This window comes from Halomonas smyrnensis AAD6 (assembly GCF_000265245.1).
GTDB classification, from domain to species: Bacteria; Pseudomonadota; Gammaproteobacteria; order Pseudomonadales; family Halomonadaceae; genus Halomonas; species Halomonas smyrnensis.
In genome coordinates this window covers 111,605-168,425 of record NZ_AJKS02000002.1, presented here as the reverse complement: position 1 = coordinate 168,425, position 56,821 = coordinate 111,605, and the positions used below count along the sequence as shown (strand labels likewise).

The 56,821-nt window shown below is 67.7% G+C and carries 49 protein-coding genes, 4 tRNA genes and 3 rRNA genes (2 of these 56 cut by a window edge); 32 read left to right on the top strand and 24 right to left on the bottom strand.

Going from position 1 to position 56,821, the window contains the following annotated elements:
• The 15 genes from ftsH to UYS_RS0202800 form a co-directional block, all read left to right on the top strand.
• Positions 1-484, top strand: partial view of an ATP-dependent zinc metalloprotease FtsH gene (gene ftsH / locus UYS_RS0202870; RefSeq protein WP_016853983.1) — the 3' end only. 1,484 nt of this gene lie to the left of the window's left edge; only the last 484 of its 1,968 coding nucleotides appear in the window; its start codon lies beyond the left edge, outside the window; it ends in the stop codon at positions 482-484.
• 96 nt (positions 485-580) lie between these two features.
• Complete coding sequence (folP, locus tag UYS_RS0202865) at positions 581-1,444, top strand: dihydropteroate synthase (protein ID WP_026068304.1); 864 nt, start codon at positions 581-583, stop codon at positions 1,442-1,444.
• The gene (gene glmM, locus UYS_RS0202860) at positions 1,437-2,786 is read left to right on the top strand and encodes a phosphoglucosamine mutase (protein ID WP_016853981.1); all 1,350 of its coding nucleotides are present in this window, start codon (positions 1,437-1,439) and stop codon (positions 2,784-2,786) included. The genes folP and glmM overlap by 8 nt, the downstream gene beginning before the upstream one ends.
• A gap of 63 nt (positions 2,787-2,849) precedes the next feature.
• The gene (gene tpiA, locus UYS_RS0202855; protein ID WP_016853980.1) at positions 2,850-3,599 is read left to right on the top strand and encodes a triose-phosphate isomerase; all 750 of its coding nucleotides are present in this window, start codon (positions 2,850-2,852) and stop codon (positions 3,597-3,599) included.
• A 5-nt stretch (positions 3,600-3,604) separates the two neighbouring features.
• Positions 3,605-3,973, top strand: a complete 369-nt coding sequence (gene secG / locus UYS_RS0202850) for a preprotein translocase subunit SecG (RefSeq protein WP_026068303.1) — start codon at positions 3,605-3,607, stop codon at positions 3,971-3,973.
• 24 nt (positions 3,974-3,997) lie between these two features.
• Positions 3,998-4,084 (top strand) — tRNA-Leu (locus UYS_RS0202845).
• Between the two features lie 123 nt (positions 4,085-4,207).
• Positions 4,208-4,284: transfer RNA gene (locus tag UYS_RS0202840), tRNA-Met, on the top strand.
• A gap of 222 nt (positions 4,285-4,506) precedes the next feature.
• Complete coding sequence (rimP, locus tag UYS_RS0202835; RefSeq protein ID WP_016853978.1) at positions 4,507-4,968, top strand: ribosome maturation factor RimP; 462 nt, start codon at positions 4,507-4,509, stop codon at positions 4,966-4,968.
• Positions 4,969-5,008: 40 nt separating this feature from the next.
• A complete protein-coding gene (gene nusA, locus UYS_RS0202830; protein ID WP_016853977.1) occupies positions 5,009-6,502 on the top strand; it encodes a transcription termination factor NusA in 1,494 nt (497 codons plus the stop codon).
• 27 nt (positions 6,503-6,529) lie between these two features.
• Positions 6,530-9,046, top strand: a complete 2,517-nt coding sequence (gene infB / locus UYS_RS0202825; RefSeq protein ID WP_026068302.1) for a translation initiation factor IF-2 — start codon at positions 6,530-6,532, stop codon at positions 9,044-9,046.
• 16 nt (positions 9,047-9,062) lie between these two features.
• Positions 9,063-9,482 carry a 30S ribosome-binding factor RbfA gene (gene rbfA, locus UYS_RS0202820; protein WP_016853975.1) on the top strand — a complete coding sequence of 140 codons (420 nt, stop codon included), beginning with the start codon at positions 9,063-9,065 and terminating at the stop codon, positions 9,480-9,482.
• On the top strand, positions 9,482-10,408 hold the full coding sequence (truB, locus tag UYS_RS0202815) for a tRNA pseudouridine(55) synthase TruB (protein WP_016853974.1): 927 nt from the start codon (positions 9,482-9,484) through the stop codon (positions 10,406-10,408). The genes rbfA and truB overlap by 1 nt, the downstream gene beginning before the upstream one ends.
• 91 nt (positions 10,409-10,499) lie before the next feature.
• Entirely contained in the window at positions 10,500-10,769 is a 270-nt protein-coding gene (rpsO, locus tag UYS_RS0202810; protein WP_016853973.1) for a 30S ribosomal protein S15, read from the top strand.
• A 199-nt stretch (positions 10,770-10,968) separates the two neighbouring features.
• Complete coding sequence (pnp, locus tag UYS_RS0202805) at positions 10,969-13,104, top strand: polyribonucleotide nucleotidyltransferase (protein WP_016853972.1); 2,136 nt, start codon at positions 10,969-10,971, stop codon at positions 13,102-13,104.
• Between the two features lie 92 nt (positions 13,105-13,196).
• A complete protein-coding gene (locus tag UYS_RS0202800; RefSeq protein WP_016853971.1) occupies positions 13,197-14,405 on the top strand; it encodes an MFS transporter in 1,209 nt (402 codons plus the stop codon).
• An 84-nt stretch (positions 14,406-14,489) separates the two neighbouring features.
• Here UYS_RS0202800 and UYS_RS0202795 read toward each other — a convergent pair whose 3' ends face one another.
• From UYS_RS0202795 to dksA, 10 genes are all read right to left on the bottom strand, one after another.
• Entirely contained in the window at positions 14,490-15,665 is a 1,176-nt protein-coding gene (locus UYS_RS0202795; RefSeq protein WP_016853970.1) for an acetyl-CoA C-acetyltransferase, read from the bottom strand.
• A gap of 203 nt (positions 15,666-15,868) precedes the next feature.
• Positions 15,869-16,717: a pantoate--beta-alanine ligase gene (gene panC, locus UYS_RS0202790; protein ID WP_016853969.1), complete on the bottom strand. Its 849-nt coding sequence runs from the start codon at positions 16,715-16,717 to the stop codon at positions 15,869-15,871.
• Positions 16,717-17,508, bottom strand: a complete 792-nt coding sequence (gene panB / locus UYS_RS0202785; RefSeq protein ID WP_016853968.1) for a 3-methyl-2-oxobutanoate hydroxymethyltransferase — start codon at positions 17,506-17,508, stop codon at positions 16,717-16,719. Before panB ends, panC begins: the two co-directional genes overlap by 1 nt.
• Before the next feature lie 108 nt (positions 17,509-17,616).
• Positions 17,617-18,120, bottom strand: coding sequence for a 2-amino-4-hydroxy-6-hydroxymethyldihydropteridine diphosphokinase (gene folK, locus UYS_RS0202780; protein WP_016853967.1), 504 nt, complete (start codon positions 18,118-18,120; stop codon positions 17,617-17,619).
• Positions 18,117-19,517, bottom strand: coding sequence for a polynucleotide adenylyltransferase PcnB (gene pcnB / locus UYS_RS0202775; RefSeq protein ID WP_016853966.1), 1,401 nt, complete (start codon positions 19,515-19,517; stop codon positions 18,117-18,119). The genes folK and pcnB overlap by 4 nt, the downstream gene beginning before the upstream one ends.
• Positions 19,518-20,367: 850 nt before the next feature.
• On the bottom strand, positions 20,368-21,771 hold the full coding sequence (locus UYS_RS0202770) for a sigma-54-dependent transcriptional regulator (RefSeq protein WP_016853965.1): 1,404 nt from the start codon (positions 21,769-21,771) through the stop codon (positions 20,368-20,370).
• Entirely contained in the window at positions 21,749-24,703 is a 2,955-nt protein-coding gene (locus UYS_RS0202765; RefSeq protein ID WP_016853964.1) for an ATP-binding protein, read from the bottom strand. Before UYS_RS0202765 ends, UYS_RS0202770 begins: the two co-directional genes overlap by 23 nt.
• Entirely contained in the window at positions 24,700-24,894 is a 195-nt protein-coding gene (locus UYS_RS0202760; RefSeq protein WP_016853963.1) for a hypothetical protein, read from the bottom strand. Before UYS_RS0202760 ends, UYS_RS0202765 begins: the two co-directional genes overlap by 4 nt.
• Before the next feature lie 9 nt (positions 24,895-24,903).
• Positions 24,904-25,800 carry a tRNA glutamyl-Q(34) synthetase GluQRS gene (gene gluQRS / locus UYS_RS16730; protein ID WP_016853962.1) on the bottom strand — a complete coding sequence of 299 codons (897 nt, stop codon included), beginning with the start codon at positions 25,798-25,800 and terminating at the stop codon, positions 24,904-24,906.
• Positions 25,801-25,876: 76 nt separating this feature from the next.
• Positions 25,877-26,314 carry an RNA polymerase-binding protein DksA gene (gene dksA / locus UYS_RS0202750; RefSeq protein WP_026068301.1) on the bottom strand — a complete coding sequence of 146 codons (438 nt, stop codon included), beginning with the start codon at positions 26,312-26,314 and terminating at the stop codon, positions 25,877-25,879.
• Positions 26,315-26,534: 220 nt separating this feature from the next.
• Between dksA and UYS_RS0202745 the strand changes: the two genes are divergently transcribed.
• The gene (locus tag UYS_RS0202745; RefSeq protein WP_016853960.1) at positions 26,535-27,704 is read left to right on the top strand and encodes a pyridoxal phosphate-dependent aminotransferase; all 1,170 of its coding nucleotides are present in this window, start codon (positions 26,535-26,537) and stop codon (positions 27,702-27,704) included.
• Positions 27,704-28,462, top strand: a complete 759-nt coding sequence (gene sfsA / locus UYS_RS0202740) for a DNA/RNA nuclease SfsA (protein ID WP_016853959.1) — start codon at positions 27,704-27,706, stop codon at positions 28,460-28,462. The genes UYS_RS0202745 and sfsA overlap by 1 nt, the downstream gene beginning before the upstream one ends.
• A 35-nt stretch (positions 28,463-28,497) precedes the next feature.
• On the opposite strand, the gene metW is transcribed toward sfsA, so the two are convergent.
• From metW to UYS_RS0202715, 5 genes are all read right to left on the bottom strand, one after another.
• Entirely contained in the window at positions 28,498-29,091 is a 594-nt protein-coding gene (gene metW / locus UYS_RS0202735) for a methionine biosynthesis protein MetW (RefSeq protein ID WP_026068300.1), read from the bottom strand.
• Positions 29,091-30,248, bottom strand: coding sequence for a homoserine O-succinyltransferase MetX (metX, locus tag UYS_RS0202730; protein WP_016853957.1), 1,158 nt, complete (start codon positions 30,246-30,248; stop codon positions 29,091-29,093). Before metX ends, metW begins: the two co-directional genes overlap by 1 nt.
• Positions 30,249-30,514: 266 nt before the next feature.
• Complete coding sequence (locus tag UYS_RS0202725; RefSeq protein WP_016853956.1) at positions 30,515-31,108, bottom strand: YggT family protein; 594 nt, start codon at positions 31,106-31,108, stop codon at positions 30,515-30,517.
• A 46-nt stretch (positions 31,109-31,154) separates the two neighbouring features.
• Positions 31,155-31,979, bottom strand: a complete 825-nt coding sequence (proC, locus tag UYS_RS0202720; RefSeq protein WP_016853955.1) for a pyrroline-5-carboxylate reductase — start codon at positions 31,977-31,979, stop codon at positions 31,155-31,157.
• A 65-nt stretch (positions 31,980-32,044) separates the two neighbouring features.
• Entirely contained in the window at positions 32,045-32,752 is a 708-nt protein-coding gene (locus tag UYS_RS0202715; protein ID WP_016853954.1) for a YggS family pyridoxal phosphate-dependent enzyme, read from the bottom strand.
• A 54-nt stretch (positions 32,753-32,806) separates the two neighbouring features.
• Between UYS_RS0202715 and UYS_RS0202710 the strand changes: the two genes are divergently transcribed.
• Both UYS_RS0202710 and UYS_RS0202705 read left to right on the top strand, forming a co-directional pair.
• Positions 32,807-33,841 carry a type IV pilus twitching motility protein PilT gene (locus tag UYS_RS0202710; RefSeq protein ID WP_016853953.1) on the top strand — a complete coding sequence of 345 codons (1,035 nt, stop codon included), beginning with the start codon at positions 32,807-32,809 and terminating at the stop codon, positions 33,839-33,841.
• A 26-nt stretch (positions 33,842-33,867) separates the two neighbouring features.
• Positions 33,868-35,010, top strand: coding sequence for a PilT/PilU family type 4a pilus ATPase (locus tag UYS_RS0202705; RefSeq protein WP_016853952.1), 1,143 nt, complete (start codon positions 33,868-33,870; stop codon positions 35,008-35,010).
• A gap of 164 nt (positions 35,011-35,174) precedes the next feature.
• On the opposite strand, the gene UYS_RS0202700 is transcribed toward UYS_RS0202705, so the two are convergent.
• Positions 35,175-36,305, bottom strand: a complete 1,131-nt coding sequence (locus UYS_RS0202700) for an anhydro-N-acetylmuramic acid kinase (protein ID WP_016853951.1) — start codon at positions 36,303-36,305, stop codon at positions 35,175-35,177.
• Between the two features lie 111 nt (positions 36,306-36,416).
• Between UYS_RS0202700 and tyrS the strand changes: the two genes are divergently transcribed.
• The 9 genes from tyrS to rlmM all read left to right on the top strand — a co-directional run bounded on the left by tyrS (position 36,417) and on the right by rlmM (position 47,171).
• Positions 36,417-37,616: a tyrosine--tRNA ligase gene (tyrS, locus tag UYS_RS0202695; RefSeq protein WP_016853950.1), complete on the top strand. Its 1,200-nt coding sequence runs from the start codon at positions 36,417-36,419 to the stop codon at positions 37,614-37,616.
• A 696-nt stretch (positions 37,617-38,312) separates the two neighbouring features.
• Positions 38,313-39,850 (top strand): 16S ribosomal RNA (locus tag UYS_RS0202690).
• 72 nt (positions 39,851-39,922) lie between these two features.
• Positions 39,923-39,999 (top strand) — tRNA-Ile (locus UYS_RS0202685).
• 125 nt (positions 40,000-40,124) lie between these two features.
• A tRNA-Ala gene (locus tag UYS_RS0202680) sits at positions 40,125-40,200 on the top strand.
• 226 nt (positions 40,201-40,426) lie between these two features.
• Positions 40,427-43,313, top strand: a 23S ribosomal RNA gene (locus UYS_RS0202675).
• A gap of 89 nt (positions 43,314-43,402) precedes the next feature.
• A 5S ribosomal RNA gene (gene rrf, locus UYS_RS0202670) occupies positions 43,403-43,517 on the top strand.
• Together the 16S, 23S and 5S rRNA genes with 2 tRNA genes alongside form the textbook arrangement of a ribosomal RNA operon.
• 368 nt (positions 43,518-43,885) lie before the next feature.
• The gene (locus UYS_RS0202665) at positions 43,886-45,466 is read left to right on the top strand and encodes a BCCT family transporter (protein ID WP_026068299.1); all 1,581 of its coding nucleotides are present in this window, start codon (positions 43,886-43,888) and stop codon (positions 45,464-45,466) included.
• Between the two features lie 137 nt (positions 45,467-45,603).
• A complete protein-coding gene (locus tag UYS_RS0202660; RefSeq protein ID WP_016853948.1) occupies positions 45,604-46,056 on the top strand; it encodes a DUF2721 domain-containing protein in 453 nt (150 codons plus the stop codon).
• A 47-nt stretch (positions 46,057-46,103) separates the two neighbouring features.
• Positions 46,104-47,171, top strand: coding sequence for a 23S rRNA (cytidine(2498)-2'-O)-methyltransferase RlmM (rlmM, locus tag UYS_RS0202655; RefSeq protein WP_016853947.1), 1,068 nt, complete (start codon positions 46,104-46,106; stop codon positions 47,169-47,171).
• Positions 47,172-47,175: 4 nt separating this feature from the next.
• Here rlmM and UYS_RS0202650 read toward each other — a convergent pair whose 3' ends face one another.
• Positions 47,176-47,463: an antibiotic biosynthesis monooxygenase family protein gene (locus UYS_RS0202650; protein ID WP_016853946.1), complete on the bottom strand. Its 288-nt coding sequence runs from the start codon at positions 47,461-47,463 to the stop codon at positions 47,176-47,178.
• 50 nt (positions 47,464-47,513) lie between these two features.
• Here UYS_RS0202650 and tusA point away from each other — a divergent pair, with 50 nt between their 5' ends.
• Positions 47,514-47,765, top strand: coding sequence for a sulfurtransferase TusA (gene tusA, locus UYS_RS0202645; protein ID WP_016853945.1), 252 nt, complete (start codon positions 47,514-47,516; stop codon positions 47,763-47,765).
• Between the two features lie 28 nt (positions 47,766-47,793).
• On the opposite strand, the gene UYS_RS0202640 is transcribed toward tusA, so the two are convergent.
• From UYS_RS0202640 to UYS_RS0202630, 3 genes are all read right to left on the bottom strand, one after another.
• Positions 47,794-48,510: a hypothetical protein gene (locus UYS_RS0202640; protein WP_016853944.1), complete on the bottom strand. Its 717-nt coding sequence runs from the start codon at positions 48,508-48,510 to the stop codon at positions 47,794-47,796.
• Between the two features lie 117 nt (positions 48,511-48,627).
• Positions 48,628-49,671: a DUF3080 family protein gene (locus UYS_RS0202635; RefSeq protein ID WP_016853943.1), complete on the bottom strand. Its 1,044-nt coding sequence runs from the start codon at positions 49,669-49,671 to the stop codon at positions 48,628-48,630.
• Positions 49,643-51,091 carry an MATE family efflux transporter gene (locus tag UYS_RS0202630; protein ID WP_016853942.1) on the bottom strand — a complete coding sequence of 483 codons (1,449 nt, stop codon included), beginning with the start codon at positions 51,089-51,091 and terminating at the stop codon, positions 49,643-49,645. Before UYS_RS0202630 ends, UYS_RS0202635 begins: the two co-directional genes overlap by 29 nt.
• Before the next feature lie 163 nt (positions 51,092-51,254).
• Between UYS_RS0202630 and UYS_RS0202625 the strand changes: the two genes are divergently transcribed.
• Complete coding sequence (locus UYS_RS0202625) at positions 51,255-51,845, top strand: elongation factor P hydroxylase (protein ID WP_016853941.1); 591 nt, start codon at positions 51,255-51,257, stop codon at positions 51,843-51,845.
• Between the two features lie 9 nt (positions 51,846-51,854).
• Here UYS_RS0202625 and UYS_RS0202620 read toward each other — a convergent pair whose 3' ends face one another.
• A complete protein-coding gene (locus tag UYS_RS0202620; RefSeq protein WP_016853940.1) occupies positions 51,855-52,337 on the bottom strand; it encodes a hypothetical protein in 483 nt (160 codons plus the stop codon).
• Positions 52,330-53,211 carry a TatD family hydrolase gene (locus UYS_RS0202615; protein ID WP_016853939.1) on the bottom strand — a complete coding sequence of 294 codons (882 nt, stop codon included), beginning with the start codon at positions 53,209-53,211 and terminating at the stop codon, positions 52,330-52,332. Before UYS_RS0202615 ends, UYS_RS0202620 begins: the two co-directional genes overlap by 8 nt.
• A 136-nt stretch (positions 53,212-53,347) precedes the next feature.
• On the opposite strand from UYS_RS0202615, the gene UYS_RS0202610 reads away from it, so the two are divergent.
• Positions 53,348-55,285, top strand: a complete 1,938-nt coding sequence (locus UYS_RS0202610) for an ATP-binding cassette domain-containing protein (RefSeq protein ID WP_016853938.1) — start codon at positions 53,348-53,350, stop codon at positions 55,283-55,285.
• Between the two features lie 283 nt (positions 55,286-55,568).
• Here UYS_RS0202610 and UYS_RS0202605 read toward each other — a convergent pair whose 3' ends face one another.
• On the bottom strand, positions 55,569-56,021 hold the full coding sequence (locus UYS_RS0202605; RefSeq protein ID WP_016853937.1) for a universal stress protein: 453 nt from the start codon (positions 56,019-56,021) through the stop codon (positions 55,569-55,571).
• 105 nt (positions 56,022-56,126) lie between these two features.
• On the opposite strand from UYS_RS0202605, the gene UYS_RS0202600 reads away from it, so the two are divergent.
• Positions 56,127-56,657 carry a hypothetical protein gene (locus UYS_RS0202600; protein ID WP_016853936.1) on the top strand — a complete coding sequence of 177 codons (531 nt, stop codon included), beginning with the start codon at positions 56,127-56,129 and terminating at the stop codon, positions 56,655-56,657.
• Positions 56,658-56,722: 65 nt separating this feature from the next.
• On the opposite strand, the gene slyA is transcribed toward UYS_RS0202600, so the two are convergent.
• Positions 56,723-56,821 carry the 3' end of a transcriptional regulator SlyA gene (gene slyA, locus UYS_RS0202595; protein ID WP_016853935.1) on the bottom strand. 342 nt of this gene lie beyond the right edge of the window, so 99 of the gene's 441 nt are visible here — the last part of the coding sequence; its start codon lies beyond the right edge, outside the window — the gene reads right to left on this strand; the stop codon is at positions 56,723-56,725.

Here is a 56,821-nt window from a genome sequence, read left to right as displayed (position 1 = left end):
CAACGACATCAAGCGCGCCACCGAGCTGGCCCACAACCTGGTGGCCAAGTGGGGCCTGTCCGAGGAGATGGGGCCGATCATGTACGACGAGGACGAGTCCCACCAGTTCCTCGGCGGTCCGGGCCAGGGCGGCGGCAAGCTCAAGTCCGGCGAGACGGTCACCAAGCTCGACAAGGAAGTGCGCCGGATCATCGACGAGTGCTACGCCCAGGCCAAGCAGATCCTCGAGGACAACCGCGACAAGCTGGACGCCATGGCCGAGGCGCTGGTGCAGTACGAGACCATCGACGCCGACCAGCTCAAGGACATCATGGACGGCCGTACCCCGCGTCCGCCCAAGGGCTGGGACGACGACGGCCCCGGTCCCGGCGCGCCGATCGGCGAGGCGCCTCGGGAGGAGCCCAAGGCCGAGGACGACGGCGACGAGGAGGAATCCTCCGGTCGCCGTCCCTCCGACCCGCTGGGCGGCCCGGCCGGCAACTGATCCCCGCGAGCTAGATGAACACCGGGCGCCCTGCGGGGCGCCCTTGCCGTGGCAGGGGACGCCATTCCCCGATTCCAGAACACGCCCAGGACAACGATGCACAACAGCGCTCCCACCTCTCTTCAGTGTGGCCGGCACCGGCTCGATCTCTCCTTTCCCCGCGTGATGGGAATCCTCAACGTCACGCCCGACTCCTTCTCCGACGGCGGCCGGCACAATGCCCTCGACGACGCCCTGCGGCGCGCCGAGCAGATGCTGGCCGAAGGCGCGGCGATCATCGACGTCGGCGGCGAGTCCACGCGCCCCGGCGCCGAGGCGGTGCCGGTGCAGCAGGAGCTCGACCGGGTGGTGCCGGTGGTCGAGGCGCTGGTGCGCGAGTTCGATGCCCTGGTCTCGGTGGACACCAGCGCCCCCGAGGTGATGGCCGCCTCGGCCGAGGCCGGCGCCGGCCTGCTCAACGACGTGCGCAACCTGCGCCGCGAGGGTGCCCTGCGCGCCGCCGCCGCCAGCGGCCTGCCGGTGTGCGTGATGCACATGCTCGGCGAGCCCGGCGACATGCAGAACGCGCCTCGCTACGACGCGCCGGTGGAGGAGGCGGTGGCCGACTTCCTCGAACAGCGGGTGGCGGAATGCGAGGCCGCCGGCCTGCGCCGCGAGCGCCTGATCCTCGATCCCGGCTTCGGCTTCGCCAAGAGCGTCGAGCACAACCTGCGCCTGCTCCACCGCCTGGAGCGCCTGGAGGCGCTCGGCCTGCCGCTGCTGGTGGGCATGTCGCGCAAGAGCATGATCGGCAAGGTGCTGGACCGGCCGGTGGAGGAGCGCTTGCCCGGCGGGCTGGCGCTGTCGGCGATGGCCGTCGAGCGCGGCGCGCGGATCCTGCGCGTTCACGATGTGGGGCCGCACGTGGATGCGGTGAACATGACCTGGGCCGTGCTCAAGGAGGGCTGCCACCATGACTAGACGCTATTTCGGCACCGACGGCATCCGCGGCACGGTGGGCGAGCCGCCCATCACCGCCGATTTCATGCTCAAGCTGGGCTGGGCCACCGGCCGGGTGCTGGCCGAGAAGGGCGGGCGCCCGCGAGTGGTGATCGGCAAGGACACCCGCATCTCCGGCTACATGTTCGAGTCGGCCCTCGAGGCCGGGCTGTCCGCCGCCGGCGTCGACGTGATCCTGCTCGGCCCGATGCCGACGCCGGGCATCGCCTATCTGACCCGGGCCTTCCGCGCCAGCGCCGGCATCGTCATCTCGGCCTCGCACAATCCCTTCGCCGACAACGGCATCAAGTTCTTCTCCGCCGCCGGCACCAAGCTCGGCGATGCCGTCGAGGAGCGCATCGAGGCCATGCTCGAGGAGCCGCTGACCACGGTGGCGCCGGATGCCCTGGGCAAGGTGCGCCGGGCCGACGACGCCGCCGGCCGCTACATCGAGTTCTGCAAGTCGACCATCCCCGACCGCGTCGACCTGCACGGCCTGAAGATGGTGATCGACTGCGCCCACGGCGCCACCTACCACATCGCGCCCAGCGTGTTCCGCGAGCTGGACGCCAGGGTGGAGGTGATCGGCGCCGAGCCCGACGGCCTCAACATCAACCACGAGGTCGGCTCCACCCATCCCGCCGCGCTGCGGGCCGCGGTGATCCGCAGCGGCGCCGACCTGGGCGTGGCCTTCGACGGCGACGGCGACCGCGTGCTGATGGTCGACGCCGACGGCCGCGAGATCGACGGCGACGACATCCTCTACCTGATCGCCCGCGACCGCCACGGCCGCGGCGAGCTGGGCGGCGGCGTGGTCGGCACCCTGATGAGCAACTTCGGCCTGGCCGCCGCGCTCGAGGCGATGGGCGTGCCCTTCGAGCGGGCCAGGGTCGGCGATCGCTACGTCATGGAACGGCTGGACGCCAACGACTGGCAGCTCGGCGGCGAGTCCTCCGGCCATATCGTCTGCGGCCACGTCCAGACCACCGGCGACGGCATCGTCTCCGCCCTGCAGGTGCTGGCGATCATGGTGCGCGAGGGCAAGCCGCTCGGGCAGCTGCTCGACGGCCTGGAGAAGGCGCCCCAGGCGCTGGTCAACGTGCGGCTGACGCCGGGCACCGATGCCCGGGCGCTGATGGACGAGGCCTCGCTCAAGTCCGCGGTGGCCGCCGTCGAGGCCGAGCTCGGCGACCAGGGGCGGGTGCTGCTGCGCCCCTCCGGCACCGAGCCACTGATCCGGGTCATGGTCGAGGGGCGTCCGCACCTGGACGTGGACGGCCTGGCCCGGCGCCTGGCGGCCGATGTCGAGGGGCTGCTGTCCTAGGTCGGTTGTCTTGACAGGGCCGCTCCTATACCATTTCGCTCCACCTTGAAAGAGGGAAGCTGCATGCCTACGCCGCTGATCGCCGGCAACTGGAAGATGAACGGGTCCCGTGCCCTGGTCGATGACTTCGGCCGGGCCTTTCGCGATGCCGAGCTGCCGGAAGGGGTGGCCGTGGCACTGATGGTGCCCTTTCCCTATCTGTCAGCGGCCGGCCGGGCCTTCGAGGCCACACCGCTGGCCCTCGGCGCCCAGACGCTGAGCGACCGGCCCTCCGGCGCCTTCACCGGCGAGGTCAGCGGCGAGATGCTGCGCGACTGCGGCGCCCGGATGGTGCTGGTCGGCCACTCCGAGCGGCGGACGCTGTTCGGCGAGGACGATGATGCCGTGCTGGCCCGGGTGCGGGCGGCGCTGGGCGTCGGCCTCGTGCCGGTGCTGTGCCTGGGCGAGACCCTCGAGGAGCGCGATGCCGAGCGCACCGAGGCGGTGGTGCTCGGCCAGCTCGAGGCGGTGTTCGATGCCCTCGACGCGGACGAGCGCGCTAGGCTGGTGCTCGCCTACGAGCCGGTGTGGGCCATCGGCACCGGCCGCACCGCGACCCCGGAGCAGGCCCAGGCGGTGCATGGCGCCATCCGTGCGCGGCTCGCGCGCTACGATGTCGGCCTCGCCGCCGCCACCCAGGTGCTCTACGGCGGCAGCATGAAGGCCGCCAATGCCGTCGAGCTGCTCGCCCAGCCGGACATCGACGGCGGTCTCATCGGCGGCGCTTCCCTGAACGTCGACGAATTCCTAGCCATTTGCCAGTCAGCAGGTTGATAACCATGCAAGTTGCCATTCTCATGATCCACGTGGCGATCGCCATCGCCCTGGTCGTCCTGATCCTGCTGCAGCAGGGCAAGGGCGCCGATGCCGGCGCCTCCTTCGGCGGCGGCGCCTCTCAGACCGTGTTCGGCTCCAGCGGCAGCGGCAGCTTCCTGTCGCGCGCCACCGGCCTGCTGGCCGCGGCCTTCTTCGCCACCTCCCTGGCCCTGGCGTATTTCGCCTCCCAGGCCGGCCAGGCGCCGCAGGAAACCGGCATTCCCGATGCCGAACTGATCGAACAGCAGCAAAATGCCGTGCCGTCCCTTGACGAAGGGTCCTCGGACATGGATAATGCTGCGCCAGTGCTGGAGAGCAGCGACGGCAACTGAGTCGCGTATCCGGCCTCCCCTGATGCCGAAGTGGTGGAATTGGTAGACACGCTATCTTGAGGGGGTAGTGACCTTACGGTCGTGCGGGTTCAAGTCCCGCCTTCGGCACCATTCCTGAAGCCGGTCTGACGATCTCATCGTCGTGCATCGGATCTTCATCGCAGGATTGGCGAAACGGTGAGATGCAGCTTGACGCAAGCGCCGAGTCAGCATAGAATCACCGACCTAGATTGATGCGGGGTGGAGCAGTCTGGTAGCTCGTCGGGCTCATAACCCGAAGGTCATCGGTTCAAATCCGGTCCCCGCTACCATCTTCCTGTCGGGCATGCAGGACCTTTATGGGGCATGCCAGGCGTCGAGAAGTGGTATACAGGTTTCTTGAAAAGCCCCTTCCTGTGAAGGGGCTTTTTGTTAGCGGCCAGCTCGCCGGCAAGCATCGGCGGCGCTGTTCCGGGCAACGCCAATCAGCCACCTGACTTTCCTGTTCACTCCCGGCCAGGTGCCTGATGCAACGGCTGTAGGAGCTTTCTTCCGTGGCAACCAAGGATGCTGCGCTGCACGCGCTGATCGAACCGGTGGTCTCGGCCATGGGGTTCGAGCTGTGGGGCATCGAATACCTGTCCCAGGGCAAACACTCTCGTCTGGTGGTCTACATCGATCACGCCGATGGCGTGAACGTGGACGACTGCGCCGATGTCAGCCGCCAGGTCAGTGCGGTGTTCGACGTCGAGGATCCCATCAGTGGTGAATACCGGCTCGAGGTGTCCTCTCCGGGGATGGATCGTCCCCTGTTCACCCTCGAGCAGTTCGCGCGCTATGCCGGCCACAAGGTGGCCGTGAAGCTGCGCGTGCCGTTCGATGGTCGGCGCAAGTTCCAGGGTCTGCTGGCCGGCGTCGAGAACGACGAGGTGCTGTTGCGGCTCGACGACGAGGAATACTGCTTTCCCATCGAGAGCATCGATCAGGCGCGGGTCGTGCCGCAGTTCGAAGACTGAGGTCGGTGCACAAGGACGGGTTTTCTGGCGAGGCTAAGGCATGAGTAAAGAGATTCTGGCGGTCGTCGACGCGATCTCCAACGAAAAGGGTGTCCCCCGCGAGGTGATCTTCGAAGCCGTCGAGGCGGCGCTGGCCAGCGCGTCACGCAAGCGCTTCGAGGACGAGGAAGCCAGCGTACGGGTTCACATCGACCGCGTCAGCGGTGACTACGAGACGTTTCGCCGCTGGGAGGTCGTCGAGGACGATGACTTCGACGGTCCGGACGCCCAGATCAAGCTGACCTACGCCGAGCGCCGCGATCCGCCGCTGGGCCTGGGTGACGTGGTCGAGGAACAGATCGAGAACGCCGCCTTCGGTCGCATCGCGGCCCAGACCGCCAAGCAGGTCATCGTGCAGAAGGTGCGCGAGGCCGAGCGGGCCGAGGTGGTGCGCCTCTACGCCGACCGCGAGGGCGAGCTGGTCGCCGGCATCGTCAAGAAGACGACACGCGATGGCCTGATCATCGACCTCGGCGAGAACGCCGAGGCCTTCCTGCCGCGCAGCGAGATGATCCCGGGCGAGCGCTACCGCATGAACGAGCGCGTTCGTGCGCTGCTGACCAAGGTCGATCCGGAGGCCCGCGGCGCCCAGCTGATCCTGTCCCGCACCTGCCCCGAGCTGATCATCGAGCTGTTCAGCATCGAGGTGCCGGAAATCGCCGAGCAGCTCATCGAGATCAAGGGCGCGGCCCGCGATCCGGGCTCGCGGGCCAAGATCGCGGTCAAGACCAACGACCGCCGCATCGATCCGGTCGGCGCCTGCGTGGGCATGCGCGGCTCCCGGGTCCAGGCGGTGTCCACCGAGCTCCAGAACGAGCGCGTGGACATCGTGCTGTGGGACGACAACCCCGCCCAGCTGGTGATCAACGCCATGGCGCCGGCGGATGTCGCCTCGATTCTCGTCGACGAGGATTCCCACGCCATGGACGTGGCGGTCGCCGAGGACAACCTGGCCCAGGCCATCGGCCGTAGCGGCCAGAACGTGCGCCTGGCCTCCGAGCTCACCGGCTGGCGTCTCAACGTCATGACCGAAGCCGACGCCGAGGCCAAGCGCGACCAGGAGGTCGATAGCCTGGTCGAGCATTTCATCCAGCACCTGGACATCGACGACGACGTGGCACGCCTGCTCGTCGAGGAAGGCTTCACCTCCCTGGAGGAGGTCGCCTATGTCCCGGCGGAGGAAATGCTGGAGATCGAAGAGTTCGACGAGGATCTCGTCGAGGAGCTGCGCGCTCGTGCCAAGGACGAGCTGCTGAACCTGGCCATCGCCTCCGAAGAGGAGCTCGATGGTGCCGAACCGGCCGACGACCTGCTTGAAATGGACGGCATGGAGCGTCACCTGGCCTATATCCTGGCCAGCCGGGGCATCAAGACCATGGAGGACCTCGCCGAACAGTCCGTCGACGATTTGACGGATATCGAGGAACTGGACGAGGAGCGCGCCGCGGCACTGATCATGACTGCCCGTGCGCCTTGGTTCGAGAGCGAACAGTAAACGGGTCACGGGCTGAGGAGGGTCGTAATGTCAGAAATGACCGTTAAGGATTTTGCAGCGAAGGTGGGGCGTGAAGTGCCCCGCCTGCTGGAACAGATGAAAGAAGCCGGGCTCGAGCACAAGTCCGAGGGCGACGCCGTGTCCGAAGAGGACAAGCGCAAGCTGCTGGACTACCTCACCAAGAGTCACGGCGGGAGCGCCGAGCAGGCCGCGCCCAAGAACCGTATTACCCTGACCCGCAAGACGCGCAGTCGCATCAAGAGCGGCGACCGCGGCAAGAGCATCGAGGTGCAGGTCCGCAAGAAGCGCACCTACGTCAAGCGCGAGGAAGAGAAGCCCGCCGAGGAGCCGAAGACCCAGGACCACGGTCCGCGTCAGCTGGTCGGTGACATGGCGCAGGCCGAGGCCAAGCGCCAGGCCGAGGAAGCTGAACGTGCCGCCGAGCAGGCCGCGCGTGAAGCCGAGGAGAAGGCTCAGGCCGAGAAGGCCAAGGCCGAGGCCGATGCGGCCGCCAAGGCCGAGCCGCAGATTCCGGTGCCCGAGCTGGACACCCCGGCGCAGGCCGAGCAGCCTCCGGCACCGCCGAAGGAAGGTCGCACCGACCGCCGTGCCGCTCCGGCCGGCAAGAAGGCCGGCAAGAAGGGGCGTCACGAGCGCGAAGACGACCGTGGCGACCGCGAGGAGCGTCGTCGCGGCGGCAAGAAGGCCAAGCGCGCCGAGCGTCGCGGCGGCCGCCGCGGTGGCAGCCAGGGCGGCGGCAAGCACGGCTTCCAGAAGCCGACGCAGCCGATCGTCCGTGAGGTCTCCATCCCCGAGTCGATCAGCGTCGCCGACCTGGCCGACAAGATGTCCATCAAGGCGAACGAGGTCATCAAGACCATGTTCACCATGGGCGCGGCGGTGACCATCAACCAGACCATCGATCAGGACACCGCGGCCATCGTGGTCGAGGAAATGGGCCACAAGCCCAAGCTGGTCAAGGATGATGCGCTGGAGACCGAGGTCCTCGAGAACATCTCCTATGAAGGCGACGAGATCACCCGTTCGCCGGTCGTGACCGTCATGGGTCACGTCGACCACGGCAAGACCTCGCTGCTCGACTACATCCGTCGTGCCAAGGTCGCCACCGGCGAGGCCGGCGGCATCACCCAGCACATCGGCGCCTACCACGTCGAGGACGATCACGGCGGCGTGACCTTCCTCGATACCCCGGGCCACGCGGCGTTCACCGCCATGCGTGCGCGCGGTGCCAAGGCCACCGACGTGGTGGTGCTGGTGGTGGCCGCCGATGACGGCGTCATGCCCCAGACCATCGAGGCCATCGAGCACTCGAAGGCCGCCGGCGTGCCGATGGTCGTCGCGGTCAACAAGATCGACAAGCAGGGCGCCGATCCGGATCGGGTCAAGAACGAGCTGTCCCAGCACGGCGTGATCTCCGAGGAGTGGGGGGGCGACACCCAGTTCGTGCACGTCTCCGCCAAGTCCGGCGACGGCATCGAGGGCCTGCTCGAGTCGATCCAGCTGGTCTCCGAGGTGCTCGAGCTCAAGGCCGTCCCCGAGGCGCCCGGCAAGGGCGTGGTGGTCGAGTCCCGCCTGGACAAGGGCCGCGGCCCGGTGGCCACCGTGCTGGTCCAGAACGGCACCCTGAAGAAGGGCGACATCGTGCTCGCCGGCCTGCACTACGGCCGCGTGCGTGCGCTGATCAACGAGCTCGGCCAGCAGGTCGACGAAGCCGGTCCGGCCATGCCGGTCGAGATCCAGGGCCTGGACGGCACCCCGGAAGCGGGTGACGACTTCATGGTCCTCGACGACGAGAAGAAGGCCCGCGAAGTCGCCAACTTCCGTCAGGGCAAGTACCGCGAGGTGCGCCTGGCTCGCCAGCAGAAGGCCAAGCTGGAGAACATGTTCTCCCAGATGGGCCAGGAAGAGGTCGCCAAGGTCAACATCGTCCTCAAGGCCGACGTCCAGGGCTCCCTGGAGGCCATCAAGGGCGCGCTTGAGGAGCTGTCGACCGACGAAGTGCAGGTCGCCGTGGTGTCCTCCGGCGTGGGCGGTATCACCGGTACCGACGCCAACCTGGCACTCGCCAGTGACGCCATCGTGGTCGGCTTCAACGTGCGTGCCGACGCCGCCGCTCGCGAGATCATCGAGCGCGAGGGTCTCGACCTGCGCTACTACAGCGTCATCTACCAGCTGATCGACGAGGTCAAGCAGGCGATGAGCGGCATGCTCGCGCCGGAGTGGAAGGAAGAGATCGTCGGCGTGGCCGAGGTTCGCGACGTCTTCAAGGCACCGAAGATCGGCGCCGTCGCCGGCTGCATGGTGGTCGAGGGCACCGTCTATCGCCACAAGAAGATCCGCGTGCTGCGCGAGAACGTGGTGATCTACGAGGGCGAGCTCGAGTCCCTGCGTCGCTACAAGGACGACGTCAACGAGGTTCGCAGCGGTATCGAATGCGGTATCGGCGTGAAGAACTACAACGACGTCCAGGTCGGCGACAAGATCGAGGTCTTCGATCAGGTCAAGGTCGAGCGGACGCTCTGACCGCGAGGAGCCGATCATGCGCGAGTTCAAGCGTACCGACCGGGTAGCCGACCAGCTCCAGAAGGAGCTGGCGGTACTCATCCAGCGCGAGATCAAGGATCCGCGCCTGGGCATGGTCACCGTCAGCGGGGTCACGGTCAGCCGTGACCTCGGCTATGCCGACGTCTACGTGACGCTGCTCGGCGAGCAGGATGCCGAGCGCATCAAGGAAAACCTCGGCGTGCTCAAGCGCGCCGCCGGTTTCCTGCGCGGGCAGATCGCCCGTCGCATCAAGCTGCGTCACGTGCCGGAGCTGCGCTTCCACTTCGACGAGAGCGTGGTGCGCGGTCAGCAGCTGTCCTCGCTGATCGACGAGGCGGTGGCGAGCGATCGCGACCGTCACGACGACGAGGCCGGGGGTGACGACGGCGAGCGCGGCGAGGGAGAGCGCGACTGATGGCGCGTCGCCGTCGCGGACTGCCGGTGAACGGCGTGCTGCTGCTGGACAAGCCCCAGGGCGCGTCCAGCAACCACGCGCTGCAGCGGGCCCGGCGCCTGTTCCAGGCGCAGAAGGCCGGCCACACCGGCACCCTCGATCCGATGGCCACCGGGCTGTTGCCGGTGTGCTTCGGCGAGGCGACCAAGTTCTCGGCCTTCCTGCTCGACGCCGACAAGACGTATCGCACCCGGGTCGAGCTCGGGACGATCACCGACTCCGGCGACGCCGAGGGCGAGGTGGTCGAGCGCCGCGAGGTGCCGCCCCTCGAGGAGGCCGACCTGCGCGGCGTGCTCGAGCGCTTCACCGGCGAGATCGATCAGGTGCCGCCGATGTATTCGGCGCTCAAGCACCAGGGGCGCAAGCTCTACGAGCTGGCCCGCGAGGGCAAGAGCGTCGAGCGTGCAGTGCGTCGCGTGACGGTGTATGATGCGCGCCTTCTCTCGTTCGAGGGCACGGCCTTCGAACTCGAGGTGCGGGTCAGCAAGGGCACCTACATCCGGACCCTGGCCGAGGACATCGGCGAGGCGCTCGGCTGCGGTGCCCATATCAGCGTCCTGCGACGGCTGGCCACCGGCCCCTTCGGCGCCGACGGCATGCTGACGCCGGAGGCCCTCGAGGCGCTGCCGGACCAGGCCGCACGCGAAGGCGTGCTGCTGCCGGTGGACGTGCTGGTGGCCGACCTGCCCGGGCTGGCCCTGGACGAGGCGGCGGCCAGCCGCCTGCTGCATGGCCAGAGCGCCAGATGTGACACCGGTGAACTGCCGGTCGACGGCCTGGCCAGACTCTATCGCGACGAGACCTTTCTGGGGCTCGGCGTGGTGAGAGCGGCGGGGGAGATCGCCCCGCGCCGCCTGCTGAGCACCGCCGAGGCGGACTCGGCATGAACCGACCCTTCGGGGCCGGCGTGGAGACTGCAAATATGCGTGGTCTCCGACATTCACATCATTCAGGCATATTGCTGAACTGGAGAGACAGATGGCACTGACAGCCGAGCAGAAGGCCGAGATCGTCAACGAATACGGCCGTGGCGACAACGACACCGGTTCCCCCGAGGTGCAGGTGGCCCTGCTGACCGCCAACATCGACGGCCTGCAGGATCACTTCAAGACCAACAAGCAGGATCACCACTCCCGTCGTGGCCTGATCCGCATGGTCAACCAGCGCCGCAAGCTGCTGGACTACCTGAAGCGCAAGGACTTCGAGCGCTATCAGTCCCTGATCCAGCGTCTGGGTCTGCGTCGCTAAGCGACGCCGTCCAGGACGACGCGAAACGGGCAGCCCTCCGGGGCTGCCCGTTTTGCGTTCATGGGTCTTCCTCGATGGAGGGTGACGACGCAAGACGGGGAAATCTCACCCCCTGGTGGCCGCGCCGGGCGACACCCCCTAAAATGGTCGCCGAGTCGAAACGACCCGAACATGAATCGAAAAGCTGAAGGAAGTCGCCGTGAACCCGGTCAAGAAAACGTTTGAGTACGGTCGCAGCACCGTCACCCTGGAAACCGGGCGCATCGCCCGCCAGGCCTCCGGTGCCGTGATGGTCACCATGGACGACACCGTGGTGCTGTGCACCGTGGTGGCGAAGAAGGACGTCAATCCCGCCCAGCCGTTCTTCCCGCTGTCCGTCCACTACCAGGAGAAGACCTACTCTGTCGGCAAGATTCCCGGCGGCTTCTTCAAGCGCGAGGGGCGCCCCACCGAGAAGGAAACCCTCACCTCGCGGCTGATCGATCGCCCGATCCGCCCGCTGTTCCCGAAGGGCTTCATGAACGAGGTCCAGGTCATCTGCACGGTGCTCTCCGCCGACCGTAACCAGGACCCGGACATCGCCGCCATGATCGGCACCTCCGCGGCCCTGGCCGTCTCCGGCGTGCCCTTCAACGGCCCGATCGGCGCCGCCCGCGTCGGCTTCACCGAGGACAAGGGCTACTTCCTCAACCCCAGCGTCGAGGAGCTCGCCGGCTCCGAGCTGAACATGGTCGTCGCCGGCACCGAGAAGGCCGTGCTGATGGTCGAGTCCGAGGCCAGCGAGCTGCTCGAGGACGAGATGCTGGGCGCCGTGCTCTACGGCCACCAGGAGATGCAGGTCGCCGTCTCCGCCATCAACGAGCTGGCCGCCGAGGCCGGCAAGCCGCGCTGGGACTGGCAGCCGGCCGCCGAGAACACCACCCTCAAGGACGCCGTGGCGCTGGGCTTCGAGGCCAAGGTCGGCGAGGCCTATCGCATCACCGACAAGATGGCCCGCCAGGACGCCCTGTCCGCGCTGAAGGACGAGGCCGTGGCCCAGCTGGCCGGTGAGCAGGAAGGCCAGTTCACCGCCGACGAGGTCAAGGGCGCCTTCGCCGGCCTCGAGAAGCGCGTCGTGCGCTCCCGCGTCATCAAGGGCGAGCCGCGCATCGATGGCCGCGACCACAAGACCGTGCGTCCGCTGGACATCGAGGTCGGCGGCCTGCCCAAGACCCACGGCTCCGCCGTCTTCACCCGCGGCGAGACCCAGGCCGTGGTCGTGGCCACCCTCGGCACCCTGCGCGACGCCCAGCTGATCGAGTCGCTGGAAGGCGAGCGCAAGGACCGCTTCCTGCTGCACTACAACTTCCCTCCCTACAGCGTGGGCGAGGCCGGCTTCATGGGCGGTCCCAAGCGTCGCGAGATCGGCCACGGCCGTCTGGCCCGCCGCGGCGTCCAGGCCATGCTGCCGAACGAGGACGACTTCCCCTACACCATCCGCGTGGTGTCCGAGATCACCGAGTCCAACGGCTCCAGCTCCATGGCCTCCGTTTGCGGCTCCTCGCTGGCCCTGATGGACGCCGGCGTGCCGATGAAGGCCCCGGTGGCCGGCATCGCCATGGGCCTGGTCAAGGACGATGACGGCTACGCCGTGCTGACCGATATCCTCGGCGACGAGGACCACCTCGGCGACATGGACTTCAAGGTGGCCGGTTCCGCCGAGGGCGTCACCGCCCTGCAGATGGACATCAAGATCGAGGGCATCAACGAGGAGATCATGGAGCAGGCGCTCCAGCAGGCCAACGAGGCCCGCCTGAGCATCCTCGAGCAGATGAACACCGTGATCGCCAAGAGCCGCGAGGAGGTCTCCGACAACGCGCCCTCCATGGCCACCATCAAGATCGACCCGGAGAAGATCCGCGACGTCATCGGCAAGGGCGGCGCCACCATCCGCAAGATCTGTGACGACACCGGCGCCTCCATCGACCTGGACGACGACGGCACCGTGCGCATCTACGCCGAGGAGAAGTCGGCGGCCAAGGCGGCCATCGACACCGTGCTGGCGATCACCGCCGAGCCGGAAATCGGCAAGCTGTATCGCGGCAAGGTGGTGCGCATCGCCGACTTCGGCGCCTTCGTCAACATCATGCCCGGCACCGACGGCCTGGTGCACATCTCCCAGATCGTGCCCGAGCGCGTCAACGACGTGCGTGACTTCCTCAACGAGGGAGACGAGGCCGTGGTCAAGGTGCTCGACATCGACAACCGCAACCGGGTGAAGCTGACCATCAAGGAGATCACTCCGGAAGAGAAGGCCGCCTTCGAGGCCGAGGAAGCCGAGACCGACGAGCTCTAAGCGAGCGGTCATGAGCCGAACGCCCCCGTGGCTCACGCCGCGGGGCGTTCTCGTTTCGGGGCACCGGCCCCGCCATCGATCAGGGACGACCCATGACGCGCCACGATTCCCCCCCGTCATCCCCCGCCCCCAGGACCGTCACCCAGCGCCGCGACTGGCTGGGCGTGGGCGCGGTGATGATCGGCATCTTCCTGCTGGTCACCGCCGAGCAGCTGCCCATCGGGCTGCTGTCCCAGGTGGCCGACTCGCTGTCCGTGACCTCCGGCACCGCCGGGCTCTTGATCACCGTGCCCGGGGTGGTGGCGGCCTTCGCCGCGCCGCTGCTGCCGGTGGCGGTGGGGCGGCTCGACCGGCGCTGGCTGTTGACCGGGCTGATGACGCTGATGACCCTGGCCAGCCTGCTGGGTGCCATGGCCGACAGTTTTACGACGCTACTGGCCACACGGGTGCTGGTGGGCGTGTGCATCGGCGGCTTCTGGGCCATCGCCGGCGGCCTGGCCTCGCGGCTGGTGGCCCTGGAGCAGGTGCCGCGGGCCATGTCGCTGATCTTCAGCGGCGTGGCCGGCGCCTCGGTGCTGGGCGTGCCGGCAGGGACCTGGCTCGGCGAGCACACCGACTGGCGCATCGCCTTCGGCTCGCTGGCCGGGCTGAGCCTGCTGGTCACCCTTGCCCTGTGGCGGCTGCTGCCGCGCCTGCCGGCGCAGCAGCCGGTGCGGCTGTCCAACCTGGCCGGCCAGTTCGCCAGTCGCGGGGTGCGGGTCGGCGTGGCCGCCACCGCGCTGATCGTGATGGGCCACTTCGCCGCCTACACCTTCGTCAGCCCGATCCTGCAGGACATCGCCGGCATTCCGCTGGCGAGCGTCAGCGCCCTGCTGCTGTGCTATGGCGGGGCCGGGCTGCTGGGCAACTTCCTCGCCGGCACCGCCGCCGGGCGCCGGCCCTACGCCACGGTGCTGGTGATTCCGCTGCTGCTGGCGGTCGCGACGCTGGCCTTCCCCTGGCTGGGGCGCGAGCCGGCGGCCGCGATCGGGCTGTTGATGCTGTGGGGCGCGGTGTTCGGCAGCATCTCGGTGAGCCTGCAGACCTGGATCCTCAAGAGCGCCCTGAATACCGAGGCCGCCACCGCGCTGATGGCCTTCGTGTTCAACCTGTCCATCGGCATCGGCGCCATGGCCGGCGGCCGGGTGGTGGACGCCATCGGCCTGAGCGGCGTGCTGCTCGGCGCCGGCGGGCTGTTCGTGCTGGCCGCGGCGCTGGTGGCGCGCACGCCCTCGCGGGTGGTCGGGCCGCCCCGGGGCTGAGGCCCGGAGGCGCGCGGCAGAACGAAAAAGCCCCCGCTCATCGAGCGGGGGCTTTCTTTCGTGGTGAGGCGTCGTGGCGGTCGCTTAACGTTCGATCGCCAGTGCCACCCCCTGTCCGCCGCCGATACACAGCGTCGCCAGGCCCTTCCTGGCGTCGCGGGCGATCATCTCGTGCACCAGGGTCACCAGGATGCGGCAGCCGGAGGCGCCGATCGGGTGGCCCAGCGCGATGGCGCCGCCGTTGACGTTGATCATCGAGGTGTCCCAGCCGAGCTCCTTGTTCACCGCCAGCGCCTGGGCGGCGAAGGCCTCGTTGGCCTCGACCAGGTCCAGATCGTCGAGGCTCCAGCCGGCCTTCTCGAGGCAGCGGCGGGTGGCCGGGGCCGGGCCGATGCCCATGATCGCCGGGTCGACGCCGGCGTTGGAGTAGGCCTTGATGCGGGCCAGCGGTTCGAGGCCCAGGGCCTTGGCCTTCTCGGCGGAGCACAGCATCACCACGGCGGCGCCGTCGTTGATGGAGGAGGCGTTGCCGGCGGTCACGCTGCCGTCCTTCTTGAACGCCGGGCGCATGCCGCCGAGCTTCTCGGCGCTGACCTCGCGCGGGTTCTCGTCGGTGTCGAAGACCAGCGGGTCGCCCTTGCGCTGGGGAATCTCCACCGGGACGATCTGGCCCTTGAACTTGCCTTCCTTGATCGCGGCGGAGGCCTTCTGCTGGGAGCCGGCGGCGAACTCGTCCATCGCCTCGCGGCTGATGTCGTACTTCTCGGCCAGGTTCTCGGCGGTGATGCCCATGTGGAAGTCGTTGAAGGCATCCCACAGGCCGTCGTGGACCATCGAGTCGATGGCCTTCCAGTCGCCCATGCGCTGGCCGTTGCGGGAATTGGGCAGCACGTGCGGAGACAGCGACATGTTCTCCTGGCCGCCGGCCAGGATCAGCTCGGCGTCGCCGCAGCGAATCGCCTGGGTGGCCAGGTGCAGGGCCTTGAGGCCCGAGCCGCAGACCTTGTTGATGGTCATGGCCGGCACCGCGTCGGGCAGCCCGCCCTTGATGGCGGCCTGGCGGGCGGGGTTCTGGCCGGTGCCGGCGGTCAGCACCTGGCCGAGCAGCACTTCATCGACCTGGTCCGGGGCCACGCCGGTGCCGGCGAGGATGTCCTTGATCACATGGGCACCGAGGTCGCTGGCGGGAATGCCGGCGAGGGAACCGCCGAAGGCACCGACGGCGGTACGACGAGCGGCAACGATCACCACTTCTTGCATGAGGCTTACTCCTAAAGATTCGCGGACGAGCGTCCGCTCAGCATAGGGGACTCTTGTGCGCTGCGGCAATCCCGCCGGGGCGGTTCGGCTAGAACTTCAGTATAGGCAAGCGCAAGGGGGAGGGCCGGAGCGGGCGCTCCGGCCGGACCGGAATGGCGGTGGTGAGCAGGGAAGGGACACGCCTTCGCGGCGTGGCCGGGCCCTCAGCGGGGGAGTGTCAGCGACAGGTTGTCGATCAGTCGCGTCGAGCCCAGGCGCGCCGCGGCGAGCAGCACGGCCTCGCGCGTGGTGTCGTCGACCGGGCCCAGGTCGGCGGCACGCAGTTCCAGATAGTCGGGCACGAAGCCCGCCTCGCGCAGCCGTTCGAGGCCGCGGCTCAGGCCGGCGTCGATCGCTTCGCCGGCCTCCAGCGCCTCGCGCAGGGCACACAGGGTGCGATACAGCTCGGGCGCCGCGGCACGCTGCTCCGCGTCCAGATAGCCGTTGCGCGAGGACAGCGCCAGGCCGTCCTCGGCGCGCTCGATCGGCACGCCGACGATCTCGAGCGGCAGGTGCAGGTCGGCCACCAGGCGGCGGATCACCGCCAGCTGCTGGTAGTCCTTCTCGCCGAAGCAGGCGAGATCCGGCTGCACCAGGTTGAACAGCATGGTGACCACGGTCGCCACGCCGTCGAAGTGGCCGGGGCGGTCGCCGCCGCACAGCCCCTCGGAGACCTCGGGCACGCTGACCCGGGTCTGGGCGTCCAGGCCGCGCGGATAGACCGTGGCCACGTCGGGGGCGAACAGCAGGTCGCAGCCGGCGGCCTCGAGGTGGGCCTGGTCGTCGGCCAGGGTGCGCGGATAGGCGTCGAGGTCCTCGTTCGGCCCGAACTGCATCGGATTGACGAAGATGGTCGCTACCACCACGTCGGCGCGGCGCCGGGCCTCAGCGACCAGCGCCAGATGGCCGGCGTGCAGGTTGCCCATGGTCGGCACCAGGCCGATGGTGCGGCCGGCGCGGCGATGCGCGGCCAGCGTCTCGCGCAGCGTGGCGACGTCGTTCAGGGTCTGCATCAGAATCCGTGCTCCTCGGCGGGGAAGCGCCGGGCCTTGACGTCCTCGTGGTAGCGGCGGAAGGCGCCCTGGATATCGTCGGCCTCGGCCAGGAAGTTCTTCACGAAGCGCGGCTGGCGCCCGGCGGTGACGCCGAGCACGTCGTGCATCACCAGGATCTGGCCGTCGGTGTCGGCGCCGGCGCCGATGCCGATCACCGGCACGTCCAGGGCCTCGGTCACGGCGCGGCCGAGGCTCGTCGGCACGCACTCGAGCAGGATCACCGAGGCGCCGGCCTCGGCCAGGGTGCGGGCATCCTCGAGGATGCGCTCGGCCTGGTCGGCGTCGCGTCCCTGCACCTTGTAGCCGCCCAGCTGGTGGACGGTCTGCGGGGTCAGGCCCAGGTGGGCGCACACCGGCACGCCACGGCGGCTCAGTTCGCGGATGCCGTCGGCCATCCAGGCCTCGCCTTCCACCTTGACCATCTCGGCGCCGGCGCGCATCAGCGCCCCGGCGTCCTCGAGCAGGCGTTCGGTGGTGGCGTTGCTCATGAAGGGCAGGTCGACCATCAGCAGGCTCGCGCCCTTGCCGCGGGCCACGCAGCGGGTGTGGTAGCAGACGTCGTCCAGGGTCACCGGCAGGGTGCTGGTGTGGCCCTGCAGGACCATGCCCAGGGAATCGCCGACCAGCAGCACCTCGATGCCGGCCTCGCCGGCGGCATGGGCGAAGGTGGCGTCATAGGCGGTCAGGCAGCTGAAGGTCTCACCGGCGCGCTTGAAGGCCTGCAGCGTGCTCAGGGTGACGGTTTTCATGGCGTGCTCTCGTGTCGTTATCCGGCGCTCGGCGAAGGCCGCGCTCTTGTGTAACCGCGCATTGTTACCCGATCCGGGTGAGAGTGTCGATAGGTAACGAGTTGGGGGTCATTCGGGGGTGTCGGGTAACACTCGGCGCAGGCCGTCCTCGCCCAGGGCGGCGGCCAGGCCGGCCACGTCACGGCCGTTCGGCAGGCGCAGCCCGGGGGCGAGCTCGGCCATCGGCACCAGCACGAAGGCGCGGTGGGTCATCTCCGCGTGCGGGAGCGTCAGCCGCGGCGTCGCCATCTCGCGATCGTCGAACAGCAGCAGGTCGAGGTCCAGGGTGCGCGGCCCCCAGCGGCGGCCTCGGACACGGCCGTGGCGCTGCTCGAGCGCCTGCAGCTGGTCGAGCAGCGCCAGCGGCGACAGCCGGGTCGAGAGCTCGGCCACGGCGTTGACGAAGTCGGGCTGGTCGGCCGGGCCCAGCGGCCGGCTGGCGTAGCGCGACGAGGCGCGGCGCCGGCGGGTCAGCGGCAGGGCATCGAGCTCGGCCAGGGCGCGCTCGACGTGCCCGTGGGGGTCGTCGAGGTTGCTGCCGAGCCCGATCCAGGCGCGATGCGGCCGGCTCATGACTCGCCGTTGGACGGCTTGCGACGACGGCGGCGGCGCCGGCGCTTGTTGCGCGGCGCGGGGGTGCCGGCCGGGTCGGCGTCGACCTTGCCCAGCAGGCGGCGCTGCTCGTGCTCGTCGGCGTCCTGGAAGGCGGTCCACCAGTCGCCGAGGCCGGGCTCCATCTCGCCGGCGGCCTCGCGCACCAGCAGGAAGTCGTAGGCGGCGCGGAAGCGCGGGTGCTCGCGGGTCTGGAACACGCGCTTGCCGCGGCGCAGCGGCAGCCGCTGCTGCAGGTCCCAGATGTCGCGCATCGGCAGACTGAAGCGCTTGGGAATGGACACGTGCTGCAGCTGGCGTGAGATGACCTGCTGGGAGGCGGCCTGCTGCGCCGGGATGGGCGGCATGCCGTCGGCCTCGAGGGCCTGCTGGCGCAGCTGCACCGGGCCCCACAGCAGGGCGGCGAACAGGAAGGCCGGCGTCACCGGTCGCTCGTCGCGGACGCGACGGTCGGTGCTGGTCAGGGCGCGCTCGATCACCGCCTCGGCCCAGGGCAGCTCTTCCATGGCCTCGTCGGCCTCGGGGAACAGCATGGCGAACAGGCCGAAGTCGCGCAGCAGATGGAAGGTCTCGACGCCGTGGCCGCTCATGAACAGCTTGAGCACTTCATCGAACAGCCGCGCCGGCGGCACCTGGAGCATCAGCTCGGCGAGCTCGGCGATCGGCGCCTCGGTGGCCGGATCGATGTCGAAGTCGAGCTTGGCGGCGAAGCGCACCGCGCGCAGCATGCGCACCGGGTCCTCGCGGTAGCGGGTCGCCGGGTCGCCGATCAGCCGCAGGGTGCGGTCCTCGATGTCCTGGACGCCGCCGGCGAAGTCGTGGATCGAGAAGTCGGCGATGTTGTAGTAGAGGGCGTTGATCGTGAAGTCGCGCCGGATGGCGTCCTCCTCGATGTTGCCCCAGACGTTGTCGCGCAGCAGCATGCCGTCGTCCGACTGCTGGGCGATGTGGTCGCCGTGGTCGTCGCTGGGCTTGCCGCGGAAGGTGGTGACCTCGATCACCTCACGGCCGAAGCGCACGTGCACGATGCGGAAGCGGCGCCCGACGATGCGCGAGTTGCGGAACAGCTCGCGGACCTGCTCCGGGGTGGCGTCGGTGGCCACGTCGAAGTCCTTGGGCATGCGGCCGAGCAGGGAGTCGCGGATGCAGCCCCCCACCAGGAAGGCCTCATGGCCGGCGTTATGCAGCCGATACAGCACCTTGAGGGCGGCGTCGCTGAAGTGCTGGCGGGAGACCGGGTGCTCTTCGCGGGGAATGATGCGCAGCTCGGGGAGGGCGGCCGACGGCTCCTGAGGGCCGAACAGCGACCGGAGGCGCTCGCCCGGGCTCTGCAGAAAGCGGGTAAATCCTTTGATCATGCGGCGTTGTCGACTCGCGGGGGTACAAAAGAGGGTATGAAAGGCGTTGAGTGTAGCGAACACCCGACACCTTGCAAAGCGTGGGGCCGACCGACCCGCCCCCGGAAAATGGAAAGGGGAGGCTCGTGAGCCTCCCCTGAAAGCAGGATGCAGCATCCCTGCTGCTGATTTTTCTTCGTGATGGCGCATCGCCTTGAATACGCACCACAGTCACCAAGGAGCTCAGGCAAGCAATGTTGTTGTCTTTGTGGACGTTCCTGAAAGTGACCGCCTCGTATTCAAAACAATAATCCAACCACGACGGCAGATGATTGCCTCCCCCCGACGTCTTGTTGTTGTTGACGGGGGTGCACCTCTGACGGCCCTTGTTGTTGTTGGTGGCCGGGTCGGGTGCGTCGCGTCCTGATTCCGGACTTCGAGCGTCTTGTTGTTGTTGCCTCGAAGGACTCGCGCCGGCTGCCGCTGTTGTGCTTGTTGTCGGCAATGGCGCTCGTGTGTCTTCGGCCCGTGGTCTTGTTGTTGTGGGGTCGGGCCCGTCACCGCTCGCTGGCCTTGTTGTTGTTAGTGGCCGCGGGTGGCATCCGGCATTGTTTTTCTTGTCCTATACGTAGCAGGCGGTATGCCACTATTTGAAAAAGCATTTAAAAACATGTGCTTGCTGTTGCGCGTGGCGAGCGTGTCCGATGTGAGCCCGGAAAGTGTTACCCAGGCTGCCCGCTTATGGGGCAAATGCTGTGTGGGAAGGTAACAAATGGTGCGCGCGCGCCGTCGAATGCCGCAAAAACGACGCCCGCGACCGAGGCCGCGGGCGCTAGTGCTTTGGTCGTAGAGAGGGTCGTCGCCCGCCGCCTCAGCCGGTGCCGCGGCGAGGGCCCTTCTTGCGCGGGATGCCGAGGCGCTGGCGGCGCTCCCACAGGCACTTGCGGCTGATGCCGAGCTTCTGGGCCAGCTCGGTCTCGCTCATCTGGTCCTGGTGCTCGAGCACGAAGTGCTGGAAGTAGTCCTCGAGGGACAGGTCCTCTTCCTCCTCGTCCGCTCGTTCGCCGCCGCCGGGGGCGGGCGGCTCGTCGTCGGGAACGGGCGGCGCCGGCGCGGCCGCACCGGCATGGGGCGCGGGGCCGAGCCCCAGATCGTCGGGATGGATCAGGTGGCCCTCGGCGAGGATCACGCCGCGCTCCAGGGCGTTCTCCAGCTCGCGCACGTTGCCGGGCCAGGGGCAGTCGCGGATCATCCGCCGGGCGGCCCGCGACAGCTTGAGGCCCTCGCGCTCGTGGCGGCGGCAGGCCTTCTCCAGCAGCGCGTCGGCGATCTCCAGGATGTCGTCCTCGCGGTCGCGCAGCGGCGGCAGGTCGATCTGCATCACGTTGAGTCGGTAGTAGAGGTCGAGGCGGAAGCCGCCGGTGCGCGACAGCGCGTGCAGGTCGCGGTGGGTGGCGGCGATCAGGCGCACGTCGACGTGGCGGGTCTCGACCGAGCCGATCTTGCGGATCTCGCCCTCCTGCAGCACCCGCAGCAGCCGGGCCTGGGCGTCCAGCGGCAGCTCGCCGATCTCGTCGAGGAACAGGGTGCCGCCGTCGGCGGCCTCGACCAGGCCGGTGCGGGCGGCGCTGGCGCCGGTGAAGGCGCCCTTCTCGTGGCCGAACAGCTCGGACTCGATCAGCGTCTCCGGGATGGCCGCGCAGTTCACGCACACCAGCGGCGCGGCGGCGCGTTTGCTCTGCTGGTGCAGGGCGCGGGCCACCAGCTCCTTGCCGGTGCCGGACTCGCCCTGGATCAGCACCGTGACGTCGGCCGGCGCGGTCTTGCGGATACGGGTGTAGACCGCCTGCATGGCCGGGCAGTTGCCGATCATCGGCTGGCGCTCGCCGCCGGGGGCGGTGATGTCGGGCGGCTCGCCCTGCCGCAGGGCGCGCTGGTGGAGCACCCGGGACACGGTCTCGAGCAGCTCGTCGTGGTCGAAGGGCTTGGCCACGTAGTCCACCGCGCCGAGCTTCAGCGCCTCCACCGCCGAGCGCATGCTGGCGTAGCTGGTCATGATCAGCACCGGCACCGGGGCGGCGCGGGCGATCAGGTCGGTGCCGGGATCGCCGGGCAGACGCAGGTCACTGATCACCAGGTCGAAGCCCTGGGGATCGAGGGCCAGCGCCTCGTCCACCGAACCGGCCTCGCTGACCCGGTGCTCGTGGCGCTCCAGCAGGCGCCTCAGGGCGCTGCGGATGATGGCTTCGTCTTCAACGATCAGGATCCGGCTCATCGGTTCTCTCAGCATCCTCTCGGTGGAGGGGCAGCCACAGCAGGATACGGGTGCCATGGGTCTGCCCGGCGGGCGGGGACTCGATGTCGATCTGGCCGCCGTGCTCGGCGACGATGCTGTAGACCAGCGGCAGGCCGAGTCCAGTGCCCTCGCCGGCGGGCTTGGTGGTGGTGAAGGGCTCGAACAGGTGATCACGCACCTGCTCGTCGATGCCGTGGCCCCTGTCGGTGACCGTGACCCTGAGCCGCTCTCCGTCCGGTTCGGCGGCGGCGATTACCCGGCCGCCGGGCTCGCTGGCGTCGCGGGCGTTGCCGAGCAGGTTGATCATCACCTGCTGCAGGCGCTGGGCGTCGCCGGTCACCCGCGGCGTCGGCGGGCAGCGGTTCTCGAAGCGGATATCCTCCCCCGAGCGGGCGAGGTGGATCAAGTTCAGGGCCTCGTCGGTGACCTCGGCCATCGACACCGGCTGAAACGCGGCGCCGGTGACGTGACGCCCGCCGTGGGCGAAGCCGACCAGCGAGCCGACGATGCGCGAGACGCGGTCGGTGAGCTGCTGGATCTGGTCGGCGGTCTCCCGAAGCTCGGGGTCGTCGGTGTCGTAACGCAGGTTCTGGGCCAGCGAGGAGATGCCGGTGATGGGGTTGCCGATCTCGTGGGCCACGCCGGCGGCCAGCTGGCCGATGGAGGCCAGGCGCGCGGCGTGCACCAGCTCGTCCTCGAGCCACTTCATCTCGCTGTGATCCTCCACCAGGATGACGTTGCCGCCGTGGGTAGCGCGCTCGTCCTGCCGCTCGGCCTTGTGCAGGCTCAGGAAGCGCGGGCCGTTCGCCAGCGTCACCGGCTGCTTGTAGAGCTGGCTGGCCGGCTCGGCGAGGATGCGGCCCAGCAGCTCGTTCCAGGGCGGCGGCAGGGTGTCGCGGTGGGCGCCGATCACCGACTCGCCGGGAATGCCGGAGAGCTCGGCCAGGGCGTCGTTCCACATCAGCAGCTCGCCGTCCTCGCCGAAGGCGCATAGCCCCACCGGCAGCCGGCTCAGGGTGCGGCGGTGGTAGCGGCGCAGGCCGTCGATCTCCCGGGCCAGGCCGTTGAGGCGCGGACGATAGTCCTCCAGGCGGTTCTCGACGAAGTGGATGTCCTCGGTGGCGTCGGGGCCGTCCTGGCGATAGGGCAGGAAGCGGTCGACGATGTCCTGGGCCACCGAGGGCCCCATCAGCCCGGAGAGGTTGGCCTGGATGCGATCGCGCAGCCGGCGCAGGGCATAGGGGCGGCCGTCGAGGGGCGACATCTGCAGCGCCGCCAGGGCGCGTTCCACCTCCCGCTCGGCGACCTCCTGGCCCAGCGCCCGGGCCAGGTGGCGCTTGATCTCCAGGCCGTTGGCGGCCACCAGCGGCAGGCGCATGGGGCGCACCACGGCGTCCACCGAGCAGGCCTCGGCGGCCGCCCGCTCGCCGGCCGAGGTGCGGGTGGCCAGCGAGACCAGGATGAAGCTCAGCACGTTGGCGGCCAGCGAGACCAGCGTGACGAGATACCAGTCGGGCTCGTCGGCCAGTGCCTCCAGCCCCGGGGGAATCGGCGGCAGCCAGGGGGCGCCGCCGAGCAGCGATGGCCACAGCCCGGCCAGCCAGATCGCCACGCCAACCGCCAGGCCGGTCACCATGCCCTTGCGGTTGGCGCCGGGCCAGTAGAGCAGCGCCAGCATGCCGGGCAGGCACTGGGCCATGCCGACGAACGAGGCCATCGCCAGGGTCGAGAGATCGTGATGCACGCCCACGGTGCGATAGAACAGCCAGCCGCCGCCGATCACCGCGGCGATCAGCCCGCGGCGCAGCCAGCGCAGCCAGCGGTAGAGGTCGGGCTGGGCGATGGGCGGATGGGCCACCAGCACCAGGTGGTTGAGGATCATCCCCGACAGTGCCAGGGAGATGATGATCATGGTGCCGCTGGCCGCGGCCAGGCCAGCGAGGAAGGCCAGGGCGCCGACCCACCACGAGGACGACAGGCCGAAGGCCAGGTAGGCGCTGCCCGTGAGCGAGGCGTCGACGCCGAGGCGCTGGGCGCCCCACAGGATCAGCGGTACCGGCAGCGCCATCAGCAGCAGGAACAGCGGCATCACCCAGCCGGCGCGCAGCAGGGTGCGGCGCCCCAGCGGCTCGGCGAAGGTGATATGGAACATGTGCGGCATCAGGAAGGCCGCGGCGAAGAACAGCATCAGCAGGGTGCGCCACTGGGCCGGGGCCAGCGGATGGGTCTCGGCCTGGGCGAGGTGCCCGGGGCCGTCGAGCCAGGCCTGCAGGTCGCCGGGACCGTCGAAGATGCCGAACAGCGCGAAGGCCCCCAATGCCAGCATGGCCCCGAGCTTGACCACCGACTCCAGCGCGATCACCGCCAGCAGGCCGTCCTGGCGTGTGTTGAGATGCGTGTGCCGGGCGCCGAACAGGATCGCGAACAGCGCGATCAGGGCGCTGAAGCCCAGCGCCAGCCACTCCCGGGAGCCGCCGCCTGACAGCAGCCGGATGGCGTTGCCCATGGTCTGCACCTGCAGCGCCAGCAGCGGCAGCACCGCCAGCAGGCTGACCAGGGTGACCAGGGTGCCCACCCAGCGCGAGCGGAAGCGGAAGGCGAACAGGTCGGCCAGCGAGGCCAGCTGGTAGGTGTGGGCCATGCGCTGGATCGGCACCAGCAGCATCGGCGCCAGCAGGAAGGCGCCGGCCGCGCCCAGGTAGTAGGCCAGATAGCCGTAGCCGCTGCGGTCGGCCTGCTCGAGGGTGCCGTGGATGGCCCAGGCACTGGCATAGACGCCCAGCGCCAGGGTGTGGGTCGCCGGATGGCGCACCAGGCGCGTCGGCAGCCAGCCGCGATCCACCGCCAGGGCGCACAGGGCGAGCAGCAGCAGGTAGCCGAGGCCCAGCCCCAGCAGGCCGGCGAGGCTCATTCGAGCTCCTCCTGGCGCTGTTCATCGAGCCGGCGCTTGCGCTCCAGCCACACGGTCAGGGCGATCAGCCCGGCCCAGATCAGGAAGGGGCGATACCAGGCGGCGCCGGGGCTGCCCCAGCCGCTCATCAGCAGCGGCGAGAACAGGTAGCCGGCGAAGACCAGGAACAGCACGATGCGATAGACGTACACGGCGTCTCCTCAGCCGGCGATGGCGCCCGTCAGGCGCCGCTCGGGGTCGGCACGCAGCCGCTCCGGCGCCCAGTGCGCGACGGCGCGCTCGAGCTGTTCGGCCACCGGTGCCTCGGCCAGCCCGGCCGGCGGGGCCTGGTCGAGCAGGGTCAGGGCGCGGTGGAGCAGCGGCCGCGCCCCGGGCTCGGTCTCCGGCAGCGCCGGGGCCAGGTTCTGCTTGGACAGCTTCTGGCCGTCGTCGCCCATCACCAGCGGCAGATGCAGGTAGCGCGGCTCGGGCAGGCCGAGGGCCTGCTGCAGCTGGCGCTGCCAGGGCGTGTTGTCGAGCAGGTCGGCGCCGCGCACCACCTCGTTGATGCCCTGTTCGGCGTCGTCGACCACCACCGCCAGCTGATAGGCCCAGAGGCCGTCCTTGCGCTTGAGCACCACGTCGCCGAGCTCGGCCGGGTCGAAGGCCTGCGGGCCGAACAGCCGATCCTCCCAGCGCACCGGGCGCAGGCCGAGGTCGCTGCGCAGCCGCCAGGCCAGGGGCTTGCCTGGCTCGCGGACGCCGTCGCGGCACCAGCCGGGATAGACGGGATGGTCCCGCCACTGCTTGCGCGAGCAGCTGCAGGGATAGGCCAGGCCCTTCGCCTCGAGGCGCGCCAGGGCGGCGGCATAGGCGTCGTGGCGGGGGCTCTGCCAGGCGACCGGGCCGTCCCAGTGCAGGCCGAAGGCCTCGAGCTGGCGCAGGATGGCGTCAGCGGCGCCGGCCGGGCAGCGCGGCGGATCGACGTCCTCGATGCGAAGGCCCCAGTAGCCTCGCGCGTGGCGCGCGTCCAGGTAACTGGCCAGGGCGGCGACCAGCGAGCCGAAGTGCAGCGGACCCGAGGGGGTCGGGGCGAAGCGGCCACGATAGGCACTCATGGGCGGCTCCGGAGCGGGAAAGACGGGGCGGACGGGCGCCGGCGGCGCCCGTCGCGGAAGCGGTGACGGCCGGGCATCAGCCGCCCAGCTGCTTCTCCTTGAGCTCGGCGAGGGTCTTGCAGTCGACGCACAGGGTCGCGGTGGGACGCGCCTCGAGACGGCGGATGCCGATCTCGACGCCGCAGGCGTCGCAGAAGCCGTAGTCGTCCTCGTCGATCTTCTCGATGGTCTCGTTGATCTTCTTGAGCAGCTTGCGCTCGCGGTCGCGGGTACGGAGCTCGAGGCTGAAGCCTTCCTCCTGGGTGGCGCGATCCGCGGGGTCGGCGTAGTTGTTCGCCTCCTCCTGAAGATGGCGCACCGTGCGATCCACTTCCTCCATGAGCTCCTGTTTCCAGCCCAGCAGGATCTGTCGGAAGTGCTCGAGCTGCTTGTCGTTCATGTACTCTTCACCCGGTGCCGGCTCGTACGGGGTGAATTTCTTGGGCGCTTCCATTTTCTTTTCTGCTACTGGCATGGGACTGCCTCGTGTCTTGTGTAACTGCTGATCAATACCCGATGCGCTGCTCAAGGTATCTCACGCCAAAGGGATGCTTGTTTAGCGAAAAAACGCGGTCTTTGCAATCCCCCTCCCGGTGCTTGACTGCGCCAGCGCAACAAAAGTCGTAACATGCAGGCTTTGACCATGGCAGATCGGAGAGAGGCCTGCCATGGCATGCCGTGCAAAGGAGATGCCCATGTCCTGGAGCTCACGACTCGACGCCGTCGCTCCCTTCCGCGTGATGCGCCTGCTGGAGGCGGCCCAGGCCCGCGAGGCCGCCGGCCACGACGTCATCCACCTGGAGGTGGGCGAGCCGGACTTCCCCACCCCCGAGCCGGTGCAGGCCGCCGGCCAGCGAGCCCTGGCCGAGGGGCATACCCGCTACACGCCGGCCGCGGGCCTGCCGGCGCTGCGCGAGGCGATCGCCGGGCACTACGCGCGCCACTTCGACGCCGAGGTCGATCCGGCGCGGATCATCGTCACCCCCGGCGCCTCCGGCGCGTTGCTGCTGGCCAGCCAGCTGCTGGTCGAGGGCGGCGACCGGGTGCTGATGGCCGATCCCACCTATCCCTGCAATCGTCACTTCATGGCGCTGGCCGGCGCCGAGGTCGATACGGTCCCGGTGGGACCGGCCAGCGGCTGGCAGCTCGACGCCGCGACCGTCGCCCGCCACTGGCGCGACGACACCCGGCTGGCGATGCTGGCCACGCCGTCGAATCCCACCGGGCACATGCTCGATGCCGCGGGGCTCGCGGCGGTGGCCGATACCGTCGCCGCACGCGGCGGTCATCTGCTGGTCGACGAGATCTATCAGGGGCTGTGCTATGACCTCGCGCCGCTCTCCGCCGCCTCGGTGGCGCCGGCGGCCTTCGTGGTCAACAGCTTCTCCAAGTACTTCGGCATGACCGGCTGGCGCCTGGGCTGGCTGGTGGCGCCGGAGGCGGCGGTCGAGCCGCTGACCCGGCTGGCGCAGAACGTCTTCCTGTCGGCGCCGACGCCGGCCCAGCACGCCGCGCTGGCGGCCTTCGAGCCCGAATGCCGCGAGCTCCTCGAGGCGCGTCGCCGGGAGCTGGCGCTGCGTCGCGATGCCCTGCTGGCAGGGCTCGAGCGGCTGGGGCTGGCGCCGGACCGGCCGCCCCAGGGGGCCTTCTACCTGTGGCTCGACGTGTCCCGCTACACCCGCGACAGCGAGGCCTTCTGCCGGCGCCTGCTCGAGGAGGAGAACGTGGCCATCACCCCGGGCACCGACTTCGCCCTCGAGGGCGGCGAACGCCACGTGCGCATCGCCTTCACCACCGGCGTCGAGCGGCTGGAGGAGGCCGTGACGCGGCTGGGACGGTTCCTGAGCCGCCAGGAGGGCGCCTGATGGACTATGCCGCGCCACTGGTGCCGGGCGTGCTGCTGCGCCGCTACAAGCGCTTCCTGGCCGATGTGCGCCTGGACGACGGCCGCGAGGTCGTCGCCCACTGCCCCAACACCGGCTCGATGCGTGCGGTCAACCTGCCGGGCTGCCGGGTATGGCTGTCGTCGAGCGACGACCCCAGGCGCAAGCTGGCCTGGACCTGGGAGCTGATCGAGCTGCCCCGGCCGGAGGGCGGCGTCGACCTGGCCTCGGTGCATACCGGCCGGGCCAACCGCATCGTCGAGGAGGCGCTGGTGGCGGGCACGGTCGAGGCGCTGGCCGGGGCCGGTACGCTGAAGCGCGAGGCCAGGGTGGAAGGCGCGGGTCGCGGTCGCGCACGACTCGACTTCCGGCTGGACGGCGAGGCGGGCGCGACCACCTTTGTCGAGGTCAAGCAGGTGACCCTGCGCGAGGACGACGGCCACGGCTACTTTCCCGATGCGGTCAGCGAGCGCGGGCGCCGGCACCTCGAGACCCTGGCCGCGCTCGCCGCCGAGGGCCACCGTGCCGTGCTGCTGTTCTGTGTGGCCCACGAGGGCATCCGTTCGGTGGCGCCGGCCGGCCACCTGGACCCGGCCTATGCCGAGGCGCTGCGCCGGGTGGCCGGCGAGGGCGTGGAGGTGATGGCGCGGACCTGCCGCTTCAGGCGGGAAGCGGGGCGGCCGGTGGCCGTGAGCCTGGGCGAGGCGCTGCCGGTCGAGTTCGAGCGCCGCTATCGCTGACGGGCCGGAGCAGGACGGGGCGGCGCCCCGCCCGCTCAGCGCCGGGTGACGCGGAAGATCGCGATCTCGCCGAACAGGTTGGGCCAGCGCCGTGAGGCCCAGTTGCCGCCACGGCTGCCGACGCCCACCGCCCGGTCGACGATCATCAGGCCCTTGTCGCGGCACAGCTGCTCGAAGTCGTTGAAGGTCGAGAGGTGGATGTTGGGGGTGTCGTACCAGGCGTGGGGCAGCGACTTGGACACCGGCATGTAGCCGCGCAGGCCGAGATAGGCCCGGTGGCGCCAGTAGGCGAAGTTGGGGAAGGTGATGATGCACTCGCCGGCCACCCGCAGCATCTCGTCGAGCATGCGGTCCGGGCGGCGCAGCGCCTGGAGGGCCTGGGTCATCACCACCAGGTCGCAGGCGTCGTCCTCGAAGTTGGAAAGCCCCGCATCGAGGTTCTGCTCGATGACGTTGACGCCCTTGGCCAGACAGGCGGTGATGCCGTCGGGGTCGATCTCCAGGCCGTAGCCGGTGACCTTCTTGTGCTCGGCCAGGGCCGCCAGCAGGGTGCCGTCGCCGCAGCCCAGGTCGAGCACTCGGGCACCCTCTGGCACCCAGTTGTGAATCCGTTGCAGGTCGGCGCGCATCATGAGCGGTCCTCCAGTCCCTGGTCGCGGGCCACGCGTTCCATGAAGGCGGCGAACACCGCCTGGTAGCGGGGCTCGGGCAGCAGGAAGGCGTCGTGGCCGTGGGGCGAGTCGATGTTGGCGTAGCTGACCGCCTTGCCGGCGCGCACCAGGGCGTTGGCCAGCTCCTTCGAACGCGTCGGCGGGAAGCGCCAGTCGCTGGTGAAGCTGACCACCAGGAAGGGGCAATCGGCCGGTGCCAGCGCCGCGGCCAGGTCGCCGCCGTGGGCCGCCGCCGGATCGAAGTAGTCCAGCGCCTTGGTCATCAGCAGGTAGGTGTTGGCGTCGAACGAGGTCGAGAAGGCGTCGCCCTGGTAGCGCAGGTAGGACTCCACCTGGAACTCGACGTCGTAGCCGAAGTTGAAGTCGTCGCTGCGCAGGTCGCGGCCGAACTTGGTGCCCATGGCGTCTTCGGACAGGTAGGTGATGTGGCCCACCATGCGGGCGAGCTTGAGTCCGCGGCGGGGCAGGGCGTCATGCTCGGCGTAGTGGCCGTCGAAGAACTCGGGGTCGGAGCGGATCGCCTGGCGGGCGACCTCGTTGAAGGCGATGTTCTGCGCCGACAGCTTGGGCGTGGCGGCGATCACCGCGGCATGGGCGACGCGCTCCGGATAGGTCAGCGTCCACTGCAGCGCCTGCATGCCGCCGAGGCTGCCGCCGACCACCGCGGCGAAGCGCGCGATGCCGAGTCGGTCGGCCAGGCGCGCCTGGCTGTGCACCCAGTCGACCACCGTCATCATCGGGAAGTCGGGGCCCCAGGCGGTGCCGGTCTCGGCGTTCTCGCTGGTCGGCCCGGTGCTGCCGTGGCAGCCGCCCAGGTTGTTCACCGAGACCACGAAGAAACGATCGGTATCGATCGACTTGCCGGGGCCGATATGGGCGTTCCACCAGCCGGGCTTGCGGTCGTCTTGCGCATGGTAGCCGGCGGCATGGTGATGCCCGGACAGGGCGTGGCAGATCAGCACGGCGTTGGTGCCCTCGGCGTTGAGAGTGCCGTAGGTCTCGTAGACCAGATCGTAGGCCGGCAGCGTTCGGCCGCAGGCCAGGTCCAGGGGGTCGTCGAAGTGCGCCGTCTGCGGCGTCACCAGGCCGACCGAATCGCGGGGCAGCTCGGTCATCTGTCAGCGTGTCCAGTCGTTTTCGTTGGTGGTCGAGGCGTGCCGGGAGGCTCGATCAGCGCCGGGGATGAGCCGGCGCGAGGGGCTTTGGCCATGGGTGAGGCGACCCTCGCCGAACGGGCTGGCCATGGATGGCCAGCACAGGCCCTGCCAACGGAGCAGGACGCGAGAGCGCCGAGCGACCATGGATGGGGTCATGGCGCCCTCGCGACGGCTTGTCGCCGGAAGCGCTCATCGCGATTCCCGGATCGTCGGCGACGTGTCTGCTAGAGCCCCACCAGCACGCCGACGACGCCGGCGGCGCGGATCAGCGAGCCCACCACGACGCCGTCGATCAGGTTGATGGCGATGAACACCACGATCGGCGAGAGATCGATCATGCCCAGCGGCGGGATCACTCGGCGCACCGGCGCCATGATCGGCTCCACCAGCTGCATGACAAGTATCGCCGCCGGATGGCTGGCGCGGGGCGACACCCAGCTGAGGATGATCATCACGATCAGGGCGAAGAAGTAGATCTTGAGGATGGCGTTGGCCAGCGCCGCCACGCCGCCGATGGCCAGGTTGGTGATCGGCGCCATGCCGTAGCCGGCCAGCTGCAGGATGGCGACGATGGCGATCAGCTTGACCACGAAGCCGGCCGCCAGGGTGGCCAGGTCGAAGCGGCCCATCACCGGCCCCAGGAAACTCTGGAAGGGGCGCACCACCGGCTGGGTGATCTTCACCACCGACTGGCTGAGCGGGTTGTAGTAATCGGCCCGGGATGCCTGCAGCAGGAAGCGCAGCATCAGCAGGAACAGATAGATATTGACGAGGGTGTTGACCAGCAGCAGGCCGGCGTTTCCCAGTTGACTGCCCATCGGGGCTCCTCCATGTCTTGTGCGATCGGGCGCCGTGGCGCGGCCGTCAGTGCTTGCCGAGTTCCTCGGCCATCTCGCGCGCGCGGGCGGCGCAGGCGTCCATGGCGTCGGCGACGATGCGGCGCATGCCGGCATCCTCGAAGTGCGAGATGGCGCGTTCGGTGGTGCCGCCGGGCGACATCACGTTGCGCTTGAGCTCGCCCGGGGGCTGGTCGCTGTCCATGGCCATGCGCGCCGCACCGAAGGCGGTCTGCATGGCCAGGCGGCGGGCGGTGTCGGCGGGCAGGCCGAGCCTGGCGCCGGCCTCTTCCATGGCCTCGAACATCAGGAAGAAGTAGGCCGGGGCGCTGCCGGAGACCGCGGTCACGGCTTCCAGCAGGCCTTCCTCCTCGACCCACTCGACCAGGCCCACGGCCTCGAGCAGTTCGGTCGCCAGCTCGCGCTGGGCCTCGCTGACCCGCGGATTGGCGTAGAGCCCGGCGGCGCCGGCGCCGACCAGCGAGGGGGTGTTGGGCATGCAGCGCACCACGGCGAGCTCGCCGCCGAGCCAGGCCTCGAGGGTCTCGGCGGACAGGCCGGCCGCCACCGAGAGGATCAGCGGCTTGCGTCCCTGAACGGCGTCGCGCATGCCGGCACAGACGTCCTGCATGATCTGCGGCTTGACCGCCAGCACTACCACATCGGCCTCGGCCACGGCGGCGGCATTGTCGGTGGCGGTGTGAATGCCGTACTTCTCGCGCATCGGGGCGAGCCTGTCGTCGCTGGGCGAGGTGGCGGTGATGGCGTCGCGGGCATAGCCGCTGTCGATCATGCCGCCGATGATGGCGCCGGCCATGTTGCCGGCGCCGATGAAGGTGACTTGGCTTGCCATGCGTTCAGTCCTGTGTGGGTCGGCGAAGGGGCCGCCGGTGGCTTGGCCGGCGGCGCCGTGAGTGATCAAGCGGAGGTGTCCCGTGCGCCGAAGATGGCGGTGCCGAGTCGCACCTGGGTGGCGCCCTCGGCCACGGCGGCCTCCAGGTCGCCGCTCATGCCCATCGAGAGGGTATCGAGCCGTGCCGCGGGGAAGCGCTCGCGCAGGTCCTCAAGCGCCTCGCGCAGTCGTGCGAAGGGCTCGCGCTGGGCGGCGGGGTCGTCGGCCGGGGCCGGTATCGCCATCAGCCCGCGCAGCGCGAGATTCGGCATGGCCAGCACGGCCTCGGCCAGCGCCGGCAGCTCGGCCGGCGACACGCCCGACTTCGAGGGCTCGGCGCTGATGTTGACCTGCAGGCAGACGTTCAGCGGCGGCAGCGTCTCCGGCCGCTGGGCGTCGAGGCGGCGGGCGATCTTCTCGCGCTCCAGGCTGTGCACCCAGGCGAAGTGCTCGGCGACGTCGCGGGTCTTGTTCGATTGCAGCGGGCCGATGAAGTGCCAGACGATATCGTCCAGCTCCGCGAGCTCGGCCTGTTTCTCCAGCGCTTCCTGCAGGTAGTTCTCGCCGAAATCGCGCTGGCCCAGGGCGTGCGCTTCGCGGATCATGGCGGCGGGCTTGGTCTTGCTCACGGCCAGCAGCGTCGCGCCGTCGGGCGCGCGGCCGGCATCGGCCAGTGCCGCCTCGAGGCGGTGGCGTGCGTTGGCCAGGGCATCACAAAGTGCCAGGTCCGTCATGTCGCGAGGTCTACCATACTAAGAACACCTTAATCCCGGGAGCAGGGGAACCGCATGGATATTACCGAACTGCTGGCATTCTCGGCAAAACAGAAGGCCTCGGATCTTCACCTTTCGGCCGGCCTGCCGCCGATGATCCGGGTCGATGGCGATATCCGCCGGCTCAACGTGCCGGCGATGGAGGATCGTGAGGTCCGCAAGCTGATCTACGACATCCTCACCGATCGTCAGCGGCGCGATTTCGAGGAGTCTCTGGAGACCGACTTCTCCTTCGAGGTGCCGGGGGTCTCGCGCTTCCGTGTCAATGTGTTCAACCAGGCGCGCGGCGCCGGGGCGGTGTTCCGCACCATTCCCTCCGAGGTGATGACCATGGAGGACCTGGGGCTGGGCGAGACGTTCCGCCGCCTGGCGATGCTGCCGCGCGGCCTGGTGCTGGTGACCGGCCCCACCGGTTCGGGCAAGAGCACCACGCTGGCGGCGATGATCGATCACATCAACGACAACCGCTTCGAGCATATCCTTACCATCGAGGATCCAGTGGAGTTCGTGCATCGCAGCAAGCGCTGCCTGATCAACCAGCGCGAGGTGCATCGCGACACCCAGGGCTTCGCGCCGGCGCTGCGCAGTGCCCTGCGCGAGGACCCGGACGTGATCCTGGTCGGCGAGATGCGCGACCTGGAGACCATCCGGCTGGCGCTGACCGCGGCCGAGACCGGGCACCTGGTGTTCGGCACCCTGCACACCACCTCGGCGGCCAAGACCGTCGACCGGATCATCGACGTCTTCCCCGGCGACGAGAAGGCCATGGTGCGCTCGATGCTCTCCGAGTCGCTGCAGGCGGTGATCTCCCAGACCCTGCTCAAGCGCCAGGGCGGCGGCCGGGTGGCGGCCCACGAGATCCTGATCGCCACCTCGGCGGTGCGTAACCTGATTCGCGAGGACAAGGTGGCGCAGATCTATTCGTCGCTGCAGACCGGCGGCAACCTGGGCATGCAGACCCTGGACTCGGCGCTGTCGCGGCTGGTGGCGGACAACGTGGTGGCCCGGGACGAGGCCCAGGCCAAGGCGCGGGCCGTACTGGCCGGCTGACGGCGTAACGACGAAGGAGAGCGACGATGACCGCGAAAGAATGGCTGTATCAGCTGCTCGACATCATGATCGAGCAGGAGGCCTCGGACCTGCTGATCTCGGTGGGGGCGCCGCCGACGCTGAAGATGGCCGGCAAGCTGATGCCCATGGGCGAGGAGGGGCTGTCGGTGGCGCAGGTCGGCGAGCTGGTGGCGGCGGCGATGCCGGAGAATCACCGGGCGCGCTTCGACGATGAACACGAGGCCAACTTCGCCCTCAGCCTGTCGGGGCGGGGGCGCTTCCGCGTCAGCGCCTTCCGCCAGCGCAACCAGCCGGCCATGGTGCTGCGCCGGATCGCCTTCGAGATCCCGCACCTGGAGGAGCTGTCGCTGCCGACGGTGCTGGGCGAGCTGGTCAACATCAAGCGCGGGCTGGTGTTCGTGGTCGGCGGCACCGGCACCGGCAAGTCGACGACCCTGGCGTCGATGATCCAGCGGCGTAACGAGACCCTCGGCGGCCATATCATCAGCATCGAGGATCCGATCGAGTACGTTCACCCGCACAACAAGGCGATCATCAACCAGCGCGAGGTGGGCATCGATACCGAGTCGTTCGAGGTGGCGCTGAAGAACACCCTGCGCCAGGCGCCGGACGTGATCTTGATCGGCGAGATCCGCACCCGGGAGACCATGGAGCATGCCCTTGCCTTCGCCGAGACCGGCCACCTGTGCCTGGCGACCCTGCACGCCAACAACGCCAACCAGGCGCTGGACCGGATCATCCACTTCTTCCCCCACGAGCGGCACGATCAGGTGTGGCTCGACCTGTCGCTCAACCTGCAGGCCATCGTCGCCCAGCAGCTGTTGCCGACGCAGGCAGGGGGCCGCTGCCCGGCCATCGAGATCCTGCTGAAGTCGCCGCTGATCGCCGACCTGGTCCGCAAGGGCGAGGTGTCCGAGATCAAGGACGTCATGGCCCGCTCCCGTGACCTGGGCATGCAGACCTTCGACCAGGCGCTCTATGACCTCTACAGGAAGGAGCAGGTCAGCGAGGAGGTGGTACTGGTGCACGCCGACTCGGCCAACGACCTGCGCATGATGATCAAGTACGGCGACGAGCGCGGCGTGGGGCTGGCCGAGGCCAGGGAGGCGGCCAGCCATCTTTCGCTGCGCGGCGAGGACGACTATTGAGTCATCCCGTTTTGCGTGGCTTTCAGAAGCACGTATCCGGCGACAAAGCATCGCGAGGGCGCTATGAACCCATCCCTGGGCGCTACTTTGGCCATCCATGGCCAAAAACCCCTCGCGCTGCTTCGTCCCCGATGTGTCATTAGTAAGGCATTCGGCGGTGACGACTAAGGTGCGAAGAGTCCGCCGAGCACTCGCGGGCCGGCGGCGCCGGTGACCGAGGGCAGGTTGCCGGGTTGGCCCTCGAGGCGGCACCAGGCCAGCCAGGCGAAGGCCGCGGCCTCGAGCCAGTCGGGCGACCAGCCGAAGGCCTCGGCGCTTTCCAGCCGCGTGTCGGGCATGCGGCGCGCCAGGCGGGCCAGCAGATCCGGGTTGTGGGAACCGCCGCCGCAGGGAATCAGGCATTCGGCGGGCGGTGCGTCGTAGGTGTCGCGGGCCATCTCCACGGCCAGCGCCACGCTGGCGGCGGTCAGCTCGGCCAGGGTGGCCTGCACGTCCTCGGGGCGCTCGCGGCCGTCGAGGTGGGTCGACAGCCAGTCGAGATGGAAGACCTCGCGCCCGGTGCTGCGCGGCGGCGGGCGATGGAAGAAGGGCTCGGCGAGCAGTCGCTCCAGCAGGGCCTCGTCGACGCGGCCCGAGGCCGCCCAGGCGCCGTCGGCATCGTAGGCGCCGCCGCGGTGGCGCGCGTGCCAGGCGTCCAGCAGGGCGTTGGCCGGGCCGCTGTCGAAGCCCAGCGGGGCGCGATCGTCTTCCCCGGGCGGCAGCAGCGTGAGGTTGGCGAAGCCGCCCAGGTTCAGCACCAGGCGCCACTGGCCGGGGGCGCGGAACAGTGCCTGATGGAAGGCGGGGGCCAGGGGGGCTGCCTGGCCGCCGGCGGCGAGATCGCGGCGGCGGAAGTCGGCGACCACCGGGCAGCCGGTGAGCTCGGCCAGCAGGCTGGGGTTGTCGAGCTGCAGGGTATAGGCCGGCCCCGTGGCGTGGCCCCAGGGCGCATGCTCGATGGTCTGGCCGTGGCTGCCGACGGCGGCGATGTCGGCGGGAGCGAGCCCGGCATCCGCCAGCAGGCCGGCCACCGACCGGGCCTGGGCCTCGCAGAAGCCCTGCTCGGCCGCGGCCAGGTCGGCGAAGCTGGCGCCGTCGGCGTGGCAGAGCGACCACAGGCGATCGCGCAGCGCCGGCGGCATCGGCTCGCCGCGGGTGGCGATCAGGCGTGGCGGATGCGTCGCCGAGCAGTCGACCAGGGCGGCGTCGATGCCGTCGAGGCTGGTGCCGGACATCAGGCCGATGAAGTAGGGCATAAGGGCTCTCTCTGGGGCTCAACCGTCGATGGCTGGCATGGTAACATCCCAGCCTATTGCCAATGTCCCGCGTCGCCCGAACGGGCCGCCCTGCCGAGTGGAGAGGAGAGCATGACCGATGTCGCCGACGCGCTAGCGTTGCTCAAGCGTGGTACCCACGAGATCCTGCTGGAAGACGAGCTGGAGAAGAAGCTGGCCTCCGGTCGCCCGCTGCGCATCAAGGCGGGCTTCGATCCGACCGCGCCGGACCTTCACCTGGGGCACAGCGTGCTGCTGACCAAGATGCGTCAGTTCCAGGACCTCGGTCATACGGTCATCTTCCTGATCGGGGACTTCACCGGCCGCATCGGTGATCCCAGCGGCAAGAACGTCACCCGCAAGCCGCTCAGCGAGGACGAGGTCAAGGCCAACGCCGAGACCTACAAGGCCCAGGTGTTCAAGATCCTCGACCCCGAGAAGACCGAGGTGCGCTTCAACGCCGAGTGGTTCTCTTCCCTGAGTGCCGCCGACATGATCGAGCTGGCCGGGAAGAGCACCGTGGCGCGCATGCTCGAGCGCGACGACTTCGAGAAGCGCTACAAGTCCGGCCAGTCGATCTCCATTCACGAGTTCCTGTACCCGCTGGTGCAGGGCTACGACTCCGTGGCCCTGGAGGCCGACGTCGAGCTGGGCGGCACCGACCAGAAGTTCAACCTGCTGATGGGCCGCGAGCTGCAGAAGCACTACGGCCAGTCCTCCCAGGTCGTCATCACCATGCCGCTGCTCGAGGGCCTGGACGGCGTGCAGAAGATGTCCAAGTCGCTGGGCAACTATGTCGGCGTCGACGATACGCCGGGCACCATGTTCAACAAGCTGGTGTCGATGCCCGACAGCCTGATGTGGCGCTACTTCGAGCTGCTCTCGCTGAAGAGCAACGAGGAGATCGAGGCGCTCAAGCGCGATGTCGAGGGCGGCGCCAACCCGCGCGACGTGAAGATGGAGCTTGCCCGCGAGCTGATCGCCCGCTACCACGGCGAGGAAGCCGCCGCCAGCGCCCACCGCAGCGCCGGCAACCAGCTGGCCGACGGCGAGCTGCCGGAAGACCTGCCGGAAGTGGAGGTCGACTTCGAGGGCAGCGACCAGGCGCCCATCGCCGCGCTGCTCAACCGCGCCGGGCTGACCAAGAACAGCGCCCAGGCCAAGGACATGCTCAAGAACGGCCGGGTCAAGGTCGACGGCGAGGTCGTGGAGCCGAGCGCCATGCTGGACACCGGCAAGAGCTACGTGATCCAGGCTGGCAAGAAGCGCTACGCGCGAGTCATCGTCGCCTGATGCGCTGACGAGTGGCGAGACCGACGCCCGCCTCGTGCGGGCGTTGTTGTCTCTGGCCCCTCTCTGGGAGTCGGGCTTCAGCTATCCACAGGCGATCGGGCGAGCAGGTGGGTGTGGATAGTTATCTGCGGATGGGTGTCACGCCATGTTCATCCCGTCGTCACGATTCTGGCAAATAGTCCTTGCGTCACCCCGGGAGAATCCGTAAAGTACGCATCCGCTGCCGGCGACGGGCAACGTTGCAGGCGGTGATGAGTGGCAAAAGCGCTTGTTTTTCTTGAGGTTTTTCGGCGGTTGTCGGAAACGCTCGATTGACAAGGTCAGCGGAATCGGTAAAATGCCCGCCACTCGCTACGGTAGCCCGCTGAGGGCTCGATCGGATGTCGCTTCAGTCTGTTGTCGCGACGCTCGGTCATCCGCTTCGCTCTCTCGAGAGCTTGAAGATCACCGGTTGACACGACGCGCCGATCACGTAGAATACGCCTTCCTTGCGAGGCACTGGCCAAGCGGCCGGGAACGCAAGATGCTCTTCTCCTTATTGAGTCGAGCGGCTCTTTAACAATCGATCAGATAATTCATGTGGGCGCTTGTCGGGATGTCGGTGACCAGTCACTAGATATCAAGACAAGCGACTCGTCAAAGAGACGTTTGAATCTTGAACCAGGTTTGGTTCCACCTTAGGAACTATCAGACTTTTAACTGAAGAGTTTGATCATGGCTCAGATTGAACGCTGGCGGCAGGCCTAACACATGCAAGTCGAGCGGAAACGATCCTAGCTTGCTAGGAGGCGTCGAGCGGCGGACGGGTGAGTAATGCATAGGAATCTGCCCGGTAGTGGGGGATAACTTGAGGAAACTCAAGCTAATACCGCATACGCCCCAAGGGGGAAAGCAGGGGATCTTCGGACCTTGCGCTATCGGATGAGCCTATGTCGGATTAGCTAGTTGGTGAGGTAATGGCTCACCAAGGCCGCGATCCGTAGCTGGTCTGAGAGGATGATCAGCCACATCGGGACTGAGACACGGCCCGAACTCCTACGGGAGGCAGCAGTGGGGAATATTGGACAATGGGCGAAAGCCTGATCCAGCCATGCCGCGTGTGTGAAGAAGGCCTTCGGGTTGTAAAGCACTTTCAGCGAGGAAGAACGCTTGTGGGTTAATACCCCGCAAGAAGGACATCACTCGCAGAAGAAGCACCGGCTAACTCCGTGCCAGCAGCCGCGGTAATACGGAGGGTGCAAGCGTTAATCGGAATTACTGGGCGTAAAGCGCGCGTAGGCGGCTTGATAAGCCGGTTGTGAAAGCCCCGGGCTCAACCTGGGAACGGCATCCGGAACTGTCAGGCTAGAGTGCAGGAGAGGAAGGTAGAATTCCCGGTGTAGCGGTGAAATGCGTAGAGATCGGGAGGAATACCAGTGGCGAAGGCGGCCTTCTGGACTGACACTGACGCTGAGGTGCGAAAGCGTGGGTAGCAAACAGGATTAGATACCCTGGTAGTCCACGCCGTAAACGATGTCGACTAGCCGTTGGGGTCCTCGAGACCTTTGTGGCGCAGTTAACGCGATAAGTCGACCGCCTGGGGAGTACGGCCGCAAGGTTAAAACTCAAATGAATTGACGGGGGCCCGCACAAGCGGTGGAGCATGTGGTTTAATTCGATGCAACGCGAAGAACCTTACCTACTCTTGACATCGAGCGAACTTTCCAGAGATGGATTGGTGCCTTCGGGAACGCTCAGACAGGTGCTGCATGGCCGTCGTCAGCTCGTGTTGTGAAATGTTGGGTTAAGTCCCGTAACGAGCGCAACCCTTGTCCCTATTTGCCAGCGATTCGGTCGGGAACTCTAGGGAGACTGCCGGTGACAAACCGGAGGAAGGTGGGGACGACGTCAGGTCATCATGGCCCTTACGAGTAGGGCTACACACGTGCTACAATGGCCGGTACAATGGGCTGCAATCCCGCGAGGGGGAGCTAATCTCATAAAGCCGGTCTCAGTCCGGATCGGAGTCTGCAACTCGACTCCGTGAAGTCGGAATCGCTAGTAATCGTGCATCAGAATGGCACGGTGAATACGTTCCCGGGCCTTGTACACACCGCCCGTCACACCATGGGAGTGGACTGCACCAGAAGTGGTTAGCCTAACTTCGGAGGGCGATCACCACGGTGTGGTTCATGACTGGGGTGAAGTCGTAACAAGGTAGCCGTAGGGGAACCTGCGGCTGGATCACCTCCTTAATCGACGACGTCACCGCCACCCGGCAAGTGTCCACAATGAATTATCTGATCGGCCAGAGCAAAAGACTGTTTGGGTCTGTAGCTCAGTTGGTTAGAGCGCACCCCTGATAAGGGTGAGGTCGGCAGTTCAAGTCTGCCCAGACCCACCAAATCTGCCCAGACGCGCCATTCTCTCGCTCAGTTGGGTTGAGCGCACCCCAGGGCGTCAGCAAGTCAAGGGTGAGGTCGCCTGGTTTATTCAAGTCTGCCCAGACCCACCAAATACCTTGTCAGAGGGGCCTTAGCTCAGCTGGGAGAGCGCCTGCCTTGCACGCAGGAGGTCAGCGGTTCGATCCCGCTAGGCTCCACCACTCTCCACAGGGTCCTGCAGTCGGTTTTATGTGAATCCACAGTCACAAGCGATCATTACCCAGGGTGATGACACGTTTGTGACTGTCGATTGACAGTCGCTCTTTAACAATGTGAATCATGCTGACAAAGTCCCTCTCCTACCCGGGAGAGGGCATGAGATACGTCTCAAGCGTATCCGGCAATTGTCGTGGTTGTCATCGCGGATCAGACCCCTTGGGGTTATATGGTCAAGCGATGAAGCGCACACGGTGGATGCCTTGGCAGTCAGAGGCGATGAAAGACGTGGAAGCCTGCGATAAGGTTCGGCGAGGTGGCAAACAACCTGCGACCCGGACATCTCTGAATGGGGAAACCCACCTATCGTCAGATAGGTATCGTGCACTGAATACATAGGTGTACGAGGCGAACCGGGGGAACTGAAACATCTAAGTACCCCGAGGAAAAGAAATCAACCGAGATTCCCCCAGTAGCGGCGAGCGAACGGGGACCAGCCCTTAAGCGGGTGAAAGGTTAGGCGAATGAGTTGGGAAACTCAGCGATACAGGGTGATAGCCCCGTAGTCGAAAGCCTGATCCCGTGAAATCGAGTAGGTCGGGGCACGTGAAACCCTGATTGAAGACGGGGGGACCATCCTCCAAGGCTAAATACTCCTGACTGACCGATAGTGAACCAGTACCGTGAGGGAAAGGCGAAAAGAACCCCGGAGAGGGGAGTGAAATAGACCCTGAAACCGTGTGCGTACAAGCAGTGGGAGCGGGCTCGTCCCGTGACCGCGTACCTTTTGTATAATGGGTCAGCGACTTATATTCAGTGGCGAGCTTAACCGTATAGGGGAGGCGTAGGGAAACCGAGTCTTAACTGGGCGACCAGTCGCTGGATATAGACCCGAAACCGGGCGATCTATCCATGAGCAGGTTGAAGGTTGAGTAACATCAACTGGAGGACCGAACCAGGATCTGTTGAAAAAGATTTGGATGACTTGTGGATCGGAGTGAAAGGCTAATCAAGCCCGGAGATAGCTGGTTCTCCTCGAAAGCTATTTAGGTAGCGCCTCACGTATCACCGCCGGGGGTAGAGCACTGTTTCGGCTAGGGGGTCATCCCGACTTACCAACCCGAGGCAAACTCCGAATACCGGTGAGTGCAGCGTGGGAGACACACAGCGGGTGCTAACGTCCGTTGTGAAAAGGGAAACAACCCAGACCGTCAGCTAAGGTCCCCAAATCCTGGTTAAGTGGGAAACGATGTGGGAAGGCTTAGACAGCTAGGAGGTTGGCTTAGAAGCAGCCATCCTTTAAAGAAAGCGTAATAGCTCACTAGTCGAGTCGGCCTGCGCGGAAGATGTAACGGGGCTCAAACCAGGTACCGAAGCTACGGGTTCATCGAATGATGAGCGGTAGAGGAGCGTCGTGTACGCCGACGAAGGTGTGTCGAGAGGCATGCTGGAGGTATCACGAGTGCGAATGCTGACATGAGTAACGATAAGGGGAGTGAAAAACTCCCCCGCCGGAAGACCAAGGGTTTCTGTTCGACGCTAATCGGAGCAGAGTGAGTCGGCCCCTAAGGCGAGGCCGAAAGGCGTAGTCGATGGGAAACGGGTCAATATTCCCGTACTTCACTGTATTGCGATGGGGGGACGGAGAAGGCTAGGTGAGCCAGGCGTTGGTTGTCCTGGTGAAAGTCAGTAGGCTGGGGAATTAGGCAAATCCGGTTCCCCAAGGCCGAGAGACGAGACGAACAGACTACGGTCTGGAAGTCATCGATGCCACGCTCCCAGGAAAAGCCTCTAAGCTTCAGATACAGTGGAACCGTACCCCAAACCGACACAGGTGGTCAGGTAGAGAATACCAAGGCGCTTGAGAGAACTCGGGTGAAGGAACTAGGCAAAATGGTGCCGTAACTTCGGGAGAAGGCACGCCGGTATTAGGTGAAGCCCCTTGCGGGTGGAGCTGACGCCGGTCGAAGATACCAGGTGGCTGCAACTGTTTATTAAAAACACAGTACTCTGCAAACGCGTAAGCGGACGTATAGGGTATGACGCCTGCCCGGTGCCGGAAGGTTAATTGATGGTGTTAGCTCACGCGAAGCTCCTGATCGAAGCCCCGGTAAACGGCGGCCGTAACTATAACGGTCCTAAGGTAGCGAAATTCCTTGTCGGGTAAGTTCCGACCTGCACGAATGGCGTAATGATGGCCACGCTGTCTCCACCCGAGACTCAGTGAAATTGAAATCGCAGTGAAGATGCTGTGTACCCGCGGCTAGACGGAAAGACCCCGTGAACCTTTACTACAGCTTCACACTGGACGCTGATGTTGCTTGTGTAGGATAGCTGGGAGGCTTGGAAACTCGGTCGCCAGATCGAGTGGAGCCAACCTTGAAATACCAGCCTGGCATCATTGGCGTTCTAACTCCGGTCCGTTATCCGGATCGAGGACCGTGTGTGGTGGGTAGTTTGACTGGGGCGGTCTCCTCCCAAAGCGTAACGGAGGAGCACGAAGGTACCCTCAGCACGGTTGGAAATCGTGCAATGAGTGCAAGAGCATAAGGGTGCTTAACTGCGAGACAGACACGTCGAGCAGGTACGAAAGTAGGTTCTAGTGATCCGGTGGTTCTGTATGGAAGGGCCATCGCTCAACGGATAAAAGGTACTCCGGGGATAACAGGCTGATACCGCCCAAGAGTTCACATCGACGGCGGTGTTTGGCACCTCGATGTCGGCTCATCACATCCTGGGGCTGAAGTCGGTCCCAAGGGTATGGCTGTTCGCCATTTAAAGTGGTACGCGAGCTGGGTTTAGAACGTCGTGAGACAGTTCGGTCCCTATCTGCCGTGGGCGTTGGAGATTTGAGAAGCGCTGCTCCTAGTACGAGAGGACCGGAGTGGACGTACCTCTGGTGTTCCGGTTGTCACGCCAGTGGCATCGCCGGGTAGCTATGTACGGACGGGATAACCGCTGAAAGCATCTAAGCGGGAAGCCCCCTTCAAGATGAGATCTCCCCGAGGCCTCGAGCCTCCTGAAGGGCCCAGCAAGACCAGCTGGTTGATAGGTCGGATGTGGAAGCGCTGCAAGGCGTTGAGCTAACCGATACTAATGGCCCGTGAGGCTTGACCATATAACACCCAAGTGGTCTGTGACTGACAACAGACGACGGCGGATACGCGAGAGACGATCTCGTCAGCATGATTCGCATTGCCTTTTTCGCCTGACGACCATAGCGTGCGGGAACCACCTGATCCCTTGCCGAACTCAGCAGTGAAACCGCTCAGCGCCGATGGTAGTGTGGGAGTTCCCATGCGAGAGTAGGTCATCGTCAGGCACTTATTCCGAGAAAACCCCGAGCCCGAAAGGCTCGGGGTTTTTCTCATTACCGGGCGATCCCTTCGGTGAGCGCTTCCCGCCATTTCGCCGCTCTGCCATGCGCATGTTGGCGCCGAGGCATCGCCTCGTTTCCAGAAAAGGCGTCGACGTCTCGATGCATCTCGATATGACATCAACGCCTTCGCAGGCGGCGATCCCGTTATCCACAGCCCTCCGATCCAGACGGGGCCAACGTTTCCACAAGCCCTTTTTCGATGCATGTCCTTCACTGTGAAGACGTCCATCGGGCTTTCGGCACACTGCCGACACATCCTGTTTCGACACACCATAGAGGAGAGAGCGGCCCACTTCGGCCGACAGCATTGCATGAGTGAATCTCAAGCCTACGCGACGAGTTCCACGCCTTCTGCCGCCAAGCAGCGGCTGGGAGATCCGGTCGTGCTCGGCGTCAGCATCGGCTTCATCCTGGGCTTCATCGCCCTCTCGCTGTATGACGTCAACATGGTGGCCGATAGCATTGCCGCCGGCTTCGCTTGGACCGCCAGCACCTTGGGCAGCTATTTCCAGTGGCTGCTGCTGCTGACCTTCCTGGTGGCGATGGGGTTGGTGGTCTCACCGGCGGCCAGCGCCAAGGTCGGTAACCTGGACGCACCCGAGATGAGCACCTTCAAGTGGCTGTCGATCATCATGTGCACGCTGCTGGCCGGGGGAGGGGTGTTCTTCGCCGCCGGCGAGCCGGTCTATCACTTCGTGGTCACGCCGCCGGCCTTCGACACCAAAGCCGGCACCGCCGAGGCGATCGCCGGTGCCCTGGCGCAGTCCTTCATGCACTGGGGCTTTCTGGCCTGGGCGGTGCTGGGGTCGCTGACCGCCGTGGTCCTGGCTCATGCCCACTACGTACGCGGCCTGCCCCTGCAGCCACGCACCCTGCTGACCCCGGTGCTCGGCGAGCGCGTCATGCACGGCTGGTTCGGCGGCGTGGTGGATGGCCTGTGCGTGATCGCCGTGGTGGCGGGCACCGTGGGGCCGATCGGCTTCCTGGCGACTCAGGTGAGCTATGGCCTGCACGAGCTGTTCGGACTGCCGGAAGGCTATGGCACCCAGCTGGTGATCCTGATCGGCCTGGGGGTGGTCTACGTGAGCTCGGCCATGACGGGCGTCCATCGCGGCATTCAGTGGCTGAGCCGGTTCAACGTGATTCTGGCGCTGGTCATCGCGGCGGTCATCTTCCTGTTCGGCCCGACCCAGTTCCTGGTCAATGCCTTCACCCAGGGCTTCGGCGAGTATCTGAACTCGTTCTTCCCCATGGCCACCATGACGTCCCAGACCGCGCCGGCCTGGTGGATGCAGTGGTGGACGGTGTTCTTCTTCGCCTGGTTCATCGGCTACGGTCCGCTGATGGCGATCTTCGTGGCGCGTATCTCGCGCGGCCGCACCATCCGGCAGATGATCCTGGCCGTGGCCGTGATGGCCCCCATCGCCACCACGATCTGGTTCACCCTGCTGGGCGGCTCGGGCATTCACTACCAGCTGACCGGAGTCATTGATCTGACGTCGGCGCTCAACGACTTCCAGTTCGACGTCGCCACCCTGACCGTGGCCCAGGCGTTGCCGGGCGGTCCGCTGATGGCGCTGGCGATCCTGGTGCTGACGACCATCTTCGTGGCCACCACCGGCGATTCCATGAGCTATGCGATCTCGGTGGTCGGGGCCGGTCATGACGCGCCGAACGTGTTGGTGCGGGCCTTCTGGGGCATCGCCATGGCGCTGATGGCGGCTATCCTGCTGTATATGGGCGCCGGCCAGATCAGCGCGTTGCAGCAGTTCATCGTCATTACCGCGATTCCGGTCTCGCTGGTGCTGCTGCCTTCGCTGTGGACGGGCCCGCGGGCCGCCATGGCCATGGCCCGGGAGCAGGGCATCGTCGCCGAGCCGCGGCGCAGCTGACACCCGTCGCGCTGCTGCCGCCCGATCCACCGGCCCCCGAATGATGCATTCGGGGGCCGGTGCGCTTTCAGGGGTCGGCCGGGCGCCCTGACTGGCGTATAATGCGACTAAAGTCTAATAATGATGGAGCCTGTTCCTTGACGCTGACCACACCGGCCCTGCTGTTCCCGGCCATTTCCCTGCTGCTGCTGGCTTATACCAATCGCTTCCTGACCCTGGCCCAGCTGATCCGCAAGCTGGCCGAGGAGAATCGAGATACCCATCACGAGGTGGCGGCCCGGCAGATCATGCTGCTGCGCAAGCGGATCACCCTGACCAAGCGCATGCAGATGGCGGGGGTATCGAGCTTCCTGCTGTGCACGCTGTCGATGTTCGCGCTGTTCCTGTCGCTCAAGCTGCTGGGCATGGTGCTGTTCGGCATCAGCCTGATCAGCCTCTCGGTCTCGCTGTTCTTCTCCCTGTGGGAGGTGAAGATCTCGACCAATGCCTTGAACGTCCAGCTCCAGGATCTGGAAATGCTGAACCGGCATCGCGCCTCCGGCACGGCCGACAAGGGGGGTGATGCCGACGAGACGCCGCGCGACTTGTGAGCCCGGTGTGGGCCCGGCTAGACTGTCCGGCCTTCACAGGAGGCACCATGAACCCCCAGCAGTTGCTGTTCTATTGCCGCGCCGGCTTCGAGTCCGATCTGGCCGCCGAGATTGCCACCAAGGCGGCCGCCCTCGGCTGGCAGGGCTACCCCGTGGCCCAGCCGCAATCCGGTCATGTCAGTTTCGTGCTGACCGATGAGCGTCCCGCCAATGCCCTGCATCGCGACCTGCCGCTCGCGTCGCTGGTCTTTGCCCGACAGAGCCTGGTGGCGCTGGAGCCGCTGACGGGGCTTTCCCGGGAGGATCGCCTCTCGCCGATCATCGAGCAGGTGGTGGCCAGCGGCTGGAACTTCGAGTCGCTGTGGCAGGAAACGCCGGACACCAACGATGCCAAGGCGCTGGCCGGCCTGATCAAGGCACTCCAGCGCCCGCTCGAGTCGATCCTCAAGAAGCGTGGCGCCCTGCGTCGCAAGGCGGGCGGCCGACGCCTGCATCTGCTGTGGACCGAGGGCGACCGGGTGCAGCTGGGCATGAGCTTTCCCGGCAATCGCAGCGAGCAGCCCGGCGGCATTCGCCGACTGCGCTTTCCTCATGATGCGCCCAGCCGTTCGACCCTCAAGCTCGAGGAGGCCTGGCACGAGTTCGTGCCGCGGGATCAGTGGGAGACGCGCCTGGCCGAGGGCATGCAGGCGGCGGACCTGGGGGCGGCGCCGGGTGGCTGGACCTGGCAGCTGGTGCAGCGTGGCATGCAGGTCTATGCCATCGATAACGGGCCCATGGACCGCGGGCTGATGGCGACCGGGCTGGTCGAGCACCTGCGCGAGGACGGCTTCGTGTGGGCGCCGCCGATGCGGCTGGACTGGCTGGTGTGCGACATCGTCGACAAGCCGGCCCGGGTGATCGACATGGTCGAGCGCTGGCTGGTGAAGCGCTGGTGTCGCGAGGCGGTGTTCAACCTGAAGCTGCCCATGAAGCGGCGCTGGGAGGCGGTGTCGGAGGGGCTGGCGCGGCTCGATCGCTCCCTGGCGGAGGCGGGGGTGCGCGCCGAGATCGGCTGCCGTCACCTCTACCACGACCGTGAAGAGGTGACGGTCCACGTCAGGCTGCTGAACTGAGGCGTCAGAAGCTGAGGGTGTAGAGGCGGATGCGTTCCTGTTCGGTGAGCAGGGGGTAGAGGTCCTGCATCACCCGGGCACGCTGCTCGCTGTCGTGCCACGCCTGCCAGGCGCGCAGGTCCCGCCACTTGGTGATCACCACGCGCCGGTCCTCATGGCCCATCTCGACCAGGCTCTCGCCGCCGCCGAAGCCGGGGGCGCCGAGGACTTGGCGCATGGCCTCCCGGGCGACCTGCTCGTATTCTTCCTCCAGCCCGGGCATGATACGGCGCTCGATAATGATCTTGATCATCCCGCTAGTCTCCACTTCATTCCATTCCGTGTTACGAGGCGAGGTCATCGATGGTTGATTCCACGGACTCCCTGCCGGCCTGTCACGCCGAGCTGGACACCACCGGGCTCTACTGTCCCGAGCCCATCATGCTGATGCACAACAAGGTGCGCGACATGGCGTCGGGCGAGATCCTCAAGGTCGTGGCCAGTGATCCGGCGACCACTCGCGACGTGCCCAAGTTCTGCAGTTTCCTGGGCCACGAGCTGCTGGCCCAGGAAGAGCGCGACGGCCACTACCTCTACTTCATTCGCCTGGGCTGATCGCCCGGAACGCGCCCCGGCGGAGGTCTCACGCCCCGTCGTCGCGCTCCGGCGTGTCGGGCATCACCATCAGCGCCAGGGCCTCGAGGGTCTCGGGATCCTCGCGGCGGATGCGATTGGCGATCTGGCGCTGGAAGAAGTAGACCACCTGGTGCCGGCTGTGGCCGGGATAGAGGCAGGCATCGCCCGGCAGGATCGGGGTCGATTCGACCTGACGCTCGTCGGCCAGCAGCGCTTCCACGGCGCCGTCGCTGTAGAGTCGCCAGCCGAACACCTGCTTGAGCTGCCAGGGCGTATCGCCCTCGTCCATGCACAGGGCGTGGGTGCCCTGGGTCTCGGGCAGCTGCTGGATCAGCGTCGGTGATTCGGTCTCTTCGTAGTCGAAGTAGGCGGCGGCCTGCTCGAGCTCCAGCACCTTGTGCTCCGGCGGCAGCTCGAACAGCTCTTCGGTTTCCGGATCCCGGTAGCCGATGAAGTGGCCATGTTCGGGGTCGTCCAGCGCCTGGCAGGGCGTCAGGCGTTCCATCCAGGGCACGAGGCCGACGACTTCTCCGTCCTCACGCATCCCCCAGGCGAGCAGGGGCATGCCGTAGTAGGACTCTGACTCGTCGGGCAGTTGATACACCATTTCCAGGCCATCGAGCTCGGGCGCGAGGCGAATCAGGCGCCTCCGAGCCTGCTGGCGTTGGCGCATGGTTTCCAGGTCGATGACCCGGGCGGGGCGAGATGACAGCGGGATACCCATGAAGTCCCTCCAGCGGCGGCTTGATCACGGCATTGGCCCTTGGGGCGGTCGGCAGCGCACACGTCACTGTCATCCCATCAATAGCACAGACCGATGACCGAGGTTAAGCCCCGGCGGTCAGCGGCAGCGTCGTGCCAGCTCGGTAGCCAGCGCATGATGGGACAGGCGTGCCGCCTGCAGGGCAGGCCAGGGTGCGCCGGGCGTTTCCCGCGATAGCCAGCGCTGCCGGTAGCGTTCCACAGCTGGCCGCGGGGCGACCTTGTGGGCCTCGATCAGGCGTTGAATGGCCGTGAACCAGCGTTGGGAAGCGAGGGTCAGGTCATCGAGCCATATCGCCAGCGGGCGTGACATCGCGAGCGCGTCGCCGACCGCCGGCGAGGCGGGACAGTGCCCGTCGACCAGCGCGGCCTCCAGCAACCGCGAGCGCTCCGAGAGGCGTCGCTCGGCCAGCATCAGGGCGCGCAGCAGCTCGGCGGTCAGCGGCCGGTCACGCAGCGTCTTGAGATGTCCCTCCAGGGTGGCGGAGTCGGGGACCCAGTCGCGATCGAACTGGTGCAGGGCGGCCTCACGCAGGTAGGCCAGCGACGGCAGCTGGGCATCCACCTCGTCCAGGGCATCCGGCGGCAGCGGCGAGCTGGCCCGGGAGAAACTGTCGAGCCACTCGTCCGAGGCGAACAGCGCGTTCCAGCTGGCCCGGGGCAGCTGTCCGGTCTTGAGCCGGGTCAGCCGCTCCAGACGCGCCCGGTGGTCGTCGCCGAGCGTCTGCGGCACCTCGGTGTTCCAGCAGCCGCTCAGGCGGCGCCACAGGGCCAGTTCGTAGAGCCAGCGCTGGCTGGGCGCGGCCACCTTGCCCAGCTGGTTGTTGCGCGCCGCCACCAGATTGGCGATATGGCAGCCGCGCAGGGCGAAGACGTCGAGCATCCCCTCGCGGGTCTCGGGAATCTCGAACAGCCGGACATCGGGACCGGGGAAGTCGCCGATGTTCTCGGGCGTCGTGCGCGCCGGCGCGGGCAGGTCGAGGCGCTCGGCCAGGCGCCGCTGGTCGTCGGCGAGCAGCGTCTCGGCGGGGCCGTCGCCGCAGCCGGCGAGCGGCAGCACCGCGACCAGTGCCGCCGCGAGCCGGGCGCCGAACCTATGAGGCCCGAGGCGTGGAATCCGCATCGATGACCGCCTTGCTCCGTCGTCTCAATCGTTCACCCAGCAGCAGGGCGGCCACCGTCAGCCCCGCCACCAGACCGATCCAGTAACCATAGACCCCGAGCGGCGCGACGAGCCCGAACAGGCCGTGATCGCCGAGCCAGTGGCCGCCGCCCAGGCCGACCAGCCAGAAGGCGACCAGGGTGATCAGCATGATCACGCGGGTGTCCTTGTAGCCGCGCAGCGCGCCGGCCAGGTTGGCCTGCAGCGAGTCCGAGATCTGGTAGATCATCGCCAGCCCCACCAGCGACAGGGTCAGCCGGGCGACGGCCGGGTCGTTGGTGTAGAGGCCGATCACCGGCTCGGCGGTGAGCCACAGCAGCAGGCAGTTGATCACCGCCACCGCCAGGGCGATCAGCATGCCGTGGCAGGCCACCAGGCGCGCGGCCTCGGGACGCCCCTGGCCCAGCACGTTGCCGACCCGCACCGTCAGCGCCATGCTCAGCGACAGCGGCAGCATGAACAGCAGGCTGGTGTAGTTCAGGGCCACCTGGTGGGCGGCCACCACGACCTCGCCGAGGCTGGCGATGAACAGCGCGATCAGCGTGAACAGCGTCACCTCCATGAAGATAGCCACCCCGATCGGCACGCCCACGTAGAGCAGCTCGAGGATCGGCCGCCACCGCGGGGGCGTCGGCGAGTGCCACAGAGCGACGTCGCCGTAGGCCCGGCTGCGCCGGGTATAGGCGACCATCGCCAGGCACATCACCCACATCGACAGCGCGGTGGCGATGCCGCAGCCCACCGCCCCCAGTGCCGGCAATGCCGTGATCGGCGCCGGCAGCCAACTGCCCAGCAGGGCCTCGAGCCCCGCACCGCCGTAGATCAGCAGGTAGTTGCTGGGGACGTTGACGGCCAGTCCCAGCAGGCTGATCCACAGCGCCGGGCGGGTATGGTTCATGCCGTCGGAGAAGGCGCGCAGCGCCATGAACAGCCCGACCGCCGGCAGCCCCAGGGCCACGGCTCCCAGATAGCCCGCGGCGCGCTCGGCCACCGCCTCGGGCACCGACATCAGCCGGAACACCGGCATCACCGCTGTCCACAAGAGCGCCGCCGCGATCACGCCCAGCACCGCGCCGATCCACAGTGCCTGGTGCACCTGCAGGCGGATGCCGTCCCGGCGTCCGGCGCCGAGCAGCTGCGCCACCACCGGGGTCAGCCCCATCAGGGTGCCGGTCATCAGCAGCATCAGCGGCATCCACAGGCTCGAGCCCACCGAGACGGCGGCCAGGTCGGTGGCGCTGAGCCGCCCGGTCATCATCACGTCCACCGTGCTCATGGCGGCCTGGGCGAGCTGGGCGCCGCAGATCGGCAGCGCCAGGCGGATCAGCGGGCGGGTTTCCTGTCGCGTGGTGGCGATCAGCTGGGAAATGAACTGGGCCAAGGGTCATGCTCCGTGAAAGGGTCGGCCCCGTGCTCCATGCGGTCGGGGGGAGCGCGCCAGTCTAGCAGGCCCGCCAGCGTTTCGTGGCATCACCGGAGCCTATGATCGGGGCGGTCGGTCTCGCTATACTGTGCCGCCCATTCACGACCCCGCCGGAGCCCGCGTGAGCCACCGCCTCGAGGATGTCATCGCCCTGTTCGACGGCCTCTTCCTGCCCGCCTGCAACACCCGCCTGATTCGCGGCGGCGACGAGCCGCTGTACCTGCCCGCCGATGCCGAGACGCCCTGGCATCGGGTGATCTTCGCCCGCGGCTTCTATGCCAGCGCGCTGCACGAGATCAGCCACTGGTGCATCGCCGGCGCGCGGCGTCGCGAGCTCGAGGACTACGGCTACTGGTACCTGCCCGACGGCCGCGACGCCGCCCAGCAGCGTGACTTCGAGGCGGTGGAGGTGGCGCCTCAGGCGCTGGAGTCGTTGTTCGCCGCCGCCTGCGGGCATCGTTTCCAGGTCAGCGTGGACAACCTGGGCGAGGTGGAGGTCGACCGGGAAGGCTTCGCTGAGCGGGTCGCGGCGCGGGCGGCGCGCTACGCGCGGGAAGGCCTGCCGGCCAGGGCCGAGGCCTTTCGCACCGCGCTGGCGGTCTTCTACGGCCAGGGCCGGGAGGATGGCGAGGGCGCGCCGCTCGAGGCGGCGCTGGCGGCGGGCCGGGCGTGTCTCGAACGCCGCGAGGCGCCCGCCGCCGAGCCCGCCTGAGGCGTCGTCTCAGAGGTCGGCGTCGCCGAGTCGCTGATGCAGCGTCAGCATCACCTGGATCTCTTCCTCGGGGCGCAGCGGTTCGAGCCCCAGCTCGCCGAACAGCTCGCCGCGGGCCCGGGACCAGTCGCCGGGCGCCAGATCGGCATAGAGGCTCTCGGCCGGGGCCAGCTCGACGAACGGGTCCAGCCCGTAGGTCTCGAACAGCCGCGAGAGCGCCGCCTCGTCGTCGCCGACGCCGGCGGTGTAGAGGGTGGCGTTGAAGTGGTCGGTCTCCAGCTCGCGGATCACGTCCAGCGGGCTCACGCCCATGCTGGAGAGCTCCTCCAGGCTGTAGGCGCCCAGCGAGACCAGCTCGTCGTCCAGCCACTCGTCGTCGGGCTGGATCAGGGTGTGCTTGACGCGGCCATCGGGCAGGGTCCAGGCGATGGACAGCGGCAGGTCGCCGTCGTCGCCGGTCTCGATGGCGATGAACGCAGGCAGATCATCCATTCTGTTGCCCCTCCTCGCGGGCAGACTCGTCGAGGCCGAAGAAGGCCCGGGCGGTGGCGGTGGTGGTGCGGGCCAGGTCGGCTTCCGTGTCGCCGCGCCAGTGGGCGATCTCGCGCACGATCCAGGGCAGCAGCGCCGGCTCGTGGCGTCTGCCCTTGAGTTTGGCAGGTAAATTGCGCGGCAGCAGGTAGGGGCAGTCGGTTTCCACCATCAGCCGCTCGGCGGGAATCGCCCCCACCAGCTCGCGCAGGTGATGGCCACGGCGCTCGTCGCACAGCCAGCCGGTCAGGCCGATGTGCAGGTCGAGGTCCAGGTAGCCATAAAGGGTGTCGCGGTCGGCGGTGAAGCAGTGCACCACCGCCTTCGAGATGTCGTCGCGCCAGGCGTGCAGCATTTCGCGCATGCGCGGTCCGGCGTCGCGCTCGTGGAGGAACAGCGGCAGACCGCTCTCGGCGGCGAGCGCGAGCTGTGCCTCGAAGGCGTGCTGCTGCTCGGCCGGCGTCGAGAAGTTGCGGTTGAAGTCCAGGCCGCATTCGCCCACCGACACGACCTCCGGCTGGCGGTGGAGCTCGCGCATGGCGGCCTCGAGCTCGGCGTCCCAGCGGCTGGCGTCATGGGGATGCACGCCGGCGGTGGCATACAGCCCCGGGTAGCGGCGGGCCAGGGTCACGGCCTGTTCGGCGTGCTCGCGGTCGGTGCCGGTGAGGATCAGCGTGTCGACGCCGGCGGCGCGGGCGCGCTGGATCGTCGCCTCGAGATCGCGGGCGAAGCTCTCGTGGGTCAGGTTGGCGCCGATGTCCACCAGCGGGGCCGGCGAACGGAATCTCAGCGCCTCGGGCAGCACGTCGTCGAAGGGGGGCGTGGCGTCGGCCAAGGCGAAGCTCTCCTCTGGGCGGTTCGTCTAGCGCGCGGGAAACGGGCGCGCATTGTACCCGGGTCGGGTGGGGTGGGGCCACGTCGGGGCGGGCATGCGTTACACTGGCGGCTTGATCGAACGATGAGGTGAATGCGTGACCCTGCTACGTCTGGAACAGCTGCAACTGGCCTACGGCACCCATGTGCTTCTCGACGGCGCCGATCTGGTGCTGGAGAAGGGCGAGCGTCTGGCGCTGGTGGGCCGCAACGGAACCGGCAAGTCGACCCTGCTCAAGCTGGTGTCGGGCGAGAACCTGCCCGACGGCGGCACCATCTGGCGCGCGCCCGGCCTCAAGATCGGCGTGCTCGCCCAGGACCTGCCCGCCGCCTCCGGCGAGACCATCTTCGACGTGGTCGCCCAGGGCCTGCCCGAGGCCGGCGAGCTGCTGTCCGAGTATCACCACCTGGTGCAGCAGGCCGAGCCCGACATGACGCGCATGGCCCAGCTGCAGACCCGCCTCGAGGCCATCGACGGCTGGTCCTTCCACCAGCGCATCGACGTGGTGCTGACGCGCCTGGGGCTGCCGGCGGATGCCGCCATGGCGGATCTCTCCGGCGGCTGGCGGCGGCGCGTGGCGCTGGCGCGGGCGCTGGTGGTCGAGCCCGACCTGCTGCTGCTCGACGAGCCCACCAACCACCTGGACCTGGACACCATCGCCTGGCTGGAGGAGCAGCTGTCCGCCTTCAACGGCGCGGTGCTGTTCATCACCCACGACCGTGCCTTCCTGTCGCGGCTGGCCACCCACATCCTCGAGCTTGATCGCGGCCGTCTGGGGCGCTATCCCGGCGACTACGCCCGATATCAGGAGCAGAAGACCCACGAGCTCGAGGTCGAGGCCCGCGAGAACGCCGAGTTCGACAAGAAGCTGGCTCAGGAGGAGGCGTGGATCCGCCAGGGCATCAAGGCCCGCCGGACCCGCAACGAGGGCCGCGTGCGCGCCCTCGAGCAGATGCGTCGCGACCGCGGCGAGCGCCGCGAGCGCCAGGGCCGCGCCAGCCTCTCGGTGGACACCGGCGAGCGCAGCGGCAAGCGGGTGGTGGAGCTGTCCCACGTCACCCAGTACTACGACGGCGAGGCGGTCATTCGCGACCTCAACCTCGAGGTGCAGCGCGGCGATCGCATCGGCCTGATCGGCCGCAACGGCGCCGGCAAGACGACCCTGCTCAAGATCCTGCTCGGCGAGCTCGAGCCCAGCGAGGGGCAGGTGCGCATGGGCACCAAGCTGCAGGTGGCCTATTTCGACCAGCTGCGCGCCGGCCTCGAGCCGGAGAAGACCGTCTACGACAACGTCGCCCAGGGCAGCGACCGGCTCACCGTGGGTGGCCGCGATCGCCACGTGATGAGCTACCTGCAGGACTTCCTGTTCACGCCGGAGCGCGTGCGCCAGCCGGTCAAGGCGCTGTCCGGCGGCGAGTCCAACCGCCTGTTGCTGGCCAAGCTGTTCACCCAGCCGGCCAACGTGCTGGTGCTCGACGAGCCGACCAACGACCTGGACGTGGAGACCCTGGAGCTGCTCGAGGAGCTGCTGCTCGACTTCGACGGCACCCTGCTGCTGGTGTCCCACGACCGCGCCTTCATGGACAATGTGGTGACCAGCGTGCTGGCCTTCGAGGGTCAGGGCTGCGTGCGCGAGTACGTGGGCGGCTACCACGACTGGGTGCGCCAGGGCGGCAAGCTGCCGCCGGCGCCCTGGGAGGGCGCGGCGCGTCAGGCGGCCGAGCCGGTCGCCGAGGCCCCGGCCGAGGCCGCGCCGACCAAGGAAAACGCGGCGCCGGCGGCCAAGGCCGCCCCCAAGCGCGCCAAGCTGTCCTACAAGCTGCAGCGCGAGCTCGACGGCCTGCCGGCGGAGATCGAGCGTCTGGAAGCGGCGGTAGCCGACTTCGAGGAGCAGGTCGGCGATCCGGCCTTCTACCAGCAGGACAACGACACGGTGACCGCGACCCTGCAGGCCCTCGGCGACCGCCAGACCGAGCTGGAGACCGCCATGGAACGGTGGATGGAGCTGGAAGCGATGGCGGCCGGCGAAGCCTGAGGGATTCGCTATTGCGCTCGACGATCCACAGGGATGTGGGGAGTGCGTAGGTTTGTCGGGAACAAACCTGGCGATCTTGACCGCCGGCGGTGCCGGGGCGCCGGTCCGATCGGAATCCTCATGTAGCAGGCTACATGCCGGTTCCTGCGCTCCGGCAGCGGGCAACCTATCTTCGCTCATGACGCGAATATTGGACACTGCCCAACGAAGAATACCGTGGAGTGTCTGCTAAAGCAGAAAGGCGCCCCGAGGGGCGCCTTTCGCATGCATCGTGCGGGGCGGGTTATTCCTCCGCTTCGCCGTCCTTGCCGACCCGCACCGCCAGCACGTCGCACTGGGCGCCGTGCAGCACGCCGGTGGAGGTGGAGCCCAGCAGCAGCGCGAAGCCGTGGCGGCCGTGGGAGCCGACCACGATCAGGTCGACATTCCGCTCCTCGGCGAAGCGGTGAATCTCGGTGTCGGGCATGCCCACGACCACGTGCTGGTTCTCCTTGGCCACGTGGGCATCGGCGATCTCGGCCAGGCGCTGCTTGGCGTGCTCGTCGAGCTGGTCCTGGATGCTGGTGAGGTCCATGGGAATGTCGCCACCGTAGGCGAAGCCGAGGGGCTCGAGGGTATGCATGATGGAGAGCTTGGCCTCGTTGCGGTCGGCGATCTGCATCGCCCGCTCCAGCACCTTGTGGGAATCCTTGGTCAGGTCGACGGCGACCAGGACGTGACGATACTCGTTGCTCATGGCATTGCCTCCGGCAGAGGATCAGGGTCAGTGTCTGCCTCCCACTCTAGGACGCACGATGAGACAAGACAACGACTTGCATCAAGACAGGAACGGAAAACGCTTATGATCTGGTTGATCATCGTCGTGGTCGTCGGGCTGATCTTCGCCCCGGCCATGTGGCTTCGCCCGAGCCCCCGGGAGCAGCGCGCCACGACGCTGCGCGAGGCGGCCAGACAGGACGGGATCCAGGTGCGTCTCGATCCGTCGCCGCTGCACCAGGACGACCGGCGTCGTCCCGCCTATCGCTGGGCCTATCCGCCGCGGCGGCCGGGGCCCGATTTCATGCTGATGCGCGATGTCGTGGCCAGCGACGCCTTGAAGCCCTTCATGGAGGGCTGGCGCTGGCGCAAGGAGCCGCTGCATGAGCTGCCGGCGGCGGTGCGGTGTCACTTCGAGGCGCTGCTGGCGCGGCTGCCCGCCGACGCGCTGGCGGTGGAGTCGAGCGCCGAGGCGCTGATCCTGTGGTGGGATGAATCGCTGGAGAGAGAGGCCTTCCAGCCGGTGGCCGCCGACATGGCCGAGCTGCGCGATGGGCTCGCGGGGCGGCCGGACCGACCCGAGCGGCGCGGGGTTTCCCAGGCACCCCGCGGCTAGCGCGGTGCCGTGGCATCGTTCGTCTGCCAGGGAAAAGTCGCCCGGGGCGAGCGGCCGGGTGGCGCCTAGCCCTCTTCCCGGGCCTGGATCGCCAGGCCGTTGGCCTCGATGCGTCCCAGCAGCTCGGCGAGCTGATCGACCTCTTCCGCGGACAGGCCGGCCAG

Coding starts and splice junctions, on each gene's coding strand:
- truB (WP_016853974.1), top strand. CDS start 9,482: ATGGCGCGTCGCCGTCGCGGACTGCCGGTGAACGGCGTGCTGCTGCTG.
- UYS_RS0202725 (WP_016853956.1), bottom strand. CDS start 31,108: ATGGGCAGTCAACTGGGAAACGCCGGCCTGCTGCTGGTCAACACCCTC.
- rbfA (WP_016853975.1), top strand. CDS start 9,063: ATGCGCGAGTTCAAGCGTACCGACCGGGTAGCCGACCAGCTCCAGAAG.
- UYS_RS0202700 (WP_016853951.1), bottom strand. CDS start 36,305: ATGCCCTACTTCATCGGCCTGATGTCCGGCACCAGCCTCGACGGCATC.
- UYS_RS0202715 (WP_016853954.1), bottom strand. CDS start 32,752: ATGACGGACCTGGCACTTTGTGATGCCCTGGCCAACGCACGCCACCGC.
- UYS_RS0202640 (WP_016853944.1), bottom strand. CDS start 48,510: ATGGGTATCCCGCTGTCATCTCGCCCCGCCCGGGTCATCGACCTGGAA.
- panC (WP_016853969.1), bottom strand. CDS start 16,717: ATGCAGACCCTGAACGACGTCGCCACGCTGCGCGAGACGCTGGCCGCG.
- metX (WP_016853957.1), bottom strand. CDS start 30,248: ATGACCGAGCTGCCCCGCGATTCGGTCGGCCTGGTGACGCCGCAGACG.
- UYS_RS0202665 (WP_026068299.1), top strand. CDS start 43,886: ATGAGTGAATCTCAAGCCTACGCGACGAGTTCCACGCCTTCTGCCGCC.
- UYS_RS0202710 (WP_016853953.1), top strand. CDS start 32,807: ATGGATATTACCGAACTGCTGGCATTCTCGGCAAAACAGAAGGCCTCG.
- metW (WP_026068300.1), bottom strand. CDS start 29,091: ATGCGCGCCGACCTGCAACGGATTCACAACTGGGTGCCAGAGGGTGCC.
- UYS_RS0202765 (WP_016853964.1), bottom strand. CDS start 24,703: ATGAGCCTCGCCGGCCTGCTGGGGCTGGGCCTCGGCTACCTGCTGCTG.
- tyrS (WP_016853950.1), top strand. CDS start 36,417: ATGACCGATGTCGCCGACGCGCTAGCGTTGCTCAAGCGTGGTACCCAC.
- UYS_RS0202795 (WP_016853970.1), bottom strand. CDS start 15,665: ATGCAAGAAGTGGTGATCGTTGCCGCTCGTCGTACCGCCGTCGGTGCC.
- folK (WP_016853967.1), bottom strand. CDS start 18,120: ATGAGCCGGCCGCATCGCGCCTGGATCGGGCTCGGCAGCAACCTCGAC.
- UYS_RS0202800 (WP_016853971.1), top strand. CDS start 13,197: ATGACGCGCCACGATTCCCCCCCGTCATCCCCCGCCCCCAGGACCGTC.
- rlmM (WP_016853947.1), top strand. CDS start 46,104: ATGAACCCCCAGCAGTTGCTGTTCTATTGCCGCGCCGGCTTCGAGTCC.
- dksA (WP_026068301.1), bottom strand. CDS start 26,314: ATGCCAGTAGCAGAAAAGAAAATGGAAGCGCCCAAGAAATTCACCCCG.
- UYS_RS0202650 (WP_016853946.1), bottom strand. CDS start 47,463: ATGATCAAGATCATTATCGAGCGCCGTATCATGCCCGGGCTGGAGGAA.
- sfsA (WP_016853959.1), top strand. CDS start 27,704: ATGGACTATGCCGCGCCACTGGTGCCGGGCGTGCTGCTGCGCCGCTAC.
- UYS_RS0202620 (WP_016853940.1), bottom strand. CDS start 52,337: ATGGATGATCTGCCTGCGTTCATCGCCATCGAGACCGGCGACGACGGC.
- UYS_RS0202600 (WP_016853936.1), top strand. CDS start 56,127: ATGATCTGGTTGATCATCGTCGTGGTCGTCGGGCTGATCTTCGCCCCG.
- UYS_RS0202605 (WP_016853937.1), bottom strand. CDS start 56,021: ATGAGCAACGAGTATCGTCACGTCCTGGTCGCCGTCGACCTGACCAAG.
- glmM (WP_016853981.1), top strand. CDS start 1,437: ATGACTAGACGCTATTTCGGCACCGACGGCATCCGCGGCACGGTGGGC.
- tpiA (WP_016853980.1), top strand. CDS start 2,850: ATGCCTACGCCGCTGATCGCCGGCAACTGGAAGATGAACGGGTCCCGT.
- pcnB (WP_016853966.1), bottom strand. CDS start 19,517: ATGATCAAAGGATTTACCCGCTTTCTGCAGAGCCCGGGCGAGCGCCTC.
- rpsO (WP_016853973.1), top strand. CDS start 10,500: ATGGCACTGACAGCCGAGCAGAAGGCCGAGATCGTCAACGAATACGGC.
- nusA (WP_016853977.1), top strand. CDS start 5,009: ATGAGTAAAGAGATTCTGGCGGTCGTCGACGCGATCTCCAACGAAAAG.
- tusA (WP_016853945.1), top strand. CDS start 47,514: ATGGTTGATTCCACGGACTCCCTGCCGGCCTGTCACGCCGAGCTGGAC.
- infB (WP_026068302.1), top strand. CDS start 6,530: ATGTCAGAAATGACCGTTAAGGATTTTGCAGCGAAGGTGGGGCGTGAA.
- UYS_RS0202770 (WP_016853965.1), bottom strand. CDS start 21,771: ATGAGCCGGATCCTGATCGTTGAAGACGAAGCCATCATCCGCAGCGCC.
- secG (WP_026068303.1), top strand. CDS start 3,605: ATGCAAGTTGCCATTCTCATGATCCACGTGGCGATCGCCATCGCCCTG.
- UYS_RS0202745 (WP_016853960.1), top strand. CDS start 26,535: ATGTCCTGGAGCTCACGACTCGACGCCGTCGCTCCCTTCCGCGTGATG.
- panB (WP_016853968.1), bottom strand. CDS start 17,508: ATGAAAACCGTCACCCTGAGCACGCTGCAGGCCTTCAAGCGCGCCGGT.
- gluQRS (WP_016853962.1), bottom strand. CDS start 25,800: ATGAGTGCCTATCGTGGCCGCTTCGCCCCGACCCCCTCGGGTCCGCTG.
- UYS_RS0202635 (WP_016853943.1), bottom strand. CDS start 49,671: ATGCGGATTCCACGCCTCGGGCCTCATAGGTTCGGCGCCCGGCTCGCG.
- proC (WP_016853955.1), bottom strand. CDS start 31,979: ATGGCAAGCCAAGTCACCTTCATCGGCGCCGGCAACATGGCCGGCGCC.
- UYS_RS0202705 (WP_016853952.1), top strand. CDS start 33,868: ATGACCGCGAAAGAATGGCTGTATCAGCTGCTCGACATCATGATCGAG.
- folP (WP_026068304.1), top strand. CDS start 581: ATGCACAACAGCGCTCCCACCTCTCTTCAGTGTGGCCGGCACCGGCTC.